The organism is Candidatus Nitrosopumilus sediminis, from assembly GCF_000299395.1.
In the GTDB taxonomy this organism is placed as follows: Archaea; Thermoproteota; Nitrososphaeria; order Nitrososphaerales; family Nitrosopumilaceae; genus Nitrosopumilus; species Nitrosopumilus sediminis.
In genome coordinates, this window is record NC_018656.1 from 169803 (window position 1) to 225911 (window position 56109).

The 56109-nt window shown below is 34.5% G+C and carries 67 protein-coding genes and 4 tRNA genes (2 of these 71 running past the window's edge); 44 read left to right on the forward strand and 27 right to left on the reverse strand.

Features of this window, described 5'->3' with window-relative positions; all coding sequences use genetic code 11:
- A protein-coding gene (locus tag NSED_RS01005) for an MDR/zinc-dependent alcohol dehydrogenase-like family protein (RefSeq protein WP_014964384.1) crosses the window boundary here: on the forward strand, positions 1-800 show its 3' portion. 151 nt of this gene lie to the left of the window's left edge; the window shows 800 of its 951 coding nt (coding positions 152-951); its start codon lies off the left edge, out of view; the stop codon is at positions 798-800.
- A gap of 78 nt (positions 801-878) precedes the next feature.
- Complete coding sequence (locus tag NSED_RS01010; RefSeq protein WP_014964385.1) at positions 879-1427, forward strand: DedA family protein; 549 nt, start codon at positions 879-881, stop codon at positions 1425-1427.
- A gap of 98 nt (positions 1428-1525) precedes the next feature.
- Here NSED_RS01010 and NSED_RS01015 read toward each other — a convergent pair whose 3' ends face one another.
- The 3 genes from NSED_RS01015 to NSED_RS01025 all read right to left on the reverse strand — a co-directional run bounded on the left by NSED_RS01015 (position 1526) and on the right by NSED_RS01025 (position 3435).
- Positions 1526-2317 (reverse strand): DUF72 domain-containing protein, encoded by a 792-nt coding sequence (locus NSED_RS01015; protein ID WP_014964386.1) that lies wholly within the window; start codon positions 2315-2317, stop codon positions 1526-1528.
- 184 nt (positions 2318-2501) lie between these two features.
- Positions 2502-3167 (reverse strand): uracil-DNA glycosylase, encoded by a 666-nt coding sequence (locus NSED_RS01020; protein WP_014964387.1) that lies wholly within the window; start codon positions 3165-3167, stop codon positions 2502-2504.
- Positions 3168-3204: 37 nt separating this feature from the next.
- Positions 3205-3435: a nitroreductase family protein gene (locus NSED_RS01025; protein ID WP_016940020.1), complete on the reverse strand. Its 231-nt coding sequence runs from the start codon at positions 3433-3435 to the stop codon at positions 3205-3207.
- Between the two features lie 261 nt (positions 3436-3696).
- Between NSED_RS01025 and NSED_RS01030 the strand changes: the two genes are divergently transcribed.
- Both NSED_RS01030 and NSED_RS01035 read left to right on the forward strand, forming a co-directional pair.
- Positions 3697-5154 carry a hypothetical protein gene (locus NSED_RS01030; protein WP_016940021.1) on the forward strand — a complete coding sequence of 486 codons (1458 nt, stop codon included), beginning with the start codon at positions 3697-3699 and terminating at the stop codon, positions 5152-5154.
- A 94-nt stretch (positions 5155-5248) separates the two neighbouring features.
- Complete coding sequence (locus NSED_RS01035) at positions 5249-6793, forward strand: hypothetical protein (RefSeq protein WP_014964390.1); 1545 nt, start codon at positions 5249-5251, stop codon at positions 6791-6793.
- Between the two features lie 61 nt (positions 6794-6854).
- On the opposite strand, the gene NSED_RS10095 is transcribed toward NSED_RS01035, so the two are convergent.
- Positions 6855-7031, reverse strand: a complete 177-nt coding sequence (locus tag NSED_RS10095) for a DUF1059 domain-containing protein (RefSeq protein WP_014964391.1) — start codon at positions 7029-7031, stop codon at positions 6855-6857.
- An 83-nt stretch (positions 7032-7114) separates the two neighbouring features.
- Between NSED_RS10095 and NSED_RS01040 the strand changes: the two genes are divergently transcribed.
- Entirely contained in the window at positions 7115-7384 is a 270-nt protein-coding gene (locus NSED_RS01040; protein WP_014964392.1) for a hypothetical protein, read from the forward strand.
- A gap of 74 nt (positions 7385-7458) precedes the next feature.
- Here the strand turns inward: NSED_RS01040 and NSED_RS01045 are convergent, their stop codons facing one another.
- Positions 7459-7830 carry a hypothetical protein gene (locus NSED_RS01045; protein WP_014964393.1) on the reverse strand — a complete coding sequence of 124 codons (372 nt, stop codon included), beginning with the start codon at positions 7828-7830 and terminating at the stop codon, positions 7459-7461.
- A 349-nt stretch (positions 7831-8179) separates the two neighbouring features.
- Between NSED_RS01045 and NSED_RS01050 the strand changes: the two genes are divergently transcribed.
- The gene (locus NSED_RS01050) at positions 8180-8539 is read left to right on the forward strand and encodes a DUF6659 family protein (protein ID WP_014964394.1); all 360 of its coding nucleotides are present in this window, start codon (positions 8180-8182) and stop codon (positions 8537-8539) included.
- Here the strand turns inward: NSED_RS01050 and NSED_RS01055 are convergent.
- The 5 genes from NSED_RS01055 to NSED_RS01075 form a co-directional block, all read right to left on the reverse strand.
- A complete protein-coding gene (locus NSED_RS01055) occupies positions 8522-9004 on the reverse strand; it encodes a Mut7-C RNAse domain-containing protein (protein ID WP_014964395.1) in 483 nt (160 codons plus the stop codon). The genes NSED_RS01050 and NSED_RS01055 overlap by 18 nt on opposite strands.
- Before the next feature lie 591 nt (positions 9005-9595).
- Positions 9596-9781, reverse strand: coding sequence for a membrane protein (locus tag NSED_RS01060; protein ID WP_014964396.1), 186 nt, complete (start codon positions 9779-9781; stop codon positions 9596-9598).
- 35 nt (positions 9782-9816) lie between these two features.
- Positions 9817-10035 carry a hypothetical protein gene (locus tag NSED_RS01065; protein WP_014964397.1) on the reverse strand — a complete coding sequence of 73 codons (219 nt, stop codon included), beginning with the start codon at positions 10033-10035 and terminating at the stop codon, positions 9817-9819.
- A gap of 59 nt (positions 10036-10094) precedes the next feature.
- Positions 10095-10814 (reverse strand): cupredoxin domain-containing protein, encoded by a 720-nt coding sequence (locus tag NSED_RS01070; RefSeq protein WP_014964398.1) that lies wholly within the window; start codon positions 10812-10814, stop codon positions 10095-10097.
- Between the two features lie 47 nt (positions 10815-10861).
- A complete protein-coding gene (locus NSED_RS01075) occupies positions 10862-11851 on the reverse strand; it encodes an aldo/keto reductase (protein ID WP_014964399.1) in 990 nt (329 codons plus the stop codon).
- An 83-nt stretch (positions 11852-11934) separates the two neighbouring features.
- Between NSED_RS01075 and NSED_RS01080 the strand changes: the two genes are divergently transcribed.
- From NSED_RS01080 to hisS, 3 genes are all read left to right on the forward strand, one after another.
- Entirely contained in the window at positions 11935-12492 is a 558-nt protein-coding gene (locus NSED_RS01080) for an HD domain-containing protein (protein WP_014964400.1), read from the forward strand.
- A gap of 55 nt (positions 12493-12547) precedes the next feature.
- Positions 12548-12946 (forward strand): hypothetical protein, encoded by a 399-nt coding sequence (locus NSED_RS01085; protein WP_014964401.1) that lies wholly within the window; start codon positions 12548-12550, stop codon positions 12944-12946.
- A gap of 193 nt (positions 12947-13139) precedes the next feature.
- Positions 13140-14423 carry a histidine--tRNA ligase gene (hisS, locus tag NSED_RS01090; protein ID WP_014964402.1) on the forward strand — a complete coding sequence of 428 codons (1284 nt, stop codon included), beginning with the start codon at positions 13140-13142 and terminating at the stop codon, positions 14421-14423.
- On the opposite strand, the gene NSED_RS01095 is transcribed toward hisS, so the two are convergent.
- Positions 14404-15069 (reverse strand): translation initiation factor IF-6, encoded by a 666-nt coding sequence (locus NSED_RS01095; protein WP_014964403.1) that lies wholly within the window; start codon positions 15067-15069, stop codon positions 14404-14406. The two genes, hisS and NSED_RS01095, sit on opposite strands and share 20 nt — an antisense overlap.
- A gap of 128 nt (positions 15070-15197) precedes the next feature.
- Between NSED_RS01095 and NSED_RS01100 the strand changes: the two genes are divergently transcribed.
- The 3 genes from NSED_RS01100 (at position 15198) to NSED_RS01110 (ending at position 16520) form a co-directional block, all read left to right on the forward strand.
- Positions 15198-15707: a 4Fe-4S dicluster domain-containing protein gene (locus NSED_RS01100; RefSeq protein WP_014964404.1), complete on the forward strand. Its 510-nt coding sequence runs from the start codon at positions 15198-15200 to the stop codon at positions 15705-15707.
- A gap of 105 nt (positions 15708-15812) precedes the next feature.
- Positions 15813-16361, forward strand: coding sequence for a 4Fe-4S dicluster domain-containing protein (locus NSED_RS01105; protein ID WP_014964405.1), 549 nt, complete (start codon positions 15813-15815; stop codon positions 16359-16361).
- A gap of 75 nt (positions 16362-16436) precedes the next feature.
- Positions 16437-16520 (forward strand) — tRNA-Ser (locus tag NSED_RS01110).
- Positions 16521-16523: 3 nt separating this feature from the next.
- Here the strand turns inward: NSED_RS01110 and NSED_RS01115 are convergent.
- Complete coding sequence (locus NSED_RS01115) at positions 16524-17474, reverse strand: replication factor C small subunit (protein WP_014964406.1); 951 nt, start codon at positions 17472-17474, stop codon at positions 16524-16526.
- A gap of 191 nt (positions 17475-17665) precedes the next feature.
- On the opposite strand from NSED_RS01115, the gene gins23 reads away from it, so the two are divergent.
- Genes gins23 through NSED_RS01140 form a run of 5 tightly spaced genes read left to right on the forward strand, consistent with a single transcriptional unit; the run spans position 17666 to position 23607 of the window.
- On the forward strand, positions 17666-18196 hold the full coding sequence (gene gins23 / locus NSED_RS01120; protein WP_014964407.1) for a DNA replication protein Gins23: 531 nt from the start codon (positions 17666-17668) through the stop codon (positions 18194-18196).
- A complete protein-coding gene (locus tag NSED_RS01125; protein WP_014964408.1) occupies positions 18177-20264 on the forward strand; it encodes a minichromosome maintenance protein MCM in 2088 nt (695 codons plus the stop codon). The genes gins23 and NSED_RS01125 overlap by 20 nt, the downstream gene beginning before the upstream one ends.
- Entirely contained in the window at positions 20261-22387 is a 2127-nt protein-coding gene (locus NSED_RS01130) for a DEAD/DEAH box helicase (protein WP_014964409.1), read from the forward strand. The genes NSED_RS01125 and NSED_RS01130 overlap by 4 nt, the downstream gene beginning before the upstream one ends.
- On the forward strand, positions 22388-23380 hold the full coding sequence (locus tag NSED_RS01135; RefSeq protein ID WP_014964410.1) for an MraY family glycosyltransferase: 993 nt from the start codon (positions 22388-22390) through the stop codon (positions 23378-23380).
- Complete coding sequence (locus NSED_RS01140) at positions 23377-23607, forward strand: hypothetical protein (protein WP_014964411.1); 231 nt, start codon at positions 23377-23379, stop codon at positions 23605-23607. The genes NSED_RS01135 and NSED_RS01140 overlap by 4 nt, the downstream gene beginning before the upstream one ends.
- Here the strand turns inward: NSED_RS01140 and NSED_RS01145 are convergent.
- Genes NSED_RS01145 through NSED_RS01170 form a run of 6 tightly spaced genes read right to left on the reverse strand, consistent with a single transcriptional unit; the run spans position 23604 to position 27745 of the window.
- Positions 23604-24080: an acyltransferase gene (locus tag NSED_RS01145; protein ID WP_014964412.1), complete on the reverse strand. Its 477-nt coding sequence runs from the start codon at positions 24078-24080 to the stop codon at positions 23604-23606. The genes NSED_RS01140 and NSED_RS01145 overlap by 4 nt on opposite strands.
- 4 nt (positions 24081-24084) lie before the next feature.
- Positions 24085-24354, reverse strand: coding sequence for a Trm112 family protein (locus NSED_RS01150; protein WP_014964413.1), 270 nt, complete (start codon positions 24352-24354; stop codon positions 24085-24087).
- Positions 24351-25286 (reverse strand): Gfo/Idh/MocA family protein, encoded by a 936-nt coding sequence (locus NSED_RS01155; protein ID WP_014964414.1) that lies wholly within the window; start codon positions 25284-25286, stop codon positions 24351-24353. The genes NSED_RS01150 and NSED_RS01155 overlap by 4 nt, the downstream gene beginning before the upstream one ends.
- Positions 25287-26204 (reverse strand): branched-chain amino acid transaminase, encoded by a 918-nt coding sequence (locus tag NSED_RS01160; protein WP_014964415.1) that lies wholly within the window; start codon positions 26202-26204, stop codon positions 25287-25289. It abuts the gene before it with no gap.
- Positions 26205-26247: 43 nt separating this feature from the next.
- Complete coding sequence (locus NSED_RS01165) at positions 26248-26850, reverse strand: nucleotidyl transferase family protein (protein WP_026090009.1); 603 nt, start codon at positions 26848-26850, stop codon at positions 26248-26250.
- A gap of 49 nt (positions 26851-26899) precedes the next feature.
- Positions 26900-27745 (reverse strand): ferredoxin--NADP reductase, encoded by an 846-nt coding sequence (locus NSED_RS01170; protein WP_014964417.1) that lies wholly within the window; start codon positions 27743-27745, stop codon positions 26900-26902.
- A 126-nt stretch (positions 27746-27871) separates the two neighbouring features.
- Between NSED_RS01170 and NSED_RS01175 the strand changes: the two genes are divergently transcribed.
- Positions 27872-27945, forward strand: a tRNA-Ala gene (locus NSED_RS01175).
- Position 27946: 1 nt separating this feature from the next.
- Here the strand turns inward: NSED_RS01175 and NSED_RS01180 are convergent.
- Positions 27947-28483, reverse strand: coding sequence for a HEAT repeat domain-containing protein (locus NSED_RS01180; protein ID WP_014964418.1), 537 nt, complete (start codon positions 28481-28483; stop codon positions 27947-27949).
- A 115-nt stretch (positions 28484-28598) separates the two neighbouring features.
- On the opposite strand from NSED_RS01180, the gene NSED_RS01185 reads away from it, so the two are divergent.
- Positions 28599-28886 (forward strand): AlbA family DNA/RNA-binding protein, encoded by a 288-nt coding sequence (locus NSED_RS01185; RefSeq protein ID WP_026090010.1) that lies wholly within the window; start codon positions 28599-28601, stop codon positions 28884-28886.
- Between the two features lie 37 nt (positions 28887-28923).
- Here NSED_RS01185 and NSED_RS01190 read toward each other — a convergent pair whose 3' ends face one another.
- Together NSED_RS01190 and NSED_RS01195 are read right to left on the reverse strand one after the other, a co-directional pair.
- Complete coding sequence (locus NSED_RS01190; protein ID WP_026090011.1) at positions 28924-29760, reverse strand: isocitrate lyase/PEP mutase family protein; 837 nt, start codon at positions 29758-29760, stop codon at positions 28924-28926.
- Positions 29761-29845: 85 nt separating this feature from the next.
- Positions 29846-30355 carry a PadR family transcriptional regulator gene (locus NSED_RS01195; RefSeq protein WP_014964421.1) on the reverse strand — a complete coding sequence of 170 codons (510 nt, stop codon included), beginning with the start codon at positions 30353-30355 and terminating at the stop codon, positions 29846-29848.
- 95 nt (positions 30356-30450) lie between these two features.
- On the opposite strand from NSED_RS01195, the gene NSED_RS01200 reads away from it, so the two are divergent.
- Genes NSED_RS01200 through NSED_RS01215 form a run of 4 tightly spaced genes read left to right on the forward strand, consistent with a single transcriptional unit; the run spans position 30451 to position 33702 of the window.
- Entirely contained in the window at positions 30451-32163 is a 1713-nt protein-coding gene (locus NSED_RS01200; protein ID WP_014964422.1) for a succinate dehydrogenase/fumarate reductase flavoprotein subunit, read from the forward strand.
- Positions 32164-32595 (forward strand): succinate dehydrogenase/fumarate reductase transmembrane subunit, encoded by a 432-nt coding sequence (locus NSED_RS01205; RefSeq protein ID WP_014964423.1) that lies wholly within the window; start codon positions 32164-32166, stop codon positions 32593-32595. It begins immediately after the preceding gene.
- 1 nt (position 32596) lies between these two features.
- Positions 32597-32941 carry a succinate dehydrogenase/fumarate reductase transmembrane subunit gene (locus NSED_RS01210; RefSeq protein ID WP_014964424.1) on the forward strand — a complete coding sequence of 115 codons (345 nt, stop codon included), beginning with the start codon at positions 32597-32599 and terminating at the stop codon, positions 32939-32941.
- A 2-nt stretch (positions 32942-32943) separates the two neighbouring features.
- Complete coding sequence (locus NSED_RS01215) at positions 32944-33702, forward strand: succinate dehydrogenase/fumarate reductase iron-sulfur subunit (RefSeq protein WP_014964425.1); 759 nt, start codon at positions 32944-32946, stop codon at positions 33700-33702.
- Here the strand turns inward: NSED_RS01215 and NSED_RS01220 are convergent.
- Complete coding sequence (locus NSED_RS01220) at positions 33699-34022, reverse strand: metal-sulfur cluster assembly factor (RefSeq protein ID WP_014964426.1); 324 nt, start codon at positions 34020-34022, stop codon at positions 33699-33701. The genes NSED_RS01215 and NSED_RS01220 overlap by 4 nt on opposite strands.
- Positions 34023-34071: 49 nt before the next feature.
- On the opposite strand from NSED_RS01220, the gene argH reads away from it, so the two are divergent.
- Positions 34072-35532, forward strand: coding sequence for an argininosuccinate lyase (gene argH, locus NSED_RS01225; protein ID WP_014964427.1), 1461 nt, complete (start codon positions 34072-34074; stop codon positions 35530-35532).
- Positions 35533-35546: 14 nt separating this feature from the next.
- On the opposite strand, the gene NSED_RS01230 is transcribed toward argH, so the two are convergent.
- Positions 35547-35620 (reverse strand) — tRNA-Lys (locus tag NSED_RS01230).
- A gap of 96 nt (positions 35621-35716) precedes the next feature.
- Between NSED_RS01230 and NSED_RS01235 the strand changes: the two genes are divergently transcribed.
- The 3 genes from NSED_RS01235 (at position 35717) to NSED_RS01245 (ending at position 37834) form a co-directional block, all read left to right on the forward strand.
- Positions 35717-35794 (forward strand) — tRNA-Asp (locus tag NSED_RS01235).
- 133 nt (positions 35795-35927) lie between these two features.
- Complete coding sequence (locus NSED_RS01240; RefSeq protein WP_014964428.1) at positions 35928-36743, forward strand: hypothetical protein; 816 nt, start codon at positions 35928-35930, stop codon at positions 36741-36743.
- 14 nt (positions 36744-36757) lie between these two features.
- On the forward strand, positions 36758-37834 hold the full coding sequence (locus tag NSED_RS01245; protein ID WP_014964429.1) for a glutamyl-tRNA reductase: 1077 nt from the start codon (positions 36758-36760) through the stop codon (positions 37832-37834).
- 5 nt (positions 37835-37839) lie between these two features.
- Here NSED_RS01245 and NSED_RS10100 read toward each other — a convergent pair whose 3' ends face one another.
- From NSED_RS10100 to NSED_RS01255, 3 genes are all read right to left on the reverse strand, one after another.
- Positions 37840-38007, reverse strand: coding sequence for a DUF1059 domain-containing protein (locus tag NSED_RS10100; protein WP_014964430.1), 168 nt, complete (start codon positions 38005-38007; stop codon positions 37840-37842).
- A gap of 112 nt (positions 38008-38119) precedes the next feature.
- A complete protein-coding gene (locus tag NSED_RS01250; RefSeq protein ID WP_014964431.1) occupies positions 38120-38962 on the reverse strand; it encodes an FAD-binding oxidoreductase in 843 nt (280 codons plus the stop codon).
- Positions 38963-39093: 131 nt separating this feature from the next.
- Positions 39094-39894, reverse strand: coding sequence for an inositol monophosphatase family protein (locus tag NSED_RS01255; RefSeq protein ID WP_014964432.1), 801 nt, complete (start codon positions 39892-39894; stop codon positions 39094-39096).
- 82 nt (positions 39895-39976) lie between these two features.
- Between NSED_RS01255 and NSED_RS11090 the strand changes: the two genes are divergently transcribed.
- The 6 genes from NSED_RS11090 to NSED_RS01285 all read left to right on the forward strand — a co-directional run bounded on the left by NSED_RS11090 (position 39977) and on the right by NSED_RS01285 (position 46227).
- Positions 39977-41092, forward strand: coding sequence for a hypothetical protein (locus NSED_RS11090; RefSeq protein ID WP_014964433.1), 1116 nt, complete (start codon positions 39977-39979; stop codon positions 41090-41092).
- Between the two features lie 8 nt (positions 41093-41100).
- Positions 41101-42258: an AAA family ATPase gene (locus NSED_RS01265; protein WP_016940028.1), complete on the forward strand. Its 1158-nt coding sequence runs from the start codon at positions 41101-41103 to the stop codon at positions 42256-42258.
- Complete coding sequence (locus tag NSED_RS01270) at positions 42255-42566, forward strand: hypothetical protein (RefSeq protein WP_014964435.1); 312 nt, start codon at positions 42255-42257, stop codon at positions 42564-42566. Before NSED_RS01265 ends, NSED_RS01270 begins: the two co-directional genes overlap by 4 nt.
- Positions 42567-42666: 100 nt before the next feature.
- Positions 42667-44214 (forward strand): acyl-CoA carboxylase subunit beta, encoded by a 1548-nt coding sequence (locus NSED_RS01275; protein ID WP_014964436.1) that lies wholly within the window; start codon positions 42667-42669, stop codon positions 44212-44214.
- Between the two features lie 6 nt (positions 44215-44220).
- Positions 44221-45708: an ATP-binding protein gene (locus NSED_RS01280; protein WP_026090012.1), complete on the forward strand. Its 1488-nt coding sequence runs from the start codon at positions 44221-44223 to the stop codon at positions 45706-45708.
- 6 nt (positions 45709-45714) lie between these two features.
- Positions 45715-46227, forward strand: coding sequence for an acyl-CoA carboxylase biotin carboxyl carrier protein subunit (locus NSED_RS01285; protein ID WP_014964438.1), 513 nt, complete (start codon positions 45715-45717; stop codon positions 46225-46227).
- Positions 46228-46231: 4 nt separating this feature from the next.
- Here the strand turns inward: NSED_RS01285 and NSED_RS01290 are convergent, their stop codons facing one another.
- Complete coding sequence (locus NSED_RS01290) at positions 46232-46696, reverse strand: redoxin domain-containing protein (protein ID WP_014964439.1); 465 nt, start codon at positions 46694-46696, stop codon at positions 46232-46234.
- Positions 46697-46850: 154 nt separating this feature from the next.
- Here NSED_RS01290 and NSED_RS01295 point away from each other — a divergent pair, with 154 nt between their 5' ends.
- The 11 genes in view from NSED_RS01295 to NSED_RS01345 are tightly spaced (at most 40 nt apart) and all read left to right on the forward strand, a layout consistent with a single transcriptional unit that may run on beyond the window.
- Complete coding sequence (locus NSED_RS01295) at positions 46851-47183, forward strand: NADH-quinone oxidoreductase subunit A (protein ID WP_014964440.1); 333 nt, start codon at positions 46851-46853, stop codon at positions 47181-47183.
- A gap of 40 nt (positions 47184-47223) precedes the next feature.
- Positions 47224-47748 carry an NADH-quinone oxidoreductase subunit B gene (locus tag NSED_RS01300; protein WP_014964441.1) on the forward strand — a complete coding sequence of 175 codons (525 nt, stop codon included), beginning with the start codon at positions 47224-47226 and terminating at the stop codon, positions 47746-47748.
- Positions 47748-48344 (forward strand): NADH-quinone oxidoreductase subunit C, encoded by a 597-nt coding sequence (locus NSED_RS01305; protein WP_014964442.1) that lies wholly within the window; start codon positions 47748-47750, stop codon positions 48342-48344. The genes NSED_RS01300 and NSED_RS01305 overlap by 1 nt, the downstream gene beginning before the upstream one ends.
- Before the next feature lies 1 nt (position 48345).
- Positions 48346-49479, forward strand: coding sequence for an NADH-quinone oxidoreductase subunit D (locus tag NSED_RS01310; protein ID WP_014964443.1), 1134 nt, complete (start codon positions 48346-48348; stop codon positions 49477-49479).
- Positions 49480-50778, forward strand: a complete 1299-nt coding sequence (nuoH, locus tag NSED_RS01315) for an NADH-quinone oxidoreductase subunit NuoH (RefSeq protein ID WP_014964444.1) — start codon at positions 49480-49482, stop codon at positions 50776-50778.
- On the forward strand, positions 50778-51275 hold the full coding sequence (locus tag NSED_RS01320; protein WP_014964445.1) for an NADH-quinone oxidoreductase subunit I: 498 nt from the start codon (positions 50778-50780) through the stop codon (positions 51273-51275). The genes nuoH and NSED_RS01320 overlap by 1 nt, the downstream gene beginning before the upstream one ends.
- The gene (locus tag NSED_RS01325; RefSeq protein ID WP_014964446.1) at positions 51268-51780 is read left to right on the forward strand and encodes an NADH-quinone oxidoreductase subunit J family protein; all 513 of its coding nucleotides are present in this window, start codon (positions 51268-51270) and stop codon (positions 51778-51780) included. The genes NSED_RS01320 and NSED_RS01325 overlap by 8 nt, the downstream gene beginning before the upstream one ends.
- Positions 51761-52066: an NADH-quinone oxidoreductase subunit NuoK gene (gene nuoK / locus NSED_RS01330; RefSeq protein WP_014964447.1), complete on the forward strand. Its 306-nt coding sequence runs from the start codon at positions 51761-51763 to the stop codon at positions 52064-52066. Before NSED_RS01325 ends, nuoK begins: the two co-directional genes overlap by 20 nt.
- A complete protein-coding gene (locus NSED_RS01335) occupies positions 52066-53619 on the forward strand; it encodes a complex I subunit 4 family protein (RefSeq protein WP_014964448.1) in 1554 nt (517 codons plus the stop codon). The genes nuoK and NSED_RS01335 overlap by 1 nt, the downstream gene beginning before the upstream one ends.
- A gap of 3 nt (positions 53620-53622) precedes the next feature.
- The gene (locus tag NSED_RS01340; protein WP_014964449.1) at positions 53623-55701 is read left to right on the forward strand and encodes an NADH-quinone oxidoreductase subunit 5 family protein; all 2079 of its coding nucleotides are present in this window, start codon (positions 53623-53625) and stop codon (positions 55699-55701) included.
- Positions 55702-55713: 12 nt separating this feature from the next.
- A protein-coding gene (locus tag NSED_RS01345) for an NADH-quinone oxidoreductase subunit N (protein WP_014964450.1) crosses the window boundary here: on the forward strand, positions 55714-56109 show its 5' portion. 1089 nt of this gene lie beyond the right edge of the window; only the first 396 of its 1485 coding nucleotides appear in the window; it begins with the start codon at positions 55714-55716; its stop codon lies beyond the right edge, outside the window.

The window sequence follows — 56109 nt, forward strand, 5'->3', positions numbered from 1 at the left end:
TTTTAGGTCACGAGTTTGTGGGAACTGTTGAAAAAGCAGACAATTTTGATTTGATTGGAAAACGTGTCGTCGGTGAGATCAATGCTGGTTGTGGAGCATGTGAATCATGTCAAAAAGGAATGGATAGACACTGTCCTAACAGAACAGTTCTTGGAATTTTGAAAAGGGATGGGGCATTTGCTGAATTTCTTTCGTTACCTGAAAAGAACCTGCATGTAATACCTGATAATATAACTGATGAACAAGCAGTCTTTGTTGAACCATTAGCTGCTGCATTTGAAATAAAGGAACAAGTATCACTGCAACCGCAATGGAGAGTTGCAGTTGTCGGTGATGGACGATTAGCTCAGTTAATTATACGGGTTCTAAAATTGACATGTCCAAACATTACATGTTTTGGTAAACACAAAAACAAACTTGAGAGTTTGATAAACATTGGAGTTAAAATAAAAATAGGTATTGAAAAGTCTGATGAACAATCTTTTGACTTGGTAGTAGAAGCTACTGGAAGTAATTCTGGATTTGCAGACACTATGAAATTGATAAAGCCTCGTGGGACTGTAATTTTAAAATCCACTATTGCATCAAGGGAAAACCTTGACTTGACTCCTACAATAATCAATGAGATTACTTTGATTGGTTCTCGCTGTGGATTGTTCAAACCTGCAATTGATGCACTTGCAACAGGTGTGGTTTCAGTTGATTCTATGATAGATTCTACCTATCCTTTGGAAAAGTTTTCAGAAGCTATTGAACATGCAAAAAAACCTGACACTCTGAAAGTTTTTCTCAAACCTTGATTTTTGTATAAAATATGACTAGTATATCGTAATTTTTACTCGTAAGGTAATTTAGTAGGATTTCATTGCCAGAAGCAAATGGAACCCTTTGATTCTCTTCTTATATGGATTGCAGATTTCTTAGGGGAGCATCTTTACGAGGGAATATTTCTAGCAGCCTTACTTGAGACCATAGTACCCCCAATTCCAACTTTGGCAATATTTCCAACTGCAGGCTTTCTGGCATCTCAGCAGGGTGTGACTTTGATTGGATTAATTCCGATGATTATTCTAGGTGCAATTGGAGCCACTATTGGAACATCGGCTATCTATCTAATTGCATTAAAACTTGGACGTGTTGTTTTACTTCGTTATCTGAGATTTGTTAAAGTAAATGACAAAAAATTAGAGCGAGTTGAAATATGGTTTGAGAAATATGGTGACAAAGCAGTATTCTTAGGAAGAATGGTTCCCTTGATGAGGGAAATGATTTCAATTCCTGCAGGATTACTCAAAATGAAAATTCCAAAATTTGTATTATACACATTTGGCGGTTCATGTGTTTGGTCAAGTGGAACTATTTTATCTGGATATTATTTTGGAGCCGCAATTGGTCTTAGCACTAGTGCAATAACACCATTGCCTTAAATATCAAAAAAACCCTATCATAATTAACATCCTGATTGTTTTGTTGGATGATGGCAGGAATTCTTCAATACTCCCCTAGTAGTTGAAGAATTTCTGTTTTAAAAGTTACCCAAAGTCTTTTGTTTTTTTTCATCCCAAATTAATTCCTGCATGCCAAGTTGCATTCTCAAAGAATTTGCAGTATCTGGACCAAATCCTTCAAAGTGATTGTTTGCCATTACCATTGCAAGTGGAATGTTTTCTATTTTTTCTAGTTTTTTTGCCCAACTTGAAATAAGACTGTCTTTGTTTTTTATAACTTTACCAAATTCTGAATCTGGTATAGAACGATCTCCAATCAATCTAATGTATAGATAGTCTGATGTAATTGGCATTGGATTGTCCACTCCTATAACTTCATTCCATACAAGACAGTGTTTATTTTGTTTCAGATATGTGATTGCATCTTCTGAAAACCAAGATTCATGTCTTCCTTCAATAGGATACATAAAATCATTAGGAAGTAAATCAAAAAGTTCCCCTAATCTTGGTTTTGCCTCTTCAAATGACAATGATGGAGGCAACTGTAAAACTAGAGCTGAAACTTTTTCATAAATTGGAGAAAGAGAAGCCAAAAATGAAAAAACTTCTGAATTTACCCTATCTAATCTCTTTTCATGTGTGATAATTGATGGAAATTTTGCTGTAAATCTAAAATGTCTTGGAGTATCTATATTCCACCTCCTTACAATCTCCTGAGCTGGAATTCTATAAAACGTGGAGTTTATTTCAGTAATTTCAAAAAGCTGAGAATAATATTTTAGCCATTCTGAACTCTTTAGATTTCTTGGATAAAATGTTCCTGACCATCCTTGATAGCTCCAACCAGTACATCCAATCTTGATATTCATGGTATGGTTTGATTTAATACATTTTAAAAATTTGAAAGCTGACCGGCGCGGATTAACCTTTACACAGTCCTGCTGTATGCTCAGACCGGTAAACAATTACCAGTATTCAGACAATAGGAAATTGTGTCAGCTTTCAATTGTATTATACACAGTTATCAAATAAAAAGGAGATCCTAATCCTTATTTAATCCGATATTTTTGTTAATTTCTTTGCTTTTGCAAATACTGCAGACCACTGAGTCCAGGAAAGCCTACCTGTCTGAGTGTTTTGTTTTGATGGATGATATGATGTTAGAATTTTGAAATTTTTGTATTTGAATAATTTGCCATGTCCAAACTTTTCTGGTTTTACACCATACAATTTACAAGTTGCATCATATGCTATTTTTCCAAGACAAAGTATAGTTGTAATGTTTTTTAGAATTTCCTTTTCCTGCTCTAAAAATCCAAAACAAGTTTCCATCTCTTCTCTTGTGGGTTTGTTTTGAGGCGGGGCACATCTTACTGCTGCAGTAATGTATGCATTGTATAAGAACAAACCATCGTCTGCAGTATGACTAGTTGGAATGGATGCAAATCCGTGCTTGTACATTACTTTGGCAAGCCAGTCTCCTGATGAATCTCCTGTAAACATTCTACCTGTTCTGTTTCCACCATGAGCTGCTGGAGCTAACCCAACAATCAGTAATTTAGCCTTGATATCCCCAAATCCTGATAGGGGTTTACCATAATATTTCTCCTCTTTGAATCGTTTTACCTTATTTTTTGCAACATCTCTGATATACACTGATAATCTGGGACACTTTTGACATCTGGCAATTTTTTTGTTTAATGATTGAATTGTCTTCAATTTTTATTTTGTTTTAGTTTATTCTAAATTATTGTTTTTATGTAAACTTGTCAGTAAACACTACCTTGTCCAATGAAAGTTGTCCTCCACGTTGCATTGCAGGCTTTGTTTGCTTTCCAATTTCCATTAACATTGAAATAACATGATCCTCTGGTAAATTGATAATTTTAGATACCTTTTGAGTATCGAACCCTATCATTGGGTTTGAATCATATCCAATAGATTTTGCAGCTAGCATGATTAAATTAATCTGATGAATAATTTTCAATAAAACAGGACTCTATGTTGCCAGAACTATTTTGGTAGTGTATGACAACTCCGTGGTCTAGTTTTGTTCTTCCAATGTATTTCATAATGTCTAATGTAATTTTTTTTACTTAACAAAATGCGTGTTCAAATGTTACACCTACTTGTGGTTTATGTCCAAATTAATTCCAAATGACTCTATCTATGATACTGTTACATATTTTGAAAATAACTACTAATGATGCGCAAGGCTTTTAACAAATTAACTAATAAATTGATTATCGTGGGAACAATTAACACATTATTCTTATTTTCAGTATTAGTATTAGGTATGGTATCTTATCCCGGCTCTAATCTCATTTCAATTGATGACGATGGTCCAAATACATCATTTCTAATTGCATTTGCCGATTCTCATGATGAAGATGTAGAAGATGAACTTGAAGAAGAAATTGAAATTGAAGTGGAAGTAGAAGATGGATTTGCAAAAATTAAAGTTGAGATTAATGATGAAGAATCAAAATTTGAAATTGAATGGATTGATGAACAAACAACCATTGATGAAATTGTCACCTTAACTGGTTTAACTGAAGATCAAGTCTCAAGTGTGATAACATTTGAAATAGAATCCGAAGAAGATGATGAGGAAAATGAATCTAAACAATCTAAAAAAGACGAGAAACTAACCAAAGCACAAGAGAAACGAGACGAGAAACTAACCAAAGCACAAGAGAAACGAGACGAGAAACAAGCTAGAAACGCAGAAAAGTTTGCTGAGCGAGAAGCAAAACTAGCTGAAAAGGCCCAATTTTCAGAACAAAGGGCAAACAAAATCATTGAAGATCTAGAACAAAAAATCCAAAAAATGGAAAAACGTCTTCAAAAATTATTAGAAAAATATGAAAGCGGAGAATACTTTGGAAATCTCAAAAATAAAGACACTGTAACTAAATCATTTACACTTTCCTTTGATGGAGGAGCCTCTGAAATTGGTAATTCATTAAATACTCAAACACTAAATGGACAATTATTTTTAGAAAATCAAGTTACTGGTGATAAGGCCAAAAAGTTCCGTGTAACAGGTGGTGAAATATCAATTGGTGAAGAAGACATTTATGATATTGTCTTTGGTAAAGCAAGACTATCCTCATCTGGATCTGGTGGAGATAAAGATTCCATGGTTGTAATTGCACAAGTATCCAATACTGGTGAAATTAGAACTTTGAAACTAAACATCAACTTATCTGAAGAATTTAACTCTGATACTGAATCAGCTGATATTGAAATTCTATCTCCCCAAAGTAAAATTGCAAGCCAATGGTTCCTCAGTGGAATTGGTGACTTGGGACTAACTGAGTCTGAAGAAACCGGTACATCAGAATCTGGTAATATAGAAGATGATACAAACAATGATTCAGAAATTGATATTCCAACTGATGATATTCCAATTATTACAACACTAACAGTTTCGACTCCAACTAATGTTTACTTTTCAGGTGATGACATTATAATTTCAGGTACTGTTTTGGATATCCATGAAGGAACACCTGTAATTCTTCAAACAGTTACAGATTCTGATAGAGTTGATATTGCACAAATTGATGTAAATTCTGACGGTACATTCACACATACAATTTTAGCTGATGGATCATTATGGGTAAGTGGCACATACACCATAAAGGCATTTTATGGTGCAAATAATTTCGCTGAAACAACTTTCGAGTTTATCGCTTCATCCTAGACACAAATTAGCCTCAAAAATCAAATCTTATGTAATAATACTTACTATGATCTGATCCGTTATTCTTTATATTAAAAGAATTGAAATATTTGTAATGAAAAGCACACAACTTCTAAGCGTTGTTTTTTCACTGATCATGTTTACCGGTGTAACTGCTGGAAATATAGCATTTGCAGAATCAGATGATATCATTGATAGTTTTGAAGACTGTGTTGAAGCTGGATATCCAATAATGGAATCTTTTCCAGAACAATGCATGACTGATGATGGTACAGTCTTTGTAAATGATGATAATGACAAACATGGTCTTGATGACAGATTAGAAAAATTCTGTGAAATGAATGATGAAGAAAAACGTCAATTATTTGCAGACTATCATAGACTAGAACAATTTGCAGAAAGATTACTCAATTACTGTGAAATGTCTGAAGAGGACAGAGAAGATGCAATTGACAAATTCATTAGAGAACACTTTCCTGGAGAACGCGATTTTGATCTTGATGACTTGCTTGATAGATACTGTGAACTAAATGATGAAGAAAAACGTCAATTACTAGCAGATCATCCACGACTGGCAGAATTTTCAGATAGATTGACAAACTACTGTGAAATGTCTGAAGAAGAACAAGATGTAATTGATGAACTAATCGAAAAGCATGGAAATACAATCAGAGCAGAACTCAGAGATTATTATAAAGACTATGTCATGGATTACAAAAAAGACATGAGAGAGCATCTGGAAAACTACTGTGAAATGTCTGATGAAGACAGAAAAGCATTTGTTACAAAACATGGTAAAGCAGAAGATCGTGTAGAGAAAATGAACACTTACTGTTCATTAGATGAATATGATAGAATAAATTTCATTGAAGAACATAAGGATGAATACAAAGCATACATGAAAGATAAGATGACTGACAATATGTACATGAATTATGATAAGTTTTGTAAATTAACTGATGCAGAACTTGCAGCAAGTACTTTTGATGCAGAATTTGTTTATAATGCATCTAAATGGTGTGAAATGACATCTGAAGAGCGAGAAGAATACAAGAAAGAACATCATGACAACAAAATGTATGATTTTGATGGAATGTCAGACAAAGCAAAACATCACATGTCTGATGTTGCAAAAACCAAACTATCTGAAAATTCTGATCGTCTAAAGGCTATGATCATGTACAAACATGACATCTCTGATGAGAGACATGAGGAAATCAGAATGAAATACGAAGAAAAACATGATGATCTAGACGAGAGAAAGTCTGAACTCAAAATGAAGTTCAAAAATCATATGGTATCTATGAAAATTAACATGTCTGATGAACGCAAATCTACAATTCATGATAGAGTAGCTGAGATGAAAGCCTTCAAGTCAGAACTCCGTGAAAGATCTTCAGAACTAACTTATGAGGAAAAACAACAACTCAGAGAAGAATTCATTGAAAAGGCAAAAGACATGCAACTAGCATGGATTTCTCCACGTATGCAAATGACTGCTGGCATTGATGCTACAGAAGTTGAATGTCGTGAAGGATACAGTCTTGTAATGAAAGCATCAAACGGTGTAGCAATGTGCCTCAAAGCAGATTCAGCACTTAAGATGATAGATAGAGGAATTATAATTCCTGCTAACTAATCTTTTTCTTTTTAATGTGCTACAGCTAGGGTTGATTAAAAAATTGCCTAGTTCTGCATAGTTACACTTCTTTGATTAATGATTTAATGCCTGCAATATTTTCTGCATTGAGTTCTATCTCCTTATGATCAGATAGGACATGTTCTGTAACTTTACTCATCAATTCTTCTTCAGATTCTGCAGTTGCAGACCATGAACAGTCTTTTCCTGCATCTGAGCAGCTAATGCTTTTTACCATAAAATAATATGTTCTGAGAGATATTTATTTCATATTCAAAAATTACAGAAAGATCTAAATCAATAATATGTATCTATAATACATTGAATAAAGAAATTGAGGAGAAAATTCAATCTATAATCTTTGAAACCTTTCAAGATCAAGAATCTGAATGGATTAGTTATTTTCAGCACAAAGCAGAGCAAATGCATTTGGACAAGAAATCTTTCTTTATTGGCATGATGTATCCAATGGTCACAAAAAATCTTGAGAAAAACAATATTCACATCAGAATAAAGTCAGATTCTTGGGGAGATCATGAAAATGAGAAAATCAATTCAATGCTGATTCAATTATATGAAAAATATGTGTAATTTTTGATCATATCATTTGATTTATCTTGCTGATTAGAGTATAGCAGAATATTTTATTTGAAAAATTAAAAATATCAAGATCCCATCATGCCAACCATCTTTGGCATTTCTCGATATGATTTACTAACAAAAATATCATTATCTGCACTAATCATCACAAATTGCATAGAGTTTTCAGGAGGTGGCGAAACAATAATTTTTTGACCTGCTTTGATAGTACCCAAATCAAGAGTATCCCCATCACCAAAATTTACGCGTACATTAGTTAATGAATATGAGCCTGTGTTTTGAATTGTAACACGCCCCATTACAAACAAGCTTTGTTTGTCTAAAACTGGATCAACAAAAATATCATAATCTTGAGTAGTCACAGATAATTTTAAAATATCCATGCCAAAAATTATGCCCATTATTATAATTGCTCCAATCCCTATACCAATGATCATTGTATACTTATTCAATAATCAGATCTTATTTTTCTAATAATTAAAAATTTTATTTAGAAATAAATTTAAAATTTATTTTAAAATAGATAGTAATCAAAGCCAAGTAGTTATCCCTTGACAACTCTCTGTTGTGGCTCAAACATCAACTCTGATCCCTCAATGTTCTTACTAGTTGATTACTACCTGTGACATGTATGTAATTATGAAATAAAAATAATATCATAATGATCATGAAAATTTGTTTATTTTATTACCAAATCTTGTACGAAATTTCACATATTACATTTGGTAATATTCAATGTTGACAATTTAATTATGGTTTTAATGATAGACTACTAGTTGATAAAACATGTCTAGTGAATCCTTGAATCAAAAATGTAAACTGTTGTTGAAAGAACCTGAAATTCGTTTTGCTGGATTTTTGGACATGATGGGGAACCTTGTTGAAGGTTCATTTTCAGATGGAGTTAAGCCTCTAAAAGACGAATCAGAGAGAAAAAAAATGTTCATTGAAGCAGTTTTAAGAATTAGGACTAGGCAAGATTTTGATGAAAATCTGGGGCCAGTAGAATATGCTGCTGCAAGAAGAAAGAATGTGGTTACTTTTACTTTCTTGTATGGTGATAAAGTTCTCTTTATCTCTGCAGAACCTAATGTGGATATTGATAAAACCGCTCAAAAAATTATGCGTTTATGCTCTACGTCCTAGTTTTATCTTTTCTAGAAATTCTTGCATCTTTTTGATATGCGTTCCTTCCCAATAGATTTGATCACAGTTATTACACTTCCAAAATTTATCATTAAATTCTGAAACTTTTTGTGGGATTTTATCTGAAATATTTGATTTGTCAATTTGTGATGTTAGAGAGTTACATTTTGTGCATCTTGCTCTGTCTCCAGAAACGGCATCCAATTCTAAAGAAATTTGCTCAAGAATTTCTAAGAATTGTTCAATTTCATTTTCCTTAGTTATATGAACAGAAATTATTCCTTGCTTTTTTGCTTTTATAATTAACTCTCTGTCTTTTGAAATAATTATCCTTTGTTCGTTTTTTGCTTTTTTAATTAATTCTAAATCATCAATATTCGATTTGTATTCCGAATCATATCCAAATATTTGTAATTTTCTTGCAATATTGCCAAGCATTGCATCAACAAGAAATAACAATTTCATCTCCTTTAGATTCTGTTAGATATGAGATCTTTTTTCACAATCTCCACAATATACTCATGATGCCATAAAATGCAATAATTGAAATTATTATCACTATTACTCCTTTCGTTGAATCTTTCATAATCAAAAACAACAAATCAAATACTTTAGCTTGTTGCAAATTCTCACTTGTGTTTGCCTATAAAGCACTGCTTGCAAATTTTACTGCATACTCTTGTTTTCAAAAATACTGTTTGCTTTTCGGTTAATCTTCCATGTTGTATGAGGTTGAGCAGTTCTTCACCTTCTATAGTTTCAAAGTTTACTTTACAATCACATTCTGAACATTGACAATCAAGTATTGAGCCCAATACGATACAAACTCCAAACAATCTTAAAAATAATTAATTTTTACCTTTCAAGCCAGGATCTTCATATCTTTTCAAAATCTCCAAATTTAACCAGCAACTGTTACATGTTGTTGGCATATCTTTTACCTCTTCATGTGATAGGGTGATTCTGATGACAAATTTTACAGGTAAAATATTCTGTAATTAATTCTGACATGAGGAAATCTCACAATTATTCTAAAGCATCACTACACAATGTGAATTAGACTCCAAATGAATTGGATTTTTTCTCACATTTTGGACAATTTAGTCCTCTTGTCTCAAGGCCACATTTTCTGCAATACACATCAATCCCTGCAACATCGCGTGGATTGGTCTTTGCAATTTTTACAATCAAGATCGCTACTATCAAAACTCCTATTGCAATTCCAATGTATGCAAGTACCATGTATTCAATAGTACGTCATATCTTAAAAACTAATTTCATACAGTCAAAACATACTTGTTTGCCAAAATTCTCTTTATATCTTCTAAATATTGTCGCTTTGTGCTGCTGACAAATCTCCAACGTGCTTCCATTTCATCTTCTAATCTTTCATATACCAAATCAATCTCTTCCCCTGCATCTATCTCTCTTTTTGCAACAACCATTAGTTCTTGCAGTCGAAGTTTTTTTCTCCAAGTGTGAGCACAATCGACCATAATTTTTCTTTGAATTATTACCTAAAAGGATCACTATTCATTGGAACTGTTTTGTATAATCAAACGAAGATGTCTTTTCCAGAAATTATTTTACTACTTTTTGGTATGTCATGAATTTCAAGTTCTTCTAAATATTTCAACTGCTCTGAAACTAACTCTGAATTACCAAACGAAATCAAAATTCTATCGTTATGTCTTATCTCATAGAGATTTATGTTTGGAAAAGATTTACCATTTATCAAAAATACCATGGTGTTTTCCGAATCAGTACAGTACTCTCTTGTATCTGCTTCATACCTTAAAACAATGCATTCAGGTGTGATCTCTAGTCCAAATGACGCAAAAAGCATATCCAATGGAACATCAGTTGCGTGCTTGTGAATCAAATATGAGTTGTCATTTTCAAAATGGATGTATTTGCTTTGAATCTGAAACTGAGGATGGGAAAAATCAATTTTATCTCCGTTGATAAATACTGCCAATGCTGCATGTGCATGTTCACTTCCAAACTGTCCAACACCGTAGTGTTCTACCATCTTCTCCTCTAGCGTCTTAAATGCAGTATTATCTAAAATCTGTGAATCAATCTCACTTTGATTTAGAAAATAATATGTAAAGACTCCAGCAGCAACTAGTACAAAGGCTATTCCAAAAATGGCAAGTGCCTTGCTTTTTGATTTTAATTCTATTTCAGGTTCGAAATATGCCGAATTACTTTCATCTATTCTTCCTGGAAGACTAAAATCAGAATCTTCCTTTGGTAAAACCTTCTCAGTCAAGTAATGCTGGTAATTGTTTTATCGTATAAATTTCCATGTCTGAATTTTTATCTGTATTCTCCACCACAATCCCCAATTATATCAAACAAGTCATTTGATTTAGCAGTTATGCTGTTTATTGATGAGATGTCTTGCGAGTCTAGTTTTAGATCAAAGACTTTGGAATTGTCATCTCTATGTTCTACAATTCCAAGTCTTGCGCCTATGATTACTCCTACAACTTGTGGTTTGTCTAACACAAATCGTGTTGCAACGTTTGCGATACTACAGTTGTGTTTTTGTGCAATGTTGTTTAGCACAGATAACAACTCTTGGAACAATTGCCATCCTCCCCACACATCTATCATGTTTTTGTATTTTTGAAGACTAGCTGTGATTAGGTTGCCCCTGTGTGGCTCATCTGCTCCTAGATATTTTTCAGAGAAGAACCCTCCAAGTAATGTACCATAAGATAGAATTTGAATTCCATGCTTTGCAAAAAATGGAGCCATCAGTTTATCTGGCCTTTGATCTAAAATGGAATACTGAACTTGGTTTGAAACAATTTGATATCCTTGCTCTTTCATAATTTTCACTCGCTCAGTATCAAAGTTTGTGAGTCCAATGTGCCTGATTTTATTTTCATTTTGTAATTTTGACAAGTTATTCAATGCATCCAGATAACTTGGATCATTGTAATCCCACCAATGAAACTGAAGCAAATCAATACAGTCTGTATCCATTTTTTGCAATGACTGCTCAATATGGTGAGATACTATGCTGTTGCTCATTGGTCCTGGATTTGGAACGAATTTTGTTAATGCTTGAAATTTTCTCTCTGTTCCAATTTTTCTTCTAAATTCTCCAATTAATGATTCTGCAGGACCGTAAATGTCTGCCAAATCCCATGTTGTAAATCCTGCATCTTGATATTTTTCCATATCTTCTATTGCAGATTTTGAATCAATCTGACCGTGACCTCCTGCAACCTGCCACATTCCATTAACAATTCTGCAAATTTCAAGGTCCACCGCAAGAATTGTTTTCTCAATTTGCATGATTTGATGATATTTTTCTTTGAAATAATAGTTTACTTGGCTAATATTGAAGAAAACAATCTTAGCAATGGTAGAATATTATTTTGGATCTAGTAAGGAGTGCTGAATTATTTGCAAAAAACAAACATGCAGGACAGTTTAAAATAGATGGAATCACCCCTTATTCAAAACATCTCGATGATGTGGTGAATAGACTCAAAAGTTTGGGTGTGATTGACAAGCAATTGCTATGTGCAGGATGGCTTCATGATACAATAGAGAACACTGATACCACTTTTGATAACTTGTATGAACAATTTGAAAGTGAGATTACAGTAATAGTTTCATCACTATCTAAAGATATGACTTTGCCTAGAAAAAAACGAGAGCAAGCATATGTGATTCAACTCAAAGAAGCATCATTTAATGCAAAACTACTCAAGCTTTGTGATATTTCGGCAAACTTGAGTGATTTGAAAAACTATGAAGCATCAAAATCAAAAAAACTACGTCAAGTAAAACAAAAAAGACATTATATGAGCATCATCAAAAATGATCTGATAGGTAATCCAAACTATCCTTATGTTCAATCCCTTATAGAAAGTGCAAACTTAATTTTCATAAAGTATGGTCAAAGGCCATTATCGATTAAATCAAAATGAAACCCGCCTTGAATCTATTCAATAATCTTAAATTCTTAAATTTTATAGGAAAATTATGACTGAAAATCAAGACTCTAACATATTTGAAGAAATTAATAAAAAATATTTCACAGAACTTGAACACACAGTTCCTCATATTCAACAAACATTATTTGATTTACAAAATGAATGTTACAAATCTTGGAGACATGCAGTGGATTCAAACACCTCACTATACACAGAATTTCTGTCAAGTTCAGGATACAAAATACCAAAGGCAGCAAAAGAAATTCTAAACACAATGGGCGAAGAAACAACAAAGTATCGTACAGTATGCAACAAACTTGCAATTTCAAATATTGAATATACGAAAAATATGACTAAAACATGGAATGATAATGCAGATGCATTTGTAGAGTTGAACAGAAAAATAATGCACTACTGGCTATCTGCATTCTCTCTAAAAAGAAGCTAATCTAATATTACAACAGCAATAATTGCAACTAGACTTCCAATAATGGCAAAAACTGCCATCTTGCTTTTCTCACTCCATCCTTCTTTTACAGTTACTCTCATGTTGATATTCTCCAAATTCTTTGTGTTCAATTAAGCCTATTGCCCATTATCACAGAAATATCTAAATCACTACTCTCTAACATCTAATCATCTTGGAACTACCACGTGGAATGAAAGATTTTGAGGGTGAAGAAAATGCAAACATTGAACACATTAGGTCACATTTCAAGAAGTTATCAAATTTGTATGGATTTTCATTTATGGATCCCTCGCCAATTGAATTACTTTCTACATTGGAGACAAAATCTGGTCCTGGAATTCGTGATGAGATTTATTATTTCAAAGATAAGGGGGATAGAGAAGTGGCATTACGTTTTGACTTTACGATGGGACTCACAAGATATGCATCATCTCAGAAGTCAATGAAGCTTCCAGCAAAAATCTCAGCATTTGGTGGGGTATTTCGATATGACGAGCCACAAAAGGGAAGATACAGATACTTTCACCAGTGGGATATTGAAATTTATGGCAAAGCCAGCCTTGAATCAGAAGCTGAAATCATAGAAATTACATCTAGATTGTTTGATTCTCTGTTACTCAAAGACATCACAATTGATATCAACCATCGTAATCTTGTAGAATCTTACATCAACAAAGTATTTGATTCAAAGGATCCAGAATTAGTTGCAGATATTTTGCGTGCAGTTGACAAAATTGCAAAAAAATCAAAAGAGCAAATCCTGACGGAGTTTCAAGAGAAAGGATACGAAACTAAAAAACTAGAAAAAATTCTAGAGTTCTCACAAATCAAAGGAACTATACACGAAGTAGAAAAAGCATTTGATGTTTCCCAACTAGAATCTTGGGATGAACTCAAAGCATTAATTGACTCACTAGAGAACAGAGGAGTTTCAAACATTAGAATTAATTTCGGAATTGTGAGAGGATTAGATTACTATTCAGGAATTGTCTTTGAGGTATTTGATAAAAATTCAAAACTTGGTGCATTAGCTGGTGGAGGGAGATATGATACACTAACTAAAGCATTTGGTAGAGAAGACATTGGTGCAACAGGAGTTGCAGGTGGTGTTGAAAGAATAATGCTAACAATGCAAGAGCAAAAAATAATTCCTGAATCAAAACAAAGTAGAATTGCAGTATTATACATCAATGAAGAGATGCAAAAAGTTGCACATTCTATTACATCATTATTACGACTCAATAATATTCCAACTGACATTGATTTGGCAGGACGTAACATGAAAAAACAAATGGATATTGCAACAAATGCAAAGTTTGCAATAATTGTAGGGCCACAAGAACTAGAAAATGGAAATGTTGTTCTCAAGGATATGGTAAACGGAACCGAGGGAACTATCTCATTAGAAAAACTGACTGAAGATCCAAAATCTATTCTTAATTTAGAAACGCTCTAGTTAACATCATGATCTCAGGCCCACTAGTCAAAGAACCCACAACTACACAGTGATCATTTACCAAAATGCCTGATGATACATATGGAATACCATTATTGATTGAACACTGTTCTATTTTTACGCCTAGCACATTTGCTATGGTCTTCATGTCTTCCTCATTTGCTTCAGGATGGATGGCAGCACCTGAATTATTTGCAACAAGAACAACTCCTGTCTGATTGAACCCTGAAATTTTTTTCTGAATTACTTCTACTCCCAAAACATCTGAAATTGTTTGACAATCCTGTTTTGATAACCATGGAGATACAACTGCCCCCTTGTCATTTGCACAGATTACATTTCCAAGTGCATTAAATTTTGTATCTAGGACTCCAACTTCTAAATCAGTTTCTGCTTTCAAATAATCAAATTCATTTTGGTAAGCTGTAGTTGGTAGTAAAACTCCTTTATTGTTCATTACTGACAATGCTCCAATTAATCTTGTATTTGCAATTGCAGTGTGATGAATTTCAATATCTAGATATTTTGCAAGTTTGTCAGCTTTGGTTTTAGCAAATCCCATTGGGACTAACCCAATACTATTGTTAACACTGATGTACACTCCAAGGTTAGGTCCTCTATACACATCAAACTTGATAATATCCATATCCAGAGAATTGATCTTTGATCGTTATGAACGTAAGGAAATTCCCCTTCGTAATTGATCGATTATTCACTTATCGGCAAATTGCATATCTATCTAGCTTTAAATAATAACACCAAGAAAATTGTATCATGCCAATAGCAGAAAATTTCCCTGAAGGCCTAAAGCCACTTGGAAAAATTAGCCTCGATGATGGAAATTTCCATATCATGTGGGGTCCAGGTAAAACCAAAAACACTGATGGCTCACAAGCTGAAACATTAGCAGATGCAGATGTTGTTGCAGCATATGCAGCAAGAGGAGAAGAGCAAGTTCCTCTTGGTGTAAGCGGAACAATGGTTGCAGTAGATTGGGACTCTTGTGTTGCAGATGGTGCTTGCATTGAAGCTTGTCCAGTACAAGTTTTTCAGTGGTATAGAACCGAAAAAGATATTCCAGCAAAAGATGTTGTTGGTCAAACCTTTGCAGGAACTGGTAGTGATGTAAAAGATGAACGCAAAGATCTTACTGATAAGGCAGATCCGATCAGAGAACATGATTGTATCTGGTGTATGGCATGTGTTTCAGTATGTCCTCCAGCAGCTATCAAAGTTGATCAGTCAAATGTTGAAAAACACGAAAGTGCTGCAAAAACTTTGTAATCCTTTGAATCTAAACCTGAAAATTTTTGATTTTTATATTATTTTTGAATTTAGTCCACACTAATTTTGTCTAGCTTTAAATAATATTCTAAAATATTGTATTGTATGGCAGACTTAGTAATACCAGAAGATTTTTGTCACAACGATGTAAAACCAAAAGGAAAAACAAGCCACTCTGATGGTGAGAATTTCCATTGGATTTGGGGTGAAGGAAATCCAAATGGTGCCGCATTCTCAAACGATGATGTAAAAGCAGCCTATGAAGCAAGAGGAGAAAAACAAGTTCCTCTAGGAATTCATGGCACTACTGTTGCAGTCGATTGGGATTCTTGTGTAGCAGCTGGATCATGCATGAGTGTATGTCCAGTCCAAACATTCCAATGGTACAGAACTGAAAAAGATATTCCAGCTGAAAAATGCTTGGGAGAAACTTTTGATGGTACTGGCAAGACAGAACAAGACGAAAGATTAGATTATACAGACAAATCACAACCAATCAGAGAACATGATTGTACAGTTTGTATGGCTTGTCAAGAGATCTGTCCTGAAGGAGCAATTCGTATCGAATCTGCTAACCAAGAATGGCACGAGAAAGCAGCCGGAACATATGTACTTATGAAATCTGGTTCTGAAAACCCACACGCACACGATTAAAAAGAATTTTTTTCTTTTTTCTTATTTTTCTATTTTACCTCAACAGATTTTAACCGCTATTATCCAAGAATTTTTGCAGAGGTCGCCTAGCTCGGTAGGGCGCGGGCCTTGAGAGCCTGTGTGCGCAAGCATACGGGGGTTCAAATCCCTCTCTCTGCGTTTTTAATTTTCTACTTTAGCTAGTTCTGCTAACATTGCAGATAATTGAATTTCAGAATTTGCTCCAACTAGAACTCTATAATCATACTTTGCAATTATTTCAAGAATATCTGCAAGTTTGTCATGCTTTGATTTGAATACTGCAGAGTTTAGATATTTTAAAAAGTCTGATTCTGACATTCCATAAACTTTGATTAATTCAATCATCTTTTCTCTAGCTTCAGGTACTTTTCCAGAAAGTGCAATTTTTAGAACTTCATCAACATCAGTAGTTTTTGTCAATCCTGCAGAAGACTTTACATGCTCTTCTGTAATTGCACCAAGACTGGCAGTTGCCTGCAAAAGATTGATTGCATGTCTTAGGTCTCCTTCTGAATAATCATATATTGCTTTGAGTCCCTTTTTGTCTGATTTCACCTTCTCATTTTCGGCAATTTCTTCCAGTCTTGCAATCACGTCTTCTTCTGGAATTGATGTGAACTTGAATGTGGCACATCGACTTTGAATTGGGTCGATAATTTTTGAAATATTGTTAGCGATGAAAATGAATCTACAAATTTTTGCAGTATCTTCTATAATTCGTCTTAATGCTGTTTGAGCGTCTGCAGTCATCTCATCTGCTTCATCTAATATGATTATCTTGAAGGGTACCTCCCCCATCCCTGCAAATCTAGAGAATTTCTTTACTTTTTCTCTGACCATTCCTATACCTCTTTCATCAGATGCATTTAGCTCTAGTGTATAGTCCTTAGCATAATCTCCTAAAATCTGTCTTGAAATGCATAACGCGACTGTAGTCTTTCCAACTCCTGCAGACCCTGAAAACATCAAATGCGGCATATCTGTTGGATCTTTGATCAAAGCCTCTAGACTTCCAATAATTTCCGTTTGATTAACAACTTCAGAAAGTTTCATTGGTCGATACTTTTCTACCCACATTCCAGTTGCAATCATGTGTACCAATGACTAAATCCCTTTAATAAATCCGAATTGGTTATTGTGATATCCTATATCTTAAAATCAAAACTGTGCATAATCATGCCCGATCAGCCTGTGATTAATTAGGATCAATTGATCTCACTAAATTGTTAACAGAATTGATCGATCCGGTACTTGAGGATCTAAATCAGATTAAGTGATCTCAAATGGAAATAGATAAAATAGAAAAAGTTCATTCGATTGGATACCGCCTAAAGGATGCTAAGGTTACGATAAATAGAGATTTCAAGTATAATGTGGCTGGAATGAAAATTGAAGGCACACAAGGTGATACAAACAATATGCCTCAATGGATAGGAAAAATTCTTACAGATAACAAAATTGGCACATTAGATTCTCCAGACATGATCACTCAATTAAAACAAGCACTATCTAAAGAAAAGATGGTTGGAGAATATCAAATCTCTACACTTGATCCTCACTTTTACATTAAACTAAAAGAATCCATGAAAGAATTGAATCGCGATGATTTTGATAAAGTTGAAAGTATGATGTTGGAATTGTTTAGAATGAGAAGAGGCAAACTAGTGAAGATTGCAGACTCTATCAAACTAAACTCAGAACTATACAACAAACTAACTGTTGAGGAGAATGTTTTCTACAAAACAATCCATGATAACAGTATAGAGTTTGAAAAACAAATAAGAGGAGAAAGAAATGAGCACAGCTCAAGCTAGCACATTTACTGATTCTGCATTATCTGACAAGGTAAAAGAATTCTTAACTCGCTTCAAAGATAGAGATGGCAACTACAAGTATGTAGATGCCATCGACGAGATGATGCCAAAGAATGCAAAGTATATCATCGTTGATTACAATGATTTGGTTATAGAGCCACAAATTGAAGCAATCTTCTCACAAAATCCTGATAGAATATTTGATGCTTTTTCAAGAGCAATCAAAGAAGCATTACAAACAAGATTTCCAGAGTATGCAGAAAAAATCAAAGATGAAGTTCGTGTAAGACTAATCAATTTCCCATTAGAACGAAGTCTGAGACAAATCAATGCTGAAACAATTGGAAAAATCACCAGTGTTTCTGGAATGGTGGTTCGTGCATCTGAAGTAAAACCCCTTGCAAAGGAACTAGTCTTTGTATGTCCTGATGAACACCCAACAAAAGTAATCCAACTAAAAGGAATGGATGTTAAAATGCCCATTGTCTGTGATAATCCGTCTTGTAAACACCGTGACTTTGAATTAAAACCAGAAGCAAGCAAGTTTATTGATTTTCAAATTCTAAGATTACAAGAACTTCCTGAGGATTTGCCCCCTGGACAACTACCTCATTACATCGACGTCACAACTAGGCAGGATTTAGTTGACAATTCAAGGCCAGGAGATCGAATAATTCTTACTGGTGTGGTGAGAGTAGAGCAAGAATCAGTTGCTGGAGTTCAAAGAGGACACAGTGGATTGTACCGATTAAGAATTGAAGGAAACAATATTGAATTTCTAAGTGGACGTGGTTCCAAAACTGACAGAAAAATTGGCAGAGAAGAAATTTCCCCTGAAGAAGAGAAACTAATTAAATCTCTTAGTCAAAGCTCAGATGTTTATCAAAGATTGATAGATTCATTTGCTCCCCATATCCAAGGTCAATCATTAATCAAAGAGGCTATTCTGTTACTAATTGTTGGCTCCAACCAGAGACTACTTGGTGATGGAAGCAAGATTAGAGGAGACATTAACGTATTTCTTGTAGGAGATCCCGGTACTGCAAAATCTGAGATGCTAAAGTTTTGTGCAAGAATTGCACCAAGAGGTTTGTATACATCTGGTAGAGGTTCTACAGCTGCAGGACTTACAGCTGCTGTAGTTAGAGACAAAACAGGAATTATGATGTTAGAAGCAGGTGCTGTTGTATTAGGTGATCAAGGTCTTGTAAGTATAGATGAATTTGACAAGATGAAACCCGAAGACAGAAGTGCATTACACGAAGTTATGGAACAACAATCTGCAAGTATTGCAAAAGGAGGTATTGTAGCTACACTAAATGCCAGAACTTCAATTTTAGCTGCAGCAAACCCCATGTATGGAAAATATGATCCTTTCAAAAATATTACAGAAAATGTAAATCTTCCAATTCCGCTTCTTACAAGATTTGACTTGATATTTGTTGTAAGAGATATTCCAACTAAAGAAAGAGATATGCAAATTGCAAAACACATTATTCGAAGAAACACAACACAAGGTACTGATAAAAAATCAGTCATTGAAGTTGATTTGTTAACAAAATATCTATCATATGCAAAACGTGGGGAACCCGAATTGACACAAGAGGCAGAAGCCAAAATACTGGATTATTATCTACAGATGAGAAATGTAGAATCTGAAGAAATGATTACCGTTACTCCTAGACAATTGGAAGGAATTATTCGACTCTCTACTGCAAGAGCAAGATTACTCATGAAAGATAAGGTAGAGGAGGAAGATGCCGAGCGTGCAATATTCCTAATTCAGAGTATGCTTCAAGATGCAGGAGTTGATGTCAATACTGGTAAAGTAGATCTTGGAGTGTTACAAGGAAAACCAAGAAGTGAGGTTTCAAAGATGCAATTGTTTATGGATGTACTAAAAGGTCTTGAAGGAGACAACAAGGTTCCAGTAGAAGAGAAAATCTTTGTTAAAGAACTAGAAAAGAGTGAGAAATTCACAGAAGAAGAGGCAAGAAACTATATCAGAAGAATGCTCAGAGAAGCATCTATTTATGAATCAAAACCCGGTCACTATAACCGAGTATGAACATAGAGAAACTAAAACTTCCTGAATCTGCAATTGAATTTTTAAAATCACAAGGTTTTGAAAAATTATATCCGCCACAGGCTGATAGTGTAAAATCTGGATTATTAGATGGAAAAAGCATTCTAGTTTCAGCTCCTACTGCAAGTGGAAAAACTTTGATAGCGATGCTTGCAATGTTGAGTTATCTATATAAAAACAAAGGAAAGATAATTTATCTCAGTCCATTGCGAGCACTAGCTGCTGAAAAATTTGCAGAATTCAAAAAATTAGAAAAAATTGCTTTAGGAAATAAAATAAAGGTAGCAATATCAACAGGTGATTTTGAAAATATTGAAAAAAATCTAGAGAAAAGCAACGTGTTGATTTTAACAAATGAAAAAATGGATTCTATCATTCGACATGGTGTTGAATGGGTTGACGATATAGGATTAGTAATTTCTGATGAAGTACATTTGATTGGAGATGAAAGTAGAGGTCCTACACTTGAGATGATTCTGACTCAACTAAAACTGTTGGAAACAAAACCACAAATTGTTGGTCTTAGTGCAACGATAACTAATTCCGATGAAATTGCAGATTGGCTCGAATGCAAACTAGTAAAAAATGACTGGAGACCTGTTCCGTTATCAGAAGGGGTATGTGATGCCGGTGAAGTTACAATGAATGATGGTAAAACCTTTGAAGTTGAGCGTAGTTTGAGGGGAACCCCAATTGATCTAGGCGTACAATCAGTACAACAAGGAGGTCAATCACTGGTTTTTGCCGAGACTAGAACTCGCTCAAAATCCCTTGCAACAAAAGCAGCTGATGCAATCTCACAAATTCTTGAAAAAAAAGAAATTTCGGAACTTGAAAAAACATCAAAAAAACTTCTAGCTGAAAACGAACATACTGAATTAGTGAAAACTTTGGCTTTACTTGTAAAAAAAGGAGTTGCGTTTCACCATGCAGGATTAAATCAAAAGTGCAGAGAAACAATAGAGGCGGAATTTCGTAAAGGAACAATTAAACTATTGTCATCAACTCCTACACTAGCTGCAGGTGTCAATCTTCCTGCAAGAAGAGTTGTCATTTCAAATGTAAATAGATACAATGCAAAAGTTGGAGCAAACAGACCAATCAGTATTTTAGAATATAAACAGCTTTGTGGAAGAGCTGGAAGACCACAATATGATGATTATGGGGAATCAATTATTGTTGGAAATGGTAACACTGATGATCTGATTGAATATTACATTAATGGAGAACCTGAACCAATTGAATCAAAAATTACTGATGACAAATCTTTGCGAACTCATATTTTGAGTGTGATAGTCACACATCCTGGAATTAAAAAAGAAGAGATTCTGGAATTCTTTTTACAAACACTAGGAGGATTGCAATCAAGAAAACCTACATTAAAATTTGCAATTGACATTTCATTACGTTTCCTTTCTAGCAAATTCCTGATAATTAAAAAAGGTGAAAGATATGCTGCAACTGAATTTGGAAAAAAGACATCAATGTTGTACATCGATCCTTTAACTGCCACATACTTTAGAGATTCAATTGAAAATGTTTCCCAAGAAAGAAAACATACTTTTGGATTTTTACATCTAATCACAAACTGTAAAGAATTTTTCCCAAAATTTGCCCTTAGACAAAAAGATTATGAGACTGCCAGTTTAATGATTGAGAATAATTCATCTGAATTACTAGAGCCTATTTCAGAATATGACTGTTCACGCAGTCTATTGGCTTTACAATACTGGATTACTGAATCCACTGAATTATCACTATCTGACAGTCTTGGAATCGAATCTGGAGACATGCACAGAATGACTGAAAATGCTAATTGGCTATCTTATTGTTTGAGAGAAATTTCTAAGCACGTAGAGAGGGTTGATTTACTCCAAGAATTGGGTGATTTAAGAAATAGAGTGGTTTATGGCATAAGGGAGGAGTTACTTGATTTGGTGAGAGTTAAGGGGATTGGAAGAGTAAGAGCTAGAATTCTTTTTAAAAATGGGATCAAAAACCTGGATGATTTGAGGAAAATTCCTGTGAATAAATTGGCAGAAATTGATAAAATTGGTTCAACCATTGCGGATAACATAAAGGCTGAGTTACGAAAGGTTAGATAATTGATTGATTTACTGATTCCAGCTATCGTTTCATGCATTGTAGCGTTTGTTGTGGTGTTTGTGATGACTCCTCCACTAATCAAATTTTTAGAACAAAAAAATTTTGCAGTAAAAGACATGAACAAAAAAGAAGATGTAATGGTAGTAAGACCTGGTGGTCCTGCCATCATTGCAGGAATTATTATATCCGAAATTATTCTTTATGCATTTTTACAAATGAATGAAATTCTTGCTATACTAATTACAACATCTGTTGCGTTTGTAATTGGATATGTTGATGATAGAAAAGTAATGAGTGGATGGTTTAAACCTGTTGCACTTGCAATAGCTGCAATTCCAATCATTGTATTGGGTACATATGATACTAATCTTGCATTTCCATTGTTTGGAACAGTACAAATTCCTGTATTGTATATTGCATTAATTATTTTTATGATCCCCATAACTGGAAATACCATTAACTCCATTGATGTCCTAAACGGAGTTGCAAGTGGGTTTATGGTAATTGCAAGTTTCTCATTATCTCTTTGTTTATTTATTGTACAAAACTATGAAATTGCGGTTGTAAGTTTACCGCTTGGATTTGTTTCGTTAGCTTTTTACAAATATCATAAAGTTCCAAGCAAGATTTTTCCTGGAGATTCAGGAGCTCTAACTTTGGGTGCAATGTATGGCGCTATTGCAATTGTTGGTGGCATAGAAATTATCGCAGCAGTTGCTTTGTTACCTGCAGTAATTAACTCCTTTTTGTTCCTATCAAGCGTTAAACGAGTTGTAGAACATAGGCAAATCAAGGGAAAACCTGTAGATCATACTGAAGATTTCAAATTAAAGGCAACTAATGACAAGAAAGCACCTGTGACTCTGGTGAGACTAATTCTTGCAGGTGGCCCTATGTCTGAAAAACAAGTAGGGATTGCAATTTTCAAACTGGCAACATTTTCAGGAATTTTGGCAGTGATAACCGCATTAATGATGGGTGTATCACTTTGAAGTCAGGACTTTTTGGATTTTTGTTTGCAATGTGGTGTTTGATCATTGTTGGAGGCGGAATAGTAGTATTACTTCTTGGACCAATTTCAATTTCTGGATTTGGAGAACTTGATTGGTTTATTTCATCTTTGATTAAAGCTATAATTGCACTGATACTAGTTGTAATTTGGATTTTAATTTTATCTAAAATAAAAAACTGGATGTTCAAAAAAGAAATTAAACTTTAACTTTCCTTCCACTGTCTTTGCTTTTTGTTGTATTCCTCTCTTGTGTATCTAATTGAAGCCGGAGATCCCATCACAACAGAATTTTCAGGTACATCTCTTGTCACAATTGCACCCATTGCAACTACACTGTTTCTTCCTATAGTTACACCTGCTTTGATTACTGCACGTGCACCAATAACTGCATTATCCTCAATCGTGACTCCTATCATTTTATCACACATTGGATAAGGATCATTTGTCAATACTGCAGCTGGACCAATGAAAACATTTTTTCCAATTCTGGAAAGAGGTGGAATGTATGCTTGACCTTCAATCTTTGTATTTTCACCAATTTTTACATCGTAATCAATATGTGCAAGAGAACCAATCTTGACGTTATCTCCTAGTTCTACGTCATCACCAACATATGAAAAATGCCAAATCTGAACATTTTCACCAATTTTTGCTTTTTCTGAAATAAAATTAGTGACCATTATCTCACAAGTGCCATGGGTTTGCCTTTGTAATAATTTTTTCAGGCAATTGATCTTTGAACTTTTTTAGAAATTCCATTTCTTGCTTTTTATCCCTTAGTTCATCAGGAAGCATGATTGGAATTTCTTCGATTATTGGAAAGAATCTAGAACATTTTAGGCAAAATATTGCACCTTCTGAAACGATGCCCCCTTTTTCCTTTATCTCAAATAACTCTAAAGGATAACTTTTGTCAATTGGACACGCCAAAATATTCATCATTGTTTTGTTCATTTTAGATCCAGATAGATTGGGATTCCCTTTTGACTAGATAAAAGTGCAGCTTCTGCAATCTTTGTAACATTTACTGCCTCTTGTGATTTTACTACCTGTTCATTCTTTCCTTTGACAGCTCCTAGAAAATTTTGAATTTCAAGTAATAATGGCTCTTGTTTTTCATTTGTAATGATTTCTGATTCTTCATCTTTTTCTATAGTGATCTCTTGAGTGATAAAATCCGATGAAATTATTGCATCAGTACAAACTGCATTGAATTTTCTTATTTTTTTTGGTGTAATCCAATTTGATGAAATAATTGCAACTTTGTCATTTTTATATCCTAACATAATGCTTGCAAAATCTTCATGTTCATGTTTTATTTTTCCTGCTCTTGCAAATACCACTTGTGGCATATCATCAAACAACCAATTTGCAGTATCAATATCATGTACTGATGTGTCATAAATAATTCCCACATCTTTGATATGTAGAGGCATTCTGTTTTCTCTGTGAAATTCAAGCATTACTAAATCTCCATATTTTTTGTCTTTGACCATTTTTTTAACAAGATCCACTGCAGGATTGAATCTTTCAATATACCCACAAGTAAGAATTACTTTATTTTTTTCTGCAAGTTTTGCAAGATCCTGACCTTCTTCTGATTTGTAAGTCATTGGTTTTTCTACAAATACATGTTTTTTTGCCCCAAGTAATTTTTTAGCAATTTCTGTGTGAGTTGATGTTGGAGTGACTACAAAAGCACCATCGAATTCTTCCACATCTAGTAATTCATCTAATGAATCATAGTGATTAACTGAATATTTTTCTCCATATTCTTTACTTTTTTGAGCATCTGCATCACATACAGCTACTAGTACTCCTAACTGCGATAAAATCCTAGTATGATTTTTACCCCATCCCCCTGTTCCAATCTGAATAATTTTCATCTAATATACCTCAGTTAACCAATGAGAATATTCATCATTTTTGTTCATTACTATCTCTGAATACTCTTCCATCATCTTTTTTGTAATGTCTCCGGGTCTTCCGTTTCCAATTTGTTTTGAATCCATCTTTATGATGGGTGTGATCTCTGCTGCTGTACCTGTCAAGAAAATTTCTTCAGATGTCGTTAATTCACTTCTTGTAATATCTCGTTCAATAACATCCAAATCCAAATCTTTTCCAATTTTGATTATCGCATCACGAGTAATTCCTTCTAATGCAGATGATGCAAGTGACGGAGTGATTAATTGACCCTCTCTTACTATGAAGATATTTTCACCTGGTGCTTCACTTACATTCCCATTATGATCAAGCAAAATTGCTTCATCGAACCCATTTCGCTTTGCTTCTTGTGTGGCAATAATGGAATTTAGATAATTTCCTCCCATTTTTGCTTGTGGGGGTGTTGACATGTCTGAGAATTTTCTCCAAGATACCACACCGGCAGTAATTCCATTTTTGTTAAACAAATCTCCAAAAGGAAATGTAAAGATAGCAACAGACGTTGGTGCTTTTTCAGTAACATGCAGATTAATTCCATAATCGCCTACAAAATAAAATGGTCTAATGTAACAAGATTTCTTCATTTTATTTTTTTTACAAATACCAATAACTGCATCAGTAATTTCTTGATCTGAGAAATTAAGTGAAATGTTATAAAACTGCCCTGATCTTCTAAATCGTTTTACATGTTCATCTAGTCTAAACACATTAAGATTTTTTCCATTCCAATATGCTCTAATTCCTTCAAAGATTGATGTTCCATAATGAATTGCGTGGGTTGTAATTGGAACTTGAGCTTTTTCTGTAGGGACATACTTTCCATCAAACCAGACATATTTTGATAATGGAAGTTTCATAGGAAACTTTTATTGGATGTGTATTAATCTATTTTGAATCTCTTTATTTTGAATAACCTTCTTTAGGAAATTTCATTCCTACAATTCTTGTCGTTTGATCTTCCTCATTTGCAAACTTTTCAACCGTCTCCCATTCATCCTCAATTATTTTGATAATTATCTCTGGAACATCCTTTTTCCATGATGATTTTTTTCCAAGAGCTGCATCATACAATTTTTCTTTAACAGATGTGGCCGAAAGTGATTTCCTCTCACCAATTTTTGGTCTTAATCTATACATTTTCAACATATATCCTTCAGCCTTGTCACCTGTATATGAAAAATAATCTCCCTCAACTCCGTCAAGTATTTGTTTTCTTAATTTCCATGATTTCCTTCTTACTAATGGTGGTAAGTATTTTTTAAACGGTGCTTGAAATGCGTAGTCATCAGTAATTTTGATTGAATCTCCAAAAATCGCCTTTAGCATTTTCTTTCTAGATTCAAAATTAAATGGGAAGCTCTTACTGTTGATTTCTCTTTTGCCATCCTTGAAAACAACTGGCATAACTTTGACGATATCTGCTTGTTTTTTTAATTCTGTAATAATTTCAACATGCGCATTTGTCACTGGATTTAGATGTGCAAGATAAAGTGCTGTAATCAATTGCATCACCTAAATAATTCTCATATTTCAATGATTGATTTTTAAAATTCTATCCGTATGATTCGTATTTGACTTCAAAGCTTCCATCTTCACGCTTATCATGTTCTGTAACAAATCCTTTGGGATTCAAAAAGTCCATTACACCATCAATGGTTCCTTGCCATCCACAAACATAGAAGATTGTGTTTTCTTTGGTAATCTTTTCACCAATTAATTCTTCTAATGGGGAAAGCTCTCCTTCTCTTGGTCTTAGGAATGTTTCAACTCTTCCTACTTGGCCTGCCCATGATCTGTTAAACCATTCCTGTGGTCTACTGATTGCAGCCCTATATCTGAAATTCCATTGATCTTTGCCTCTTGCAATACTCTCATTTTCAAGATTGGTTAGCAAATCTTTGTAACTTAATTCATCAACATAACTTGCTCCATGCAAAACTATAATCTCTCGTTTATCTCCTATGTCATGAAGATGCTGTGCAAAGCTTACAAATGGTGCTAAACCGGTTCCTCCGCCAATACAAACAATTCGTCTGTTATCTTTTTCACCATTTGTTAATTCTTCATTGATCAGTAAAGCTCTACCTGTTGGTTTTAACCAAAGGATTTCATCTCCTTCTTTGATATTGAAAATTTGTGTAGTTAATCTTCCCGGTAATGGTTTTCTTACCCATCTGATTACTAACTCGATGTAATCTCTATTTTCTGGATGTGATGCTATTGAATATGCTCGTCTAACAATTTTTCCGTTTTCTACAGGATTTGGTAATCCTAATGTGATGAATTGACCCGCTTTGTATTCTGGAACAGGACCATCTTTTGGAACTAATCTGATGATTACAAGATCTTCTTTCAATAGTTGTACATAAGTAACAGTTGCTTTGTTATCTACGACCATAACGATTCAATCATGATTTGAGACTTTAAATATATTGTGTTAATTTCATAACTCGATTATATTCTAGACCGCTAAACGTTAATAACCAATTTTAAAAACGTAATTCAATCAGAATTCTGATTAATTGGGCCGGTCGTCTAGTCCGGTAGGATAGGTGCATGGCATGCATCGGATCGAGGGTTCAAATCCCTTCCGGTCCACTTATCTTTTTATTAATAAAATCATTTTTTCAATTTCAGAATCTTTTTCTTTAAAACATTCATTAATTTTTTCTTCTGAAATTATAATCTCTAGATCAATGATTGCTTGTAATGCACTTTTCTTTACTTCTAGGTTAGAATCTGATAATGCCTCTATGAAAACATCTTTAGCTTCTCTAGCTTTTAGATATCCTAATGCTCCAAGTGCACATGATCTAACCATTGATCGTTCATCTTTTACTAACTTGATTATTTCAGGAATAGCTAATCTTTCATTTCTATTTGCTAGTACTAGTGATGCAAAACCTCTGATATTTTTATTTGCAGCATTTAAGCTATTAATTAAAAACTTTGAGATTTTATTTTTATTTGATACAAGCGAACTGAACGCTTCACCTCTAACTTCTATATCATCATCATCTAATTTTGAAATTATTTTTTCTAAAATCTCTGGAGTATCTGCATCCTCCAAAGTCTGTAATATTTTGATTTTTTCTTTACTACTTCCTGATTCTAAAACTTTTGAAATATTTTCCAAGTTCGATCCAAATTACTTATTTCTAGTTAATAATGGTTCAAATTTTTCAAATATTTTTAATTTTGTTAGAAAATATCCTTTTAGCTTTAAATTATCCTTAAATACCAAAATTTACATGTCAAATGAAACAAGAGATACCGTATTCATTGGTAAGAAACCATTGATGGCATATGTAACATCAACGCTAATTCAATTGGCAAACTTACCATCCGTCAACATCAAAGCTAGAGGACTCAGCATTGGACGTGCTGTCGATGTAGCTCAAATCATTGCAAGAAAAACAGAAAATGCAGGCTACTCTATCGGAGAAATAAAAATTGGCTCAGAATCATTAGAGTCACAAGACGGTAGAACAAGAAACGTTTCAACAATAGAAATTGAAGTAAAGAGAAATACAAATTAACTGTACTTTACTTGAAATTTTTTATTTTATCATTTCTCTAATTTTTATATTTTCTTTCCATCTTTCTAAATTTTGGAAGTTCAACCAAGTCATTAAACTGATCAAAATTTACAACTTTTTGTTTATACTTTGATGTATTTCCTGTATTCTTTAATTCTTGTAAAATATTCATTGTTGCAAATGTATTTGCATACAAAACTGACAATGGATACAAAATAATATTGAATCCCATTTTGCTTAATACTTCAGAAGAGCTTAACGGTGTAGCTCCACCTTCAATCATGTTTGCAACTAATGGTGCATTGATCTCCTTACCAATTTTTTTCATCTCATCTATTGATCTTGGAGCTTCAACAAAAACTGCATCTGCACCTGTCTTCTTATTTTGTTTTCCTCGTTGAATTGCTTCATCTAATCCTTTTGTTGCGCGTGCGTCTGTTCTTGCAACAATCATGAACTCTTTACTTTCTCTTGCATCAATAGCAGCTGACAGTTTTTCTGTATATTCTTCCTGAGATACAACATCTTTTCCTTGCATATGTCCACATCGTTTAGGCCATTTTTGATCCTCTAGAAAAATGCCTGATGCACCTGCTGATTCTAACTCTTTTACTAATTTCCATACGCTTAGTGCATTACCATATCCTGTATCTGAATCAACAATAACTGGGACTGAAACAGATCTGCAAATTCTTCTAGCATTATCTACAGTTTCAGCAGCTCCGATAAATCCATAATCTGGCATTCCAAACAATGTTGCGGATGTACCATATCCTGTTTGAAACATCGCATCAAATCCTACTTTTTGAGCAATTTTTGCACCTAATGCATCATAAACTCCTGGAATAACAAGTGGTTTTTTTGATTTTAACATGCTTTTCAATTTCTTCATAATTTCATTCATTGTCTGAATTATTTATGATTTTAATTGGCAGTATTTTCTATGATGCTATTTTTTATTATTCGATCTTGATTTCTTTTCCTTTCTTCTTTACATCTTTTTCTTGAACTTTTTTTAATTCTGATTCCAAAAATTGTTTGTATTTTTTTGTCTCCTCGTCAGTCATGTTGGCAAAATTTGAACTAAGAATAGATCCCATGGCAGAAATCTTCTCTAATAGATCAATTGCGACAAATCTCCCTACATTGCCTAGTCTGAATAACACTTCTAGTTGTTTCTTAACGATGTCATTTACCTTATCTACATCATCTGCAGTGTCTTTTCCTTTTTTTGTTAGTTGATATTTTCCATCCTTAGTTTCTTCAATTAGCCCTTCATCTAGTAATCTTCCTAACAAGGGATAGATCAACCCAGGTGATGGTTTCCAAATACCGTTACTTTGTTCCACTGCATAATCAATTATTTCCTTTCCTGTATGAGGTGTTTTTTTCAATAATTCTAAAATAAAATATCTCGAAAATCCTCTAGGGATTGAGCTTCCTACTCTTTGAAACCATTCAGAAATCATCACTAGTGATATCACTAGTGATATATTTTAATATTTTGGATCCTGCCTAGCAATTACTACATATTTATCCCGCCCAAAGCAAGTTTGACTGAAAAATGGTAGATTCGCTTGAATTTGATTTAATTATTTGTGGTTCTGGTCTTGCAGGTCTAAGAGCTGCTATTGCTGCAGCCAAAAAAGGACCTAATCTCAAAATTGGAATTGTTTCTAAAGTTCAAGTGATGCGTTCCCATTCTGTTTCTGCAGAAGGTGGAACCGCAGCAGTTCTTTTTGAAGATGAAGGTGACACAATTGAATCTCATGTTTATGACACTGTCAAAGGAAGTGATTTTCTTGCAGACCAAGATGTTGCAGAAAGACTATGTGTCGAAATGCCAAAAGAAATTCATCAATTAGATCATTGGGGTATGCCATGGTCTAGAAGAGACGATGGTAGAATTGATCAAAGAAATTTTGGTGGTTACAGTTTCCCTAGAGCAACATATGCCTCAGATAAAGTCGGTTTCTTTGAAATGCAAACTTTGTATGATACATGCCAAAAATTTGAAAATATTGAATATCTTAACGAATGGTTTGTAACATCAATTATTCATGATGGAAAGCGATTCATGGGAGTTACTGCAATTGAATTAGGCTCTGGAACCTTTTACACAATTAAAGGCAAAGCTCTAATCATTGCAACTGGTGGTGCAGGAAGATTATACAGTTTTTCAACTTATGCCCTTTCTTCAACACCTGATGGATTGGATATGGGATTACGTGCTGGCATGGCACTCAAAGATATGGAGTTTGTTCAATTTCATCCAACAGGAATCTTGCCTTCTGGAATTTTAATCACAGAAGGTGCAAGAGGAGAAGGGGGTTATCTTCTTAACAATAAGGGTGAGAGATTTATGAAAACATATGCTGCTGGCAAAATGGAATTAGCTCCACGTGATATTGTATCAAGATCAATTATGACAGAAATTCAAGAAGGACGTGGATTCAAACACGAAACTGGTGTTGATTGTATGAAACTAGATTTACGACATCTGGGAGATGAAAAAATTAAAGAAAAATTAGGTGGAATTAGAGAAATCTCAATAAAATTTTCAGGCCAAGATCCTGCTCAAGATTTACTTGACATTAGACCTGTTTGTCATTACATGATGGGAGGACTTCATACAGATATTGACGGTGCAACTGAAATTCAAGGTGTATGGGCTGCAGGTGAAGCTGCCTGTAACAGCGTTCATGGCTCTAATCGTTTAGGTGCAAATTCCACTTCAGAATGTATCGTTTGGGGTAAAATTACCGGTGAATTGGCAATTGACTATATTCAAAAGAATGAATCTACAAATCCTTGGCCCCATCATTTGGTCGCTGCTGAAGAGAAGAGAATCTATGATGGAATATTTAGAGGAAATGGTGATGTTAATCCCTATGAAATTAGACAACAACTAACAGATACAATGAATGAAAAAGCATATGTCTACAAAAATGAAACAAATCTTGTTGAAGGTCTTAAAAAAATTCGTGAACTAAAAAAGCAAACTTGGAAACACGTTGACGATAAAGCAAAAGAATACAATACCAATTTTGCAAATGTAATGGAACTCGATTCTATGTTTAGAGTAGCAGAGATTGTTTTACTTGGAGCAATTAATAGAAAAGAATCTCGTGGTGCACATGCAAGAACTGATTATCCAAAACGTGATGATGCCAACTTTTTACATCACACTCTGGCTTATTACGATCCAAATGAACCCATCATGAAAACACATCCAGTTACAATTACTAAATATCAGCCAGTGGAGAGGAAATACTAGATGCCCCAAGACGATCGTAGAGAAGGTATCAAAGGAATGGCTAACCCAAGTCGATATGGAATTGAACGTGTTGCATATTGGCTAATGAGATTAAGTGGATTAGGATTATTGGCATATTTTGTAGCTCACATTTATGAAACAAGTAATATTCTAAGAGGGCAAGTCGGTTGGGATGAATTTCTTGAATTAACTCAGACTACCGAGGGACACCTGTTTTTGGCAATAGTAATTGCAATGTGTGTATTTCACACTGTTAATGGAATTAGAGTGATGTTGGGACATGGAGGAGTTGGGGTAGGAAAACCTGCAAGACCTGATTATCCATATGAGCCAGCATCGCAAAATTATAGACACAAAATAGGAATCTACTCTGCAATTCTTTTAGCTGCAATTGCAATGATGTACGGTTTGGCGGTAATGTTTGGTGAATGATATGAGAGAAAGCACAATAATGAAAATTCACTATGGAACGGCTTTAGCAGCTGTAGCTCTAGTGGCAGTTCATATTTTGATGCGTCTTACACAGGGATTTGCAGAATCCTTAGAATATGAAAATGTTCTTGCAAATTACAAATTCATTCCATATGCTGCCATGCTAGAACTGATTCTTATTTTATTATCTGTTCATGGATTTAATGGACTAAGGGTGATATTACTAGAATTAAAACAAGGACGAATTTATGAAAAAGCCGTCTCGTATGGTTGTCTTGCAGCCATGATTGGATTAATAGCATATGGCTCAAGAACAATTATTATGACTAACATGGGGATGATATAGAAATGGCACAAGTTTCTAGTATTCCAAACGAGCAAACATCACCAACGTCAAAATTAATTACACTTAGAATTTCCCGATTTAATCCAGAACATGATGAGTCAAGTGGATTCATGGAGTTTTCAGTCTCATATGAAAAATGGACAACTGTTCTTGAAGCAATTTTGGATGTAAAAAAACACCTTGACCATTCAGTTGCAGTAAGATATTCTTGTAGACAAGCAACATGTGGTTCATGTGGAATGATCATCAATGGAAAACCAAGATTGGCATGTTTTACAAAAATTAGTGAATTAGACTCTAATGTTGTGACAGTTGAACCAATGAATAATTTCCCAATTATCCGTGACTTGGCTGTAAAGTTTGAAAAATTATTTGACACTCATCAAAAAATTAAACCATATCTAATTCGTGATGACACTGAACTAGAATCTGATGAAAAAGAATTTCTACAATCCCCTGAAGAAGTAGAGCAATATATCCAATTTGCAAACTGTATCAAATGCGGTCTGTGTAATTCTGCATGTCCTACAATGGCAACTGATTCTTCATTTGTTGGTCCTCAAGCATTAGCACAAGCATATCGTTATGTTGCTGATAGCAGAGATAAAGGAAAGGATTCTAGATTAAAAATAATAGATGATTCTCATGGAATTTGGAGGTGTCATTTTGCTGGCTCTTGTAGTCAAGTCTGTCCAAAAGGAGTTGATCCTGCAATGGGAATTCAACTACTTCGAGGATATATGCTAGGTTTTAGAAGCTAACCTGATTTTTTTGGTTTTGAACTATTATTTACCTGATTGTTAATCTGTTCAGCCATGAAGTGGTTTGAAACATTAACTTTAACGTCATCTACACCGTCTACTTTTAGTAGATTATCATGAACATCTTGACAAATCTTAAAACCGAACACTGCAGGACAGAATGGACTTGTAAGATGTAAATCCACTTTGACATTGCTGTTGTTAATATCCACTTCATCAATTAATTCTAGTTCTACAATTGACGTGTTAATTTCCGGATCCACAATCTTTGATAATTCGTCGAATATTTTTACTCGCATCTGTTTGATATCTTGGCTCATGTCGTAAAAACCATTGTTGCTATATATAACCATTATAGAACCTTAGGTAATGTATCGTTCTCGTCTTGGTACTGATTTGAGTGATATTACTTTAGATTATGTTTCATCGATAAACGATGATTCTGAAATTGCTCTTTATGATATTCTTGGAAGCCAAGCACATGCTTTGATGTTGTTTCAAAAAAACATCATCACAAAAAATGATGTAAAAAAAATTTTATCTGCATTAGAGAATTTGAAAAATGTAAAATTTGATACATCTTCTGGAGCCGAAGATATTCATGAATTAATTGAAACATTAGTGATTAAGAAAGCGGGAATGGCAAGTGGTGGAAAAATGCATACTGCAAGATCTCGAAATGATCAAGTTGTTTTAGATATCAGAATGAAAATTAGAGATGATGTCAATATTGTATGTAATTGTCTTTTAGATACTATTGAAGCTCTTGTATCTGTGGCTAAAAACCACCAAAAAACCATCATGCCACTTTATACTCATCTCCAACAAGCTCAAGCAGGTCTTTTTTCACATTATCTTTTAGCACATGCTGATGTTTTAACCCGAGATTTTGAAAGACTGTATGGAACATTTGAACGAATTAATCAAAGCCCTCTTGGAGCTGGGCCTGTTGGTGGAACAAGCATTCCAATTGATAGACATAGTACAGCAAAGATGTTGGGTTTTGATGGTCTTGTTGAAAATTCTATCGATGCTACAAGTACACGTGATTTTGTAGCAGAATATGTTGCAATGATTTCTATCATGATGACTAATCTCAGCAAAATATCTGAAGACTTTGTTATTTGGTCTACATCCGAATTTTCTTTCATTGAACTCTCAGATGAATTCACATCCCCTTCAAGCGTAATGCCTCAAAAAAAGAATCCGGATATTTTAGAATTGACAAGAGGTAAAACGGCAGAAATCATTGGTAATCTAACTGCGATTCTAACCACTGTTAAAGGATTAGCATCTGGATATGGACGTGATTTACAACAAATAAAATCCTCTATTTGGTCAACGTCAAAAATATCTATCAGTGCATTATTAATTTTAAAATCAATTCTGCTAACTTTGAAAGTAAATGAAAAGCAAATGAAAAAAGTAACCCAATCAAGTAATCTTATTGCTTTAGATATTGCTGAGAAATTAGTTCAAGAAGGAATTCCATTTAGAGTAACACATAAAATTTCAGGAAGTTTAGTCCAATCTTCCTATATCTCAAAAAAGCCTATCTCAAAATTGACTTTATCAGAAATTAGAAAATCTGTAGAAGGCACTAAAATTGATCCCAAAATTGTTTCAAACATTATTTCTTCTACAACTGTTGTTTCTTCATTAAAGGATAGAACTTCTTTTGGTTCATCAGGATATGAAGAGCAAAAACGAATGATATCTGATAGAATTCAGAAAATTAATCAATACAGAATTGATGTATCCAAAAGAGAAAATAGAATTAGCTCATCAATTGATGAATTAACAAAACAGATCAATGCAATAATCAAATGAATAAAGTAAGAGAGCGGGTCTAAAGGGATTCGGACCCTTGACAACCGGATTAAAAGTCCGGTGCGCTACCTGGCTGCGCCATAGACCCCCGTAAAAAATGCCTTAACTGTATAATTTAGTCTTTTACAAAATATTTTGTTCTGACAGAAACTTTTAATCTGGCAATTTGATTCAAAGAATTTGTGCCCTTGTAGTATAGCCCGGTCTAGAATTCGGCCCTGTCACGGCTGAGACGCGTGTTCAAATCCCGCCGAGGGCGCCATTATTTCTATTTCATAAAAAAATCGTTTTAGAACCGATCAGAATTAAATTTCCAGATAATACCGTTGAATGAAGATAGATTCAAGATAAATCTCACAAGAATATTAAAATTCAGGGAATTTGAGTGAATTTTGTTGTCTGAAGAGAAAAAAGAATCTGAAATAGACACAAAATCTATTGATGATTCTATATCTGATAAACCCTCTTCAGATGAAACTGCAAAAGCAGCTGAAAAAACAATTGCAAAAGCTGAGACAGTAAAAGCTGAAGCTGAGATAGTGAAAGCTGAAGCTGAAAAAGTCAAAGCAAATGCAAAAAAAGATGATGAAGAAGCAAAAGCAGCTGAAGAAATACAAGCAGCTGAAGAAGCAATTGCTAAAGCAGAAGCAGCAGCTAAAGCTGTTGAAGATGCAGAATTTGCAGTCAAAGAAGCTCTTGCTAAAGCAGAAGCAGCTAAAGCAGAAGCAGAAGCCGCAGCAGAAGCAGAATACAAAGCAATTGCTGCTGAAGTAAAAGCTGAGGCTGCCGCAAAATCAGATTATACCTTTAAGAGACAAAGTGAAGAAATTTTCAGACGAGAAATGGGTGAGCCTGAATTTTGGTTAGATAAACAAGATCGTTTTCCACGACCTATTCTTTCAGCAGATGAACAAGAATCACTTACTAGAAAAGCAGAGATATTTCATGATCAGACTCCTGCATATGTCCCTCAAAATGTTCTTAGTCCAGAATACGCCGGTGTTTCAAATTATGAACGTGGAGTTGAATCCTTTTTAGAAGAAACTAAACAAAAACTTGAACAATTAAAAAATAATCCTGAGGCAACTGAAAAAGAAATTAAAGATGTAGAAAATGAAATTATTTATTTGGAATCATTGCATGAAAATTTCTATATCGGTATGAATGTTTTTAGAACAGCTAAAGGCGGACGGGATAAGATTAAAGCATAATAGGTGTGAATGGTTTGAGTCAAATATCTTTTGATGTAATAAATGCGCGAGTAACTTTCAAAAATGTTCCTATACATACAATATCAAAATTTGCTTTCAAAGATGTTCCTGCAGCATGTGCAGAATTTAAAAAAATACCTGGTGTTGAAGAATGTATAATTATTCAAACAGCAACTAGAGTTGAAATATTTACTGTAAGTAATGTTGAAACTGATGATTCTCCAGATGCAAGAAGAGCAGAAGGTAAAGCTTTGGTATTGAATCAAATTCAAGATACTTGGGTATCTTTATCATCATTAGAACAAATTGATATTGATCACTTTGATCAAACTCTTGAAGTTTACAAAGGGGATGATGTATACTTGCATCTTTTAAGATTGGCATCTGGATTAGATTCATTAGTCGTTGGATGGCAAAGTGTATTTGACGACATCGTTAAATCTGTAGCTGATGCAAAAAGTGCAGGTACATCTGGTAATATTCTCAATAAATTATTTGATAATGTGATTAGATTGGCTTCTCGAATGAGAGATACAACAGGTATTGCTAAAGATGTTGTCTCTTTAGGTGATGTTGCTGTAAAAGTAGTTGATGAAAAAGCTGGACTTGATTCTAAAAAGAAAGTATTGGTAATTGGTACTGGTGAACCTGCTGCCATGCTTGCAAAAACTTTGAGTAAAAAAGGAATTGTCTTTGATGTTACAAGTAGAAGTTTAGAACGTGCTACTGGTTTTTCAACAATTCTTGGCGGAAATCCTGTAGATTTCAATGATGTATTGGCAGGATTTGATAAATATGATATTATTTTTGTTGCAACAACCTCTGATTATTTCTTAATCACATATGAAAGAATTAGATTAGTAATGGAAGAAAAGAAAAAAGGTACATTAGTTGTAGATTTATCTGATCCTAGAACTGTTGATGAAGGAATTACTGCACTTCCTGGAATTAAATTATTATTCAGAGATCAAATTGCAGAAATTTTTGAAGAAAGCGTAAAAGCTAGAGTTGGAATTGTTCCAGCAGTAGAGAAAATTATTGAAAAAGAACTTCCAGTTTTATCTGCTAGAATGAAAAGACTAGATGCTTAAATTTTCTATAATCCCTGTTTTCTTAAGAGAAATTGCATAATGGCTTCTTTTGAATAATCTATTCCGTGTTCTTCATCTGTGTGTTTTCTAAATTCATCAATTACTGTCTCCATTTCCCCCTCAGCTATAAAATCACACTCAAACCCATAATCATTACACTTCAGTTTTGCCATACTTTGATGAAAAATAATCAATATAAAAATCCACAGGTATTTGTCAACTTGAGAAAACTTATTTTCAGAATGTGCTCAAAATGAAATTTATCTGATAATTTTAAGATTTTTTCTAACCATATGATTCAAACTTGATACCAAAACTTCCATCAGGTTTTTTCTCATGTTCAGTAACAAATCCTTTTGGACCTAGATTTTCAATTACTCCATCAATTGTTCCTTGATAACCACAAATGTAGATGATAGTGTTCTCTGGAGTTAGTTCTTCTCCTACCATTTCTTCTACAGGTGATAACCCTGTTTTTTTATCAGGCTGGAAAAATGATTCAACTCTACCTACATGACCATTCCAAGATCTATTGAAAAATTCCTTCGGTCTGCTGATTGCGGCCCTATATCTGAAATTCCATTGATCTCTTCCTCTTTTTTCACTTTCCATTTCTAAATCTGTTAATAGTCTTTTGTAGCTTAATTCATCAACATAACTTGCACCATGAAGAACAATCACTTCTCTCTTATCATTAGTATCGTGAAAATGTTTTGCAAATGCAATAAATGGTGCTATTCCTGTACCTCCACCTACACAAATCACTCTTCTATTGTCTTTTTGTCCGTTAGGTAATCTATCACTGATTTGTAGTGCAGCCCCAGTTGGTTCACCAAGAAAAACCTCCTCCCCTACACTTAGATAAAATAATTCAGTAGTTACCCGACCAGGTAGTGGTTTTCTCACCCATCTAATTACAAATTCAAAATAATCTCTGTTTTCTGGATGTGATGCAATAGAGTATGCTCTTCTAACAATTTTTTTTTCTGCAGGAATTGGCAGTCCTATTGTCAAAAATTGACCAGTCTTATATTCTGGCATTCCGTTTTCTGGAAGTAATCTGATGATTACTAGATCTTCTTTGAGTAACTCCCTATAGATGACTTTTGCTTTCATCTCAGTAACCATACAAGAAGCTTTTTCCCGACTTTGGTTAAATATATTTCTCTTAGCATCTCAGGTAGAAGATCTATCAAAAACTAAAGAATGTCAAATAAATTATCAAACTATTAGCACTTTTTCAATTTTTAATTCTAAATTCATTTATTGATTTTTGACATTATTTCATCAAGAATTCCTTGGTTTGCAGCTGCAATGAAAGAAATCCGTGTATCATAACTTAGATTCGCATCAAGTTGATTCAAATTTTCATCTAATAGAATTCCTCCAGCTTCCTTGACTATAACATAACCTGCAGCAATATCTTGAATTCTGATTTTGTTCCTCAAATCAATAAAAATATCCATCAAACCTTTTGCAAACATTGCCATTTCAAGTGCATTTGCCCCAAAATGTCGTGTATGTTCATAATTTTCATATATTGGATTTAATCTTGTCATCAAATCAATTGATGCACCTGATGTGTTAATTCCAATAATTTTGTAAATTGGATCTTTTTTGTGAACTTTGATTTGTTTATTGTTAAAAAATGCCCCTTTATTTTCTGATGCCCAATACATTTCTCCATTTGAAAGATTTGTAATTACGCCATCTGTAACTGAACTGAGTTTATTTTCAGTTGCAAATGCTAATGAGCTGCAGAAGAAAGGAACCCCTCTAACTGCATTTGCAGAACCGTCAATTGCATCCATTATGACAAAGCCTTTTGGGTTTTCTGATAATTCAACACGTCCACATTCTTCGCCTAACACTGTACACTCAAAATTCACTTCCTTGAGATAATCCAAAACTGTTTTTTCTGCGATAATGTCTATGTTTCTTGAAATGTCTCCTCCAGCTCCAACACCAAAATCTCCTGCTGCATCAACGGTTCCCGCAAGATCTTTTACATTTTCATAAATCCTTTTTGAAGCTTCACGAAGAATTTCTATTACTTGCATATTGTAAAACTAGTCATTCGTAATTTAAGTGAAGAAAATATTTAGTTTGAAAGCATAAATAACAATAAAGAAGCTTACGTTTGTGAGTGGAAAAGATCAGTCTGTAATTAGTAAGGAAGCTTTGATGGGTACAAAACCTGGAAAACAGATTATGAAACAAGCATTGTTCAAATCTAAAGGTTACAAATTATTTAACAAGTATAAAGAAGAAACAGAAAATCAGTTTCCAAATTTTGCAGAAAGATTCGCAAAGGGATTACTAGATGAAATAAAATCTGACACGAACCCAAATGCCACTCAACAAGCTTTTGGTAATGAAGTGGGTTCTACTGAAATTATACTAAATGCATCTGAAATTGAGCCTATAAAATCAAAATTAGATAGTATTGAGGTAATGCAAGATAGAGTAAATCGGATTTTAAATTCAAATTTTGTTAAAATGACCTTTCCTGTTTTTAATGGATTATTTGATGCAGCAGCAGAATATTCTGGAAGAAATGATTCTCAATTAAAACAGGATATAGTTGAAGGCCATATTCTAGCAATTGATCTAAGTGAGCCTATGGATAGAATTGTAGATAAGGATGAAGATTTGGAGTTTCTTGATGATTACAAACTGATGAATCCATATATTTTGAAATTAGCTAGGGATAAAATTTCTAAAGGTGGTGAACAAGTTCTAAAAGAATTTGAAGCAGGATTTGAAGATGCAAGAGTTGGACAATATTTAGATGAAAAATTAAAATCAAAACCAACAGAAATTACTGAAGAAGAAATGACCTTGTCTTACAAAAAATATCGTGCAGTAATGGGAACTGCTGGAAGAAACATGGCTTTAGCAGAACGACCATTAGGTGAAATCTTCTATTTGGGTATGGCAAGAGCTGCTGAAGGAGTTGGATGTGGAAATGAAATTGAAGACTCTATTAAAAATGGATTTGTAAAAATACCTTCATGGCCACTTTACTATTCACTATTAGCAAACGATGTGAAAAAAGGGTTTGATGTTACTTTAGAAAAAAGTAATTTGTATTTGCAGGATGCAAGACTTACACTTGAATTGCTACCTGATGATTTTTCACACAAAGAATTTTTGGAGTTTTTATTTTTAACTGTAGAACATTACAATCAATATTGGTACAATAAATTACAAAAAGCCAACAAATGGTCAGAGTATCAATCTAAACTTCCCAAGTGATTGCCTTGATGTGGTCAGAAAAATACCGACCTCAGATAATTTCTGACATGGTGGGAAATGAAGAAGCACGAGCAGCAATTACTGAATGGTTTGTCAAATGGAAAAAAGGTACAAAGCCATTACTTTTAGTTGGTCCTCCTGGAATTGGAAAAACTACCATTGCATATCTTGTTGCCAAACAATTTGGATATGATATGATTGGATTAAACGCCAGTGATGTTAGAAGTAAATCTCGAATAAATGAAATTCTTACACCTGTTTTAGCAAATGTAAGTGTCATGGGAACTCCCATGATTTTTGTCGATGAAGTTGATGGAATTCATGGTCGTGGTGATTATGGAGGTGCATCCGCATTAGTGGATATTCTAAAGGAGCCTACAGTTCCAATTGTTCTTGCTGCAAACAATGACACATCTGACAAAATGAAAAGTATCAAAAAAGTGGTAAAAACAATTCAATTCAAAAAAATTCCACCACGATTATTGAGAGTATACCTTGAAAATATTTTGAAAAAACAAAGTGCAAAACTAAGCCCTGGTTCAATTATCAAAGTCATTGATAAATCTAAAGGCGATATTCGTTCCATGATCAATCTAACACAATCTTTAGTAACTGGATTTAATCCTCAAACTGAAACTACTTTTGAAAACATTAACGTTGAAGATGGGGTAAATGCTTTCTTTAAAGCAAATTCAATTGAAGAAGCTAGAATTGTTCTGTATTCTATGCAAATTGATCCTAGAGAAAAAATTAATGCCTTTTATTCTAGTATTATAACAAGCGAATTAGATAATTCCATACTTGCAAAATATTTAGAAATTATATCTGAGGCTGACATGCTTTTTGGAAAAATTATGAAAACTCAGAATTGGAGGTTACTTCGATACCTAAATGACATTTTAATTAAATTATATCAAAATGATGACAGAGTTCGATACTCTCAATATAATTTATCTTGGCCTTTGCTAAATCGAATCAGATGGGATGGCGCAAAAATTAAATCTCTATCATCTATTATGGCAAAAAAACTTCATCTGTCTTCTAGTTCTTTTGTAACATTATGTTTGCCATTCGTTTTATTATGTATAAAAAATAAAACTCTTGAATTGGAATTAGAAGAAACTTTTGGCGATATTATTGAAAAGGAGATTGAGCTAATATCATGAGCTGGAGAAAAATCCCTATGAAATTTCCTGGAACATGTATTGTTTGTAATGAAAAAATATCTGTAAATGAGATTGGTCTTTGGGCAAAAGGACTTGGCGTAAAGCATGAAAAGTGTGCCCAAATAAATGAACTACAATGTATTGTATGTGGAGGTCCGGCAGGTTGTCTTAAGTGTGAATTTCAGGAAAATTGTGATATTCCAAATGTCTCACAACTCTGTATTTGTAAGAAATGTAGTGATGAAAAGGATACTTTTAGTTTATATCAAAAATCTGTTAATAAGAAATTTCCAATTCTTAACACTTGATATTCTAAAAAAACAACGATCGTTGAGTTTTTCTAAAAATTTCATGTGTTGTTATTCTCAAACTAAATTAATATAGGAAACCGTCTTTTTGTAGAATACTGTGCATTCTGAAAAGATTGAAGGATATACTAAAAAGAATAATACAGCATTACAAGGTGGTGGCCAAGATCGAATCAAGGCTCAACACGATAAGGGAAAATTAACTGCCCGCGAAAGAATTGATCTTCTACTTGATGAGGGTACTTTTACTGAAATTGATCCATTAACCACACATCATTATCATGAATATGATATGCAGAAAAAGAAATTTTTCACTGATGGTGTAGTTGGTGGATATGGAAATGTAAATGGAAGACAAATCTTTGTTTTTGCATATGATTTCACTGTACTTGGTGGAACTCTGAGTCAGATGGGAGCTAAAAAAATTACAAAACTAATGGATCATGCTGTTCAAACAGGATGTCCAATAATTGGTATAATGGATTCTGGTGGAGCTAGAATCCAAGAAGGAATCATGAGTCTTGATGGATTTGCAGATATCTTTTATCATAATCAATTGGCATCAGGTGTAATTCCACAAATCACTGCAAGCATTGGCCCATCTGCAGGTGGTTCTGTATACTCTCCTGCAATGACCGACTTTGTAATTATGGTTGATAAAGTAGGAACTATGTTTGTTACAGGTCCTGATGTAGTCAAGACTGTATTGGGAGAAGAAATTTCATTTGATGATCTTGGTGGAGCAATGACTCATGGATCAAAAAGTGGTGTTGCACATTTTGTTGCACAAAATGAATACGAATGCATGGATTATATCAAAAAACTAATTTCATATTTGCCTCAAAATAATACTGAAGCACCACCAAAAATTCAAACTGATGATGATCCAAACAGAATGGATCATAATTTGATCAATATTATTCCAGAAAATCCTTTACAGCCATATGACATGAAAGAAATCATTAATTCAATTGTTGACAATCATGAATTCTTTGAAGTTCATGAACTGTTTGCACCAAACATTATTGTTGGTTATGGGAGAATGAATGGTAAAGTTGTTGGAATTGTTGCAAATCAACCAATTCATCTTGCAGGTGCACTTGATATTGATTCATCAAACAAAGCTGCACGTTTCATTAGATTCTGTGACTCATTTAATATTCCAATAATTACTCTAGTAGATACTCCTGGATACATGCCAGGTTCTAACCAAGAACATAATGGTATCATAAGACATGGCAGTAAGTTACTTTACGCATATTGTGAAGCAACTGTTCCAAGAATTACTCTGGTTATTGGAAAGGCATATGGTGGCGCATACATTGCAATGGGAAGTAAAAATCTTAGAACTGACATTAATTATGCATGGCCTACTGCAAGATGTGCTGTTCTAGGTGGAGAAGCTGCTGTGAAAATCATGTATAGAAAAGATCTCAGTGAGGCTGATGATGCTGAAGCACTAAAGAAACAATTAATCGATGAATTTGCAGAAAAATTCGAAAATCCTTATGTTGCAGCATCTCACGGAACTGTAGATAATGTAATTGATCCTGCTGAAACAAGACCTATGTTAATTAAAGCACTTGAAATGCTCGAAAACAAAAGAGTAAAACAATTACCAAGAAAACATGGAAATATCAACCTGTGATTAATGATGATTGAAAAAGTACTTATCGCAAACAGAGGAGAAATCGCTTTACGTGTTATTAGAACATGCAAAGCACTAGGAATTAAGACCGTAGCTGTCTATTCTGATGAAGATTACAATTCAATGCATGTTAAACAAGCAACTGAAGCATATCATATTGGAGAAGCTGCTCCTGCAAAATCATATCTTAATCAAGATAAAATTCTTGAAGTGATGCTCAAATCAGGATCAGATGCAGTTCATCCAGGTTATGGCTTTCTTTCTGAAAATGATGACTTTGCAAATCTATGTGAAAAAAATAAAATTATCTTTATTGGTCCTACTGCAGAATCTATGAATCTCTGTGGGGATAAAATGAAATGTAAAGATGCAATGCTTAAAGCAAAAGTTCCAACAGTACCTGGAAGTCCAGGTTTGGTAAAAGATGCTGATGATGCAGAAAAAATTGCAAATGAAATTGGTTATCCGGTAATGTTAAAATCAGTTTATGGTGGCGGAGGTCGTGGAATTAGAATCGTAAATAATGACCAAGAATTGCGTGATGGGTATGAATCAGTTACTGGTGAATCCATTGCAGCAGTGGGTAAATCTGCAATTCTGGTAGAAAAATTCTTGGAAAAAACACGTCACATTGAATATCAATTTGCTAGAGATACTCATGGTAATACTGTTCACATATTTGAAAGAGAATGTTCTATTCAAAGACGTAACCAAAAATTAATCGAACAAACACCTTCGCCAATTGTAGATGAAGAAACAAGAGCACGTGTAGGCGAATCTGTTTGTAGAGCCGCTGATGCAGTAGATTATACAAACTTGGGTACGGCTGAATTCTTGAGGGCTGATAATGGAGACTTTTACTTTATTGAAATTAATGCAAGATTACAAGTAGAGCATCCAATTACAGAATTTGTATCTGGATTAGATTTGGTCAAATTACAACTAGATATTGCAAATGGCGAACCAATTCCATTCAAACAAAGTGACCTCAAAATGAATGGCTATGCTATTGAATGCAGAATTAATGCAGAAGATACTTTCTTAGATTTTGCTCCTTCAACAGGACCTGTTCCAGATGTTGTAATTCCAGCAGGACCAAGTGTTAGATGCGATACCTATCTTTATCCTGGATGTACTGTTTCTCCATTTTATGACTCTCTTATGGCAAAACTCGTTACTTGGGGACAAACCTTTGAAGAATCTAGAACAAGAATGCTTGCTGCACTAAATGACTTTTACATTCAAGGAGTTGAAACTTCAATTCCATTATACAAAACAATTCTAAATTCTGAAGAATACAAAAATGGAGACCTTTCAACCGATTTCCTAAAACGTCATGGAATGATTGATAGATTAACTGAAGATCTTAAAAAAGAAAAAGAAGAGAAAAGCGAAGCTGCATTAGCCGCTGCAATTATTCATTCTGAATACTTTAAGAGTAGAGCCCAAACTAGTACTGCTAATAACTCTAATTGGAAATATAAATTGGATTGATGATAAATGAATTACAAAATACAAGATATTGAAAAATCATTTGATGGAAAGATAGTTAAAAATCTTGGAAACAATGACTATGTTATTAAGATTAATGATAACGAACACAATTTAAAAATCATATCAATGAATTCTAAAGGAATTGAATTTATTTTAGATAACAAATATCACAAAGCAAAATATCTTGAACAAACTACAAATGAAATGAACATTGTAATTGACAATGTTCCAATTACACTAAACTTACACACCCACTTTGATGAAATTGTCTACAAGAATTCAGGTGGGGGTGGTGCAGGTAATGCACAACTAGCATTGAAAAGCCAAATACCTGGAAAGGTTATATCAATATCTGTCGCAGAAGGCGATTCTGTAAAGAAAGGGGATGTAATCTGTACTTTAGAATCTATGAAAATGCAAGTAGCAGTAAAATCTCACAAAGATGGTGTAGTTAAAACAATCAAAATCAAAGAAACAGTATCTGTCGCTAAAGGCGATGTTATTGCAGAAATAGAATGATTTTTTATTTTAAGAAATTTTTGATTTCTTCATAGTTTGGCTCTTTTAATGGATCTTCTGATACCCATTTGTAACCAATTTTCCCATCTTCGTTAATTATGAAAACAGAACGTTTTGCTGCATTGTAATCTTTGATGTGTAATAGATCTGGCATCAAAACATCATAATCTCTAATTGTTTTACTGGTATAGTCAGATAATAATGGAAAATTAAAGTTGTGTTTTTCAGCAAATGCTTTGTTTGCGAATGGACCATCATTACTGATTGCTATGACTTGGGCACCCATATCTGAAATTTCTTTCCAAGAATCTCTAAATGTACAAAGTTCTACTTCACAAACAGGCGAACTTGCAGCTACAATAAACGACAAGACAATTTTTTCACCCTTAAATTCATCCAAAGCCCTCATTTTCAATTCTGTGTCTGCTAGTTCAAAACTAGGAGCGATATCTCCTACATTCAATGCCATGATCGCAATTTGACGTTATCCTATTAAGTTCTTTACAAAAATTATTTTTTTCAAATTTGATCCCAAAAATGAAACATACCTTTTTATACAAAAATTGGAGTGAAAAGCTAAATTGGTCGGGGAATTAGCGGGCAATTATAGTACCGTTGTATTGATGTTTGCGTTTGGTATAGTAGCAATGGCTCCAGCTTTAGTTATTTCAAGAATGATTTCTCCTCGAAAAAGAAGTAATCCAGTAAAATTTTTGCCAATGGAATGTGGCCAAGTCCCTTCCGGAGAAGGAAGAACTCATTTCATGATGCAGTATTATCCGTACATTTTGATGTTTGTGGTATTTGATGTGATGGCTATTTTCTTGTATGCATGGGGAAGTGCACTTTTAGAAATTCCAAAGATTGCAACTTTGCCAATGATGGGATTTCTAGCAATCATGTTTGGCGCTATGGCATTTGCATTATATCAATCAGGGAGAAGAAGAATATGGTAGTTTTTTATATAAATTGTATTTACGAGGGTAGGGGATAAGATTGCTTAAAGATTTAGTAACACCAGAAAATGCAAATGTTTTTGTCGGAAAATTAGGGGACATTTTAGAAAAAGCAATTGATAAACCATTGGGCTATGCCATTAATTGGGGTAGAATTTGGTCACTCTGGCCTGTCCACATTGAAACAGCTTGTTGCAGTGTTGAATTTGGCGCAGCATCAAGTCCTAGATATGATGTTGAAAGATTTGGTATCATTGAAGCATTCGGATCACTAAGACAATGTGATCTTGTTGTTGTTCAAGGAACTATTACAAGAAAAATGGCACCACGTCTCAGATTAGTTTATGATCAAATGCCAGAACCAAAGTATGTAATTGCTATGGGAGCTTGTGCCATTACTGGAGGTTTGTATTTTGATTCATACAATGTACTTCCAGGAATTGATGGAGTTATTCCAGTTGATGTCTACGTTCCAGGTTGCCCACCTAGACCTGAAACTCTCATCCAAGGATGTATGTTATTGCAAGAAAAAATTAAGAGAATGAAGGCTAGGAAGTTTGTATAATGAGTACTGAAACTGAAAATCCTCCTGCAGATACAAAACCTAAAGCACAAACACCTCCACCTAAACCTGCCCCTAAAAAACCTGAAACTGCCCCTGCAGAATTACCTGCATTTGAAAAGAGCATTTCTGATAAAATTGTTGAAAAATTTAGCGACAAAGTCGAAGTTGGATTTGTAAAAAAAGATAGAGTTAGAATTAATGTTGGACGAGAACATGTTCACGACGTTGCTGAATTTATTCGCGATGGACTAAACTATGATCATGTAGAATCTGTTTCAGGCGTAGATTATCCTCAGGATAATGAAATTGAAGTTGTTTATCATATAGGATCTTACACTGATTCATCATTAGCAAGACAAATTCTAGTTTTAGCCACAAGAGCACCTAGAGAAACAAACCCAATTCCTGGAAATGATGCAACAAGACTTCCAACCCTTAGAGATGTGTTTTACAGTGTTGAATTTCATGAAAGAGAAGTTTTTGAAATGTTTGGAGTTTTCTTTGAAGGCCATCCTGATAATAGACGATTACTTTTACCAGAAGATTGGGCAGATTTACCTCCACTTAGAAAGGACTTTGCAATAAAGGGTAGATGAGATGACTGAATTACCTCCTGGATTAGCACTCCAAAAAGTTGATGAGAGAATAATGACTCTCAATGTTGGACCACAACATCCTGGTTCTGGCCACATGAGAATTATTGTACAAATTGATGGTGATTACATTGTTGCATGTGATCCTGATCCTGGATATGTTCATCGCGGAGAAGAAAAAATGGCAGAATATAGAAATTATATTACAAATATTCCTCACTTGGAAAGACCAGTAATTCATGATTCTTGTAATATATTATACCCATATGTTTTGGGTGCAGAAGAACTTCTTGGAATCGAGGTTCCAGAACGTGCAAAATACGTTAGAGTAATTGCATCTGAACTAAACCGCTGTATTTACATCATGTATTGGCTTGCAATTTATGGAATCTTTTTGGGACACTCTACAATGTTCATGTGGCCTGCAGGAGATCGTGAACTGTTAATTGATTTGATGGAAAAAATGACTGGTGCTAGAGTAACACATGCACACTTTGTTCCAGGTGGAGTCAGAAATGATTTGCCACCAAACTTTGAGGATGTTTGTTTACGTCAAGTTAACTACTTTGAAAAACGTATCAAAGAATATGCTGCAGTCTTTTATGACAATCCTATTCTAATTTCAAGAACTAGAGATACAGGAGTACTATCCAGACAAGATGCAATCAGATATGGAACTACTGGCTCTGTGCTTCGTGCTAGTGGTGTTGATTATGATCTTCGAGTAAAGGAACCATACGATGTCTATGATGAATTAGATGTTCATACCAATGTGATGAAAGAAGGAGATTCCTACGCAAGATCCAGAATTCCATGGCTTGACATGATGGAAAGCTGTAATATTATCAGACAAGCATTGCAAAAAATGCCAAAGTCCGGCTCTGTTAGAGTAAAACTAAAACCAAATCCAAAAACAAAGGGACTGGAATCAGTTTACAAACGTGTAGAATCAGGCAGAGGATCATTAGGTTGCTATATTGTGTCTGATGCTAAAACAGAGCCCTATAGAGTAAAGTTGAGTGTTCCTTCATTTAGAAATCTAATTGCTTTACCAAATCTTCTAAGAGGTGAAAAACTTGGCAATATGCCATCAGTTTATTGGAGTCTTAATTATTGGCCAGTGGAGGCAGACCGATAAATGTCAGTCATTGCACCAAATTTCAAACTAAGTGAATTTATCAAATCATTACTTGATAATGTATTTTGGATAATTCTACTACTTGTTTTAATTGGTATTCCGGCAGTATTCATGATTCTATTTGTAATTGAAATGCCCGTTATCAATGGAGAACTACTTACACCATTTCTTGCATTAACATGGATTGCGGATCCGTCTCGTACTCTTCCAATTATTAAAGCATTCATGGCAACTGATATTTTTAGAGTAATGGCATTTCCTGGATTTGGATTTGCAGCATTGCTAGCAGCAGGTACCATCTTTATTGAAAGAAAGATGCTTGCAAAATTACAGCTTAGAGTTGGTCCATTTTATTGTGGAAAGTTTGAAGGTATTTTGCAATTAATGGGTGACGGCTTAAAATTAATCTCAAAAGAAATTATTATTCCTGCAAAAGCTGACAAACCTATTTTCTGGGCAGCTCCGGTACTCTTTGTTGCAGCTGCAGCAGCATTTGTTGCATTCATTCCTGTTGCACCTGGTTGGGTAGTTGCAGATGTAGATATGGGATTACTTGGGGTATTTGCGGTAATTGGATTCTTCCCAATCATTACAATTCTCTCAGCATGGTCTGCAAACAGTAAATTCCCATTCATTGGTGGTATCAGAGCATTATTCCAAATGGTCTCATTTGAAATTCCATTAATTTTGTCTTTGCTAGGTGTCGTCATGTTAACAGGTTCTCTTAATCTATCAGAAATTGCTGCAAGTCAATCCAGTTTCCCATGGATTGTATTTTTGCCAGTTGGTGCAATTGTGTTCTTTATCACAATGCTTGCAGAATTAGAAAGAATTCCATTTGACTTGCCAGAAGCAGAAAGTGAAATTGTTGCTGGTTGGTTAACTGAATTATCTGGAATGATGTATGGACTTGTTCAATTAGGAACATATCTTAAACTCTATGCGTTTGCAGCATTGTTTGTTGTTATTTTCTTAGGTGGATGGAATGGCCCAATGGTTGTACCACCATTCCCAGCAGAAATTCTTGAAAAAGGAATTGAAATGGGTCCTATCGTAGCAAAAATTCCTGGTCTGCCATTATTCGATCAAGCAATGCTTAATGGCACACTTTGGTTTGTTCTAAAAACAGTAGCTGTGATATTTTTCATATTGTTGCCAAGAGGTGTTTTCCCAAGAATTAGAGTTGATATGCTGCTAAGTCTTGGATGGACTAAATTAATTGGATTAGCTTTCGTTAACATCTTTATTGCACTGGGCTTGCTTTACGCTGGAGTGCTAGGACCAGGAGGATTACAATAATGGGAACTGCAACTGGTATTATTCGTGCATTAAATTCAGGAATTAAACACATTGCAACAAAACGATTCACACTTCGTTATCCTGAAGAGAAACTAAAGTTTGTAGGTGATGGATATCAGTTTGATCCATCTACTGGTGTTGGAATCGCCGGATTAAAAGGACGACATATGTTATTCCATGATCACTGTACTGGATGCCAATTATGTTCAATTGCATGTGAAGGCGTTGCAGAAGCCATTGCAATGGTAAAAGTTCCAGAAGAACAAAAACAAAATAAAAAATCAATCATGCCACAAATTGATTATGGAAAATGTGTTTTCTGTGGCCTCTGTGTTGATGCATGTCCTTTCTATGCACTTTACATGACTAATGATTATGAGTTATCTTCCTTTTCAAAAGAAGGTTTGATTTACACTCCTGCACAACTTCAGGTAAAACCATATGTTGCACAGGATAGTGAAATACAAATATCTGATAGAGGTGCTACACATGGCTGATGCTGCATTTCTTGCATTGGCAGTAATTACAATTGGCTCAGCAATTGCTGCACTTGAATTAAGATCATTAATCTATGGTTCCATTGCTTTGATGGGAACTTTAGGTGGTATTGCAGGATTCTTTTTCTTACTTGATGCGCCTTTTGTTGCATTATTCCAATTAGCAGTTTACGTAGGTTCCATTGCTGTTTTAATTTTGTTTACTGTAATGTTAGTAAAAAGAGAATTAATCTTCAAAAAAATTGAAGACAAGAGAAGAAAATTTGCAGGAATTGGTTTGATGCTTGTAATTATGGTGTCATTAGGAGCAGTATTCTTGGATTCTGGAATCAAAACAATAACTACTGATGAACCTGCAACTGACTTTAGAGATATAGGAACTGACTTTGTAACATATTATTGGCCTGCATTAATTCTGATGGGATTATTACTGGCAGGATCTGTTACTGGTGCGCTAGTTTTAGCCAAACGTGAGGATGTGGAGAATGACCAGCGAGCTAGTTGATTTTACTCTCGTATCTGTGGCTCTCCTTGGTATAGGAATCTATGGTCTTGCAGTTAAACGTAATTTTATCAGGATGCTATTTGCAGTTGAAATAATTATTAATGCTGCAAACTTGAATATTGTTGCTTTTGGTAGATTTCTACCTCACAGCGGTGGTCAAACTATGGCATTATTTTCAATTGCAATTGCAGCAGCAGAAGTTGCAGTTGGACTATCTTTGATCATTGTAGCTTATCGTATGTATCAGAATGTCGATATTGCAGACTTCAGGAGCTTGAAGGGATAATGGAATACGCATTACTTCAGGCAGTTTTCTTGCCCTTACTATTATCTCCAGTAGCTTACATTATTGGAAGAAAAGTAGGACCAACACCTGCAATGTGGTTTACATTTGCAATTCTATTGTATACTACAATTCTTGTTGTCAATGCAGCATTATCTGGAACCGTAGAGGAACACTATCCATGGACTGAACAGTTTGGTGAATTTGGTTTCTTGTTAGATGGATTGGCATCACCATTTGCAATAATCATCTATGTGTTATCTACAATCTTGGTACTGTATTCTAAACCTTACATGATACACAAATTCCATGAACAATTTGAGGAAGAAAAGAATCTCAACACCGCTTCAAGTGGTCAAACTTCAATTGTAGAATCTTCTTCTTTATCTGATTATGTAAATGCAAAATCTGGACTTTACTTTGCACTATACCTTGTATTTGCAATGGGTATGCTTGGAACAGTTCTATCAACTAATCTTATTGAATTTTACATCTTCTTTGAAGTAATGTTAATTCCTGGTTTCTTTTTGGTTGCCCTTTGGGGTGATGGTCCTAGAAGAAAGATTGGTTTAATGTTCTTGTTTTGGACTCATGCTGGTGCAGTAGTTTTACTATTGGGATTCTTGATGATTGGTCTTACACTAGGTAGTTTTGACTTTGCAGATATCAAAGAATCTGAAATCCCTGCAGATGTTGCAATGTATTCTGCTGTTGCGATTTCAATAGGCCTTGGTGTTAAACTTGCTGTGTTTATGTTTCATGTTTGGCTTCCATATGTCCACGGTTCAGCACCAACACCAATCAGTGCATTGTTATCTCCTGCAATGATCGGAATTGGAGCTTATGGTCTTTTCAGATTAATTGTTGAATTTTTACCATTAACATATGCTGAGCTTTCGATCTGGTTCCACATCTGGGGTCTAGTTACCATGATTTATGGTGGAGCAATGGCATTGATGCAAGATGATCTCAAACGTCTCTTAGCATATTCTAGTATTAGTCAGATGGGCTATCTTTTATTTGGAATTGGCTCAATGTCAGCACTTGGTCTTTCAGGTGCAGAGATGATGTATGTAACACACGGAATTGGAAAAGGTATTCTCTTCATGATGGCAGGAATTATTATTGTTAAAGTAGGAACTAGAAGCATTTCAAAATTGGGTGGACTGGCAGGAAAGATGCCTATCACTGCAGTCTGTGCAGTTATTGGTGCACTGACAATTATGGGAGTTCCCCCAACAAGTGGTTTCATGGGAGAATGGGTTCTCTTTTACGGTGCACTAGAGACTGCCATTGAAGAAGGCTCAACACTAAGGGCTGTTACATTTGGTTTAGGTCTTGTCGCAACTGCACTTACAATGTCATACATGTTATGGATGCTAAAGCGTGTATTCTTTGGAAAGACTCCTGAACATCTAGAAAATGTGAAAGAGGGAAGTTGGTATATGACAGCACCAATGATGGTATTGGCAGGATTCTCAATAGTAATTGGTATTTATCCAGATATTTTCTTTAAGACTATCATTCCATACATGAATGGAGTATTAGGAGTTTAGGTTATGGCAACAGAAGCTTTTGGATTACCATTTGAAGTTGGAACTCTTAGTGCTTGGTTAGTTTGGATTCTGCCCTTTGCTGCAGCAATGATTATTCCTGGTGTTGGAAAATTATCAAAACATGCAACTGGATATGTTGCAGTTGCATTTGCTTTAATGAGTGCATTATCTGCAGCAACAATGATTCCTGTAGCTCTTGAAGCACACGAAATGCATCATCAAATTATGTGGATAGAAGCATTGGGTCTTAAAGGTGGCGTCTTAGCTGATCCTCTTTCAATTATTATGGCAAATGTAGTTGGCTGGATTTCATTCTTGATTATGATTTACAGTACTGGTTACATGAAAGGTGACAAAGACATTACCAGATTCTGGTTTTGGATGATGTTCTTTATTGGTTCAATGCAATTAATTGTATTATCTGATAACTTACTTCAAGTCTTCTTTGGATGGGAAGGTGTAGGACTTGCATCATATGCTTTGATCAGCTTTTGGTATCGTGATAAAAAGAAAGATCATGTTGGTGTTGAAGGTCGTACAGTTCTTGGAATGCTAGATTATTACGCCCCAACACATGCAGGAATGAAGGCATTCATCATGACCAAAGTCGGTGATGTTATGATGATTGCTGGCATGCTTTTGATATTTTTGTTTGCAGGTACATTTGGATTTAAAGAATTAATGGGAGATACTGATTGGGCAACTGCAATGGCTGCTCAGGGATTGTTAGTCCCTGCATTTGTTTTACTGTTTGGTGGAGCAGTAGGCAAGTCCGCACAATTCCCCCTAAACGAATGGTTGCTAGAAGCAATGACTGGTCCTACTGCAGTATCTGCATTGATTCATGCAGCAACAATGGTCAAAGCAGGAGTCTTTTTGGTGGCAAGAATTGGTCCACTTGTATTTGCATTAGGTGCTGCAGGAATTATGGCTGATCAATTCTTTGAAATTGTTGCCTGGGTTGGCGCCATTACTGCATTACTGCTTGCAACACAAGGTATGGTTAATCCTGAAATTAAGAAAGTTCTTGCATATTCTACCGGCTCTCAAATTGGTTATATGATGATGGCCTTAGGTGTTGCAGGACTATCTCATCAATATGTTGACGGTTACACTGCAGGGTTCTTCCATCTGATTTCACATGCAATGTTCAAAGCTTCATTATTCATGGCAGCTGGTTCTTTGCTACATATTGTTGGTTCTAGATTCATGACCGACATGGGGGGTTTGAGAAAACAGATGAAGAAAACTTATGCATTCATGTGGGCTGCAGGCCTTGGTTTGATGGGTGCTCCATTTATCACAACAGGTTTCTGGAGTAAGGATGCAATATTCGCTGCTGTTTATACATCTGGAAATGAATGGGCATTGCCACTATACATTATTGCTGTACTAACTGCTGTTATCACTGCATTCTATACTACAAGAATGATTGGAATGGTCTTCTTTGGAAAGAAGAGCAAACACATCGAAAAGATGGAAGAAGAAGGACATCATATTCATGAAGCATCATTGTCTATGTGGGTACCATATGGAATTCTTGCAGTTCTTACAATTGGTATTGGTCTTATTGGGTTATCTGCAGAAGAAGGATTACATCATATGTTCACTGATTATCTTGAACACTCATTTGGTATTCACACTGAACATGTTGCTGCTGAAGCATCAATCCTACCAGAGTTCTTGCAAGGACTTAACCCTGTTGCACTTGGTTCATCATTAGTAGCATTTGCTACAGGTATTGGACTTGGTTACATCTTCTACATTGGAAGATGGGTTGATCCAGTCAAATTTGTCAATTCAAATATTTTCTTTTACTCAATTCACAAAGTCATCTTAAACAGATGGTATCTTAATGCAATTATCTATTGGTGCTTTGTTGTAGCCCCATTATGGTTAGCAAGAGGAATCTTCCGATACTTTGAAAAGACCGCCATCGATTACGGTATGAATGATGGAGTTCAAAAGGCAGTTGGATGGAGTGCCAAAGTTGTTCAAGGAACTCAGACCGGTGTTTCACAATCATATCTATTTGTATTTGGAGCAGGATTACTATTCGTAGTTCTGATATTGTTGATATAGGAGAATTATGAAATGATCGAAATTACTTCAACACCATTGATAATAATTGCAATTTTAGGAACAGTTGGAATTCTTCTTCCCATCATCAGTATTGCAAGAAAAGAACAAGGCTCAAACTCATTTTATGCAGTAATTGCTTTTGCTGCATTAATAGTATCCATGGGCTATGTTGGATATCAATTCATCAATGAAAATGTTGCTTCATCAGCTCTTTTCTCAGAAGATGTAATTGTAGATGATGCATTTGGAGGATTCTTTGCAATTGCAATGTTGATTGTTGCTATTTTCACAACTGTTGGCTCTTTCAACTACATGCGAAAACACAATTCTCCTGCGGTTTACTATTCACTAATTTTACTTGCAACAATTGGTATGGTGCTAGTTGCTTACTCCACCGATTTGATAATG

Excerpts from the sequence above, each read along its gene's own strand:
- NSED_RS01270 (WP_014964435.1), top strand. The coding sequence starts at position 42,255 with ATGAGCTGGAGAAAAATCCCTATGAAATTTCCTGGAACATGTATTGTT.
- NSED_RS01195 (WP_014964421.1), bottom strand. The coding sequence starts at position 30,355 with ATGATTTCTGAATGGTTTCAAAGAGTAGGAAGCTCAATCCCTAGAGGA.
- nuoH (WP_014964444.1), top strand. The coding sequence starts at position 49,480 with ATGTCAGTCATTGCACCAAATTTCAAACTAAGTGAATTTATCAAATCA.
- NSED_RS01125 (WP_014964408.1), top strand. The coding sequence starts at position 18,177 with ATGAGCACAGCTCAAGCTAGCACATTTACTGATTCTGCATTATCTGAC.
- NSED_RS01250 (WP_014964431.1), bottom strand. The coding sequence starts at position 38,962 with ATGGTTACTGAGATGAAAGCAAAAGTCATCTATAGGGAGTTACTCAAA.
- NSED_RS01060 (WP_014964396.1), bottom strand. The coding sequence starts at position 9,781 with ATGGTACTTGCATACATTGGAATTGCAATAGGAGTTTTGATAGTAGCG.
- argH (WP_014964427.1), top strand. The coding sequence starts at position 34,072 with ATGTATCGTTCTCGTCTTGGTACTGATTTGAGTGATATTACTTTAGAT.
- NSED_RS01085 (WP_014964401.1), top strand. The coding sequence starts at position 12,548 with ATGACTGAAAATCAAGACTCTAACATATTTGAAGAAATTAATAAAAAA.
- NSED_RS01295 (WP_014964440.1), top strand. The coding sequence starts at position 46,851 with ATGTTTGCGTTTGGTATAGTAGCAATGGCTCCAGCTTTAGTTATTTCA.
- NSED_RS01095 (WP_014964403.1), bottom strand. The coding sequence starts at position 15,069 with ATGGATATTATCAAGTTTGATGTGTATAGAGGACCTAACCTTGGAGTG.
- NSED_RS01145 (WP_014964412.1), bottom strand. The coding sequence starts at position 24,080 with ATGGTCACTAATTTTATTTCAGAAAAAGCAAAAATTGGTGAAAATGTT.
- NSED_RS01210 (WP_014964424.1), top strand. The coding sequence starts at position 32,597 with ATGAGAGAAAGCACAATAATGAAAATTCACTATGGAACGGCTTTAGCA.
- nuoK (WP_014964447.1), top strand. The coding sequence starts at position 51,761 with ATGACCAGCGAGCTAGTTGATTTTACTCTCGTATCTGTGGCTCTCCTT.
- NSED_RS01215 (WP_014964425.1), top strand. The coding sequence starts at position 32,944 with ATGGCACAAGTTTCTAGTATTCCAAACGAGCAAACATCACCAACGTCA.
- gins23 (WP_014964407.1), top strand. The coding sequence starts at position 17,666 with ATGGAAATAGATAAAATAGAAAAAGTTCATTCGATTGGATACCGCCTA.
- NSED_RS01075 (WP_014964399.1), bottom strand. The coding sequence starts at position 11,851 with ATGCAAATTGAGAAAACAATTCTTGCGGTGGACCTTGAAATTTGCAGA.
- NSED_RS01335 (WP_014964448.1), top strand. The coding sequence starts at position 52,066 with ATGGAATACGCATTACTTCAGGCAGTTTTCTTGCCCTTACTATTATCT.
- NSED_RS10095 (WP_014964391.1), bottom strand. The coding sequence starts at position 7,031 with ATGGTAAAAAGCATTAGCTGCTCAGATGCAGGAAAAGACTGTTCATGG.
- NSED_RS01325 (WP_014964446.1), top strand. The coding sequence starts at position 51,268 with ATGGCTGATGCTGCATTTCTTGCATTGGCAGTAATTACAATTGGCTCA.
- NSED_RS01320 (WP_014964445.1), top strand. The coding sequence starts at position 50,778 with ATGGGAACTGCAACTGGTATTATTCGTGCATTAAATTCAGGAATTAAA.
- NSED_RS01010 (WP_014964385.1), top strand. The coding sequence starts at position 879 with ATGGAACCCTTTGATTCTCTTCTTATATGGATTGCAGATTTCTTAGGG.
- NSED_RS01170 (WP_014964417.1), bottom strand. The coding sequence starts at position 27,745 with ATGGTCGTAGATAACAAAGCAACTGTTACTTATGTACAACTATTGAAA.
- NSED_RS01050 (WP_014964394.1), top strand. The coding sequence starts at position 8,180 with ATGTCTAGTGAATCCTTGAATCAAAAATGTAAACTGTTGTTGAAAGAA.
- NSED_RS01115 (WP_014964406.1), bottom strand. The coding sequence starts at position 17,474 with ATGATTGCAACTGGAATGTGGGTAGAAAAGTATCGACCAATGAAACTT.
- NSED_RS01065 (WP_014964397.1), bottom strand. The coding sequence starts at position 10,035 with ATGGTCGATTGTGCTCACACTTGGAGAAAAAAACTTCGACTGCAAGAA.
- NSED_RS10100 (WP_014964430.1), bottom strand. The coding sequence starts at position 38,007 with ATGGCAAAACTGAAGTGTAATGATTATGGGTTTGAGTGTGATTTTATA.
- NSED_RS01340 (WP_014964449.1), top strand. The coding sequence starts at position 53,623 with ATGGCAACAGAAGCTTTTGGATTACCATTTGAAGTTGGAACTCTTAGT.
- NSED_RS01220 (WP_014964426.1), bottom strand. The coding sequence starts at position 34,022 with ATGAGCCAAGATATCAAACAGATGCGAGTAAAAATATTCGACGAATTA.
- NSED_RS01130 (WP_014964409.1), top strand. The coding sequence starts at position 20,261 with ATGAACATAGAGAAACTAAAACTTCCTGAATCTGCAATTGAATTTTTA.
- NSED_RS01045 (WP_014964393.1), bottom strand. The coding sequence starts at position 7,830 with ATGATCATTGGTATAGGGATTGGAGCAATTATAATAATGGGCATAATT.
- NSED_RS01280 (WP_026090012.1), top strand. The coding sequence starts at position 44,221 with ATGATTGAAAAAGTACTTATCGCAAACAGAGGAGAAATCGCTTTACGT.
- NSED_RS01205 (WP_014964423.1), top strand. The coding sequence starts at position 32,164 with ATGCCCCAAGACGATCGTAGAGAAGGTATCAAAGGAATGGCTAACCCA.
- NSED_RS01200 (WP_014964422.1), top strand. The coding sequence starts at position 30,451 with ATGGTAGATTCGCTTGAATTTGATTTAATTATTTGTGGTTCTGGTCTT.
- NSED_RS01035 (WP_014964390.1), top strand. The coding sequence starts at position 5,249 with ATGAAAAGCACACAACTTCTAAGCGTTGTTTTTTCACTGATCATGTTT.
- NSED_RS01055 (WP_014964395.1), bottom strand. The coding sequence starts at position 9,004 with ATGAAATTGTTATTTCTTGTTGATGCAATGCTTGGCAATATTGCAAGA.
- NSED_RS01190 (WP_026090011.1), bottom strand. The coding sequence starts at position 29,760 with ATGTTAAAATCAAAAAAACCACTTGTTATTCCAGGAGTTTATGATGCA.
- NSED_RS01015 (WP_014964386.1), bottom strand. The coding sequence starts at position 2,317 with ATGAATATCAAGATTGGATGTACTGGTTGGAGCTATCAAGGATGGTCA.
- NSED_RS01100 (WP_014964404.1), top strand. The coding sequence starts at position 15,198 with ATGCCAATAGCAGAAAATTTCCCTGAAGGCCTAAAGCCACTTGGAAAA.
- NSED_RS01285 (WP_014964438.1), top strand. The coding sequence starts at position 45,715 with ATGAATTACAAAATACAAGATATTGAAAAATCATTTGATGGAAAGATA.
- NSED_RS01290 (WP_014964439.1), bottom strand. The coding sequence starts at position 46,696 with ATGGCATTGAATGTAGGAGATATCGCTCCTAGTTTTGAACTAGCAGAC.
- NSED_RS01305 (WP_014964442.1), top strand. The coding sequence starts at position 47,748 with ATGAGTACTGAAACTGAAAATCCTCCTGCAGATACAAAACCTAAAGCA.
- NSED_RS01155 (WP_014964414.1), bottom strand. The coding sequence starts at position 25,286 with ATGAAAATTATTCAGATTGGAACAGGGGGATGGGGTAAAAATCATACT.
- NSED_RS01105 (WP_014964405.1), top strand. The coding sequence starts at position 15,813 with ATGGCAGACTTAGTAATACCAGAAGATTTTTGTCACAACGATGTAAAA.
- NSED_RS01310 (WP_014964443.1), top strand. The coding sequence starts at position 48,346 with ATGACTGAATTACCTCCTGGATTAGCACTCCAAAAAGTTGATGAGAGA.
- NSED_RS01185 (WP_026090010.1), top strand. The coding sequence starts at position 28,599 with ATGTCAAATGAAACAAGAGATACCGTATTCATTGGTAAGAAACCATTG.
- NSED_RS01255 (WP_014964432.1), bottom strand. The coding sequence starts at position 39,894 with ATGCAAGTAATAGAAATTCTTCGTGAAGCTTCAAAAAGGATTTATGAA.
- NSED_RS01150 (WP_014964413.1), bottom strand. The coding sequence starts at position 24,354 with ATGAACAAAACAATGATGAATATTTTGGCGTGTCCAATTGACAAAAGT.
- NSED_RS01160 (WP_014964415.1), bottom strand. The coding sequence starts at position 26,204 with ATGAAACTTCCATTATCAAAATATGTCTGGTTTGATGGAAAGTATGTC.
- NSED_RS01265 (WP_016940028.1), top strand. The coding sequence starts at position 41,101 with ATGTGGTCAGAAAAATACCGACCTCAGATAATTTCTGACATGGTGGGA.